General features: G+C 68.7%; 53 protein-coding genes and 1 pseudogene (1 of these 54 only partly in view). 35 read left to right on the top strand and 19 right to left on the bottom strand.

Going from position 1 to position 56,097, the window contains the following annotated elements; all coding sequences use genetic code 11:
• Window positions 1–31: 31 nt before the first annotated feature.
• Window positions 32–850, bottom strand: coding sequence for an SDR family NAD(P)-dependent oxidoreductase (locus FVP33_RS00005; protein ID WP_147781593.1), 819 nt, complete (start codon window positions 848–850; stop codon window positions 32–34).
• Between the two features lie 89 nt (window positions 851–939).
• Here FVP33_RS00005 and FVP33_RS00010 point away from each other — a divergent pair, with 89 nt between their 5' ends.
• Window positions 940–1,218, top strand: coding sequence for a YciI family protein (locus tag FVP33_RS00010; protein WP_147781594.1), 279 nt, complete (start codon window positions 940–942; stop codon window positions 1,216–1,218).
• Here FVP33_RS00010 and FVP33_RS00015 read toward each other — a convergent pair.
• Together FVP33_RS00015 and FVP33_RS00020 are read right to left on the bottom strand one after the other, a co-directional pair.
• Window positions 1,211–2,071 (bottom strand): Fpg/Nei family DNA glycosylase, encoded by an 861-nt coding sequence (locus FVP33_RS00015; protein WP_147781595.1) that lies wholly within the window; start codon window positions 2,069–2,071, stop codon window positions 1,211–1,213. The two genes, FVP33_RS00010 and FVP33_RS00015, sit on opposite strands and share 8 nt — an antisense overlap.
• A 38-nt stretch (window positions 2,072–2,109) precedes the next feature.
• Window positions 2,110–2,979 carry an HhH-GPD family protein gene (locus FVP33_RS00020; protein WP_246142088.1) on the bottom strand — a complete coding sequence of 290 codons (870 nt, stop codon included), beginning with the start codon at window positions 2,977–2,979 and terminating at the stop codon, window positions 2,110–2,112.
• A 53-nt stretch (window positions 2,980–3,032) separates the two neighbouring features.
• On the opposite strand from FVP33_RS00020, the gene FVP33_RS00025 reads away from it, so the two are divergent.
• The gene (locus FVP33_RS00025; RefSeq protein WP_147781596.1) at window positions 3,033–3,662 is read left to right on the top strand and encodes a nucleoside/nucleotide kinase family protein; all 630 of its coding nucleotides are present in this window, start codon (window positions 3,033–3,035) and stop codon (window positions 3,660–3,662) included.
• A 6-nt stretch (window positions 3,663–3,668) separates the two neighbouring features.
• On the opposite strand, the gene FVP33_RS00030 is transcribed toward FVP33_RS00025, so the two are convergent.
• Both FVP33_RS00030 and FVP33_RS00035 read right to left on the bottom strand, forming a co-directional pair.
• Entirely contained in the window at window positions 3,669–4,667 is a 999-nt protein-coding gene (locus tag FVP33_RS00030) for a ketopantoate reductase family protein (RefSeq protein ID WP_147781597.1), read from the bottom strand.
• Between the two features lie 540 nt (window positions 4,668–5,207).
• Window positions 5,208–6,641: an MFS transporter gene (locus FVP33_RS00035; RefSeq protein ID WP_147781598.1), complete on the bottom strand. Its 1,434-nt coding sequence runs from the start codon at window positions 6,639–6,641 to the stop codon at window positions 5,208–5,210.
• Window positions 6,642–6,710: 69 nt separating this feature from the next.
• On the opposite strand from FVP33_RS00035, the gene FVP33_RS00040 reads away from it, so the two are divergent.
• The 12 genes from FVP33_RS00040 to FVP33_RS00095 all read left to right on the top strand — a co-directional run bounded on the left by FVP33_RS00040 (window position 6,711) and on the right by FVP33_RS00095 (window position 19,037).
• Window positions 6,711–7,337: a TetR/AcrR family transcriptional regulator gene (locus tag FVP33_RS00040; protein ID WP_147781599.1), complete on the top strand. Its 627-nt coding sequence runs from the start codon at window positions 6,711–6,713 to the stop codon at window positions 7,335–7,337.
• Window positions 7,334–8,245 carry a tRNA pseudouridine(55) synthase TruB gene (truB, locus tag FVP33_RS00045; protein WP_147781600.1) on the top strand — a complete coding sequence of 304 codons (912 nt, stop codon included), beginning with the start codon at window positions 7,334–7,336 and terminating at the stop codon, window positions 8,243–8,245. Before FVP33_RS00040 ends, truB begins: the two co-directional genes overlap by 4 nt.
• Window positions 8,242–8,610, top strand: coding sequence for a hypothetical protein (locus FVP33_RS00050; RefSeq protein WP_147781601.1), 369 nt, complete (start codon window positions 8,242–8,244; stop codon window positions 8,608–8,610). Before truB ends, FVP33_RS00050 begins: the two co-directional genes overlap by 4 nt.
• Window positions 8,611–8,620: 10 nt before the next feature.
• On the top strand, window positions 8,621–9,082 hold the full coding sequence (locus FVP33_RS00055; protein ID WP_147781602.1) for a hypothetical protein: 462 nt from the start codon (window positions 8,621–8,623) through the stop codon (window positions 9,080–9,082).
• Window positions 9,079–10,044 (top strand): bifunctional riboflavin kinase/FAD synthetase, encoded by a 966-nt coding sequence (locus tag FVP33_RS00060; RefSeq protein WP_147781603.1) that lies wholly within the window; start codon window positions 9,079–9,081, stop codon window positions 10,042–10,044. Before FVP33_RS00055 ends, FVP33_RS00060 begins: the two co-directional genes overlap by 4 nt.
• Before the next feature lie 66 nt (window positions 10,045–10,110).
• Window positions 10,111–11,043 carry an alkaline phosphatase family protein gene (locus FVP33_RS00065; protein ID WP_222706577.1) on the top strand — a complete coding sequence of 311 codons (933 nt, stop codon included), beginning with the start codon at window positions 10,111–10,113 and terminating at the stop codon, window positions 11,041–11,043.
• A 734-nt stretch (window positions 11,044–11,777) separates the two neighbouring features.
• Entirely contained in the window at window positions 11,778–14,240 is a 2,463-nt protein-coding gene (locus FVP33_RS00070; RefSeq protein ID WP_147781604.1) for an HAD-IC family P-type ATPase, read from the top strand.
• A 69-nt stretch (window positions 14,241–14,309) separates the two neighbouring features.
• Window positions 14,310–15,596 carry an ATP-binding protein gene (locus FVP33_RS00075; RefSeq protein WP_147781605.1) on the top strand — a complete coding sequence of 429 codons (1,287 nt, stop codon included), beginning with the start codon at window positions 14,310–14,312 and terminating at the stop codon, window positions 15,594–15,596.
• The gene (locus FVP33_RS00080) at window positions 15,596–17,002 is read left to right on the top strand and encodes a ferredoxin reductase family protein (RefSeq protein ID WP_147781606.1); all 1,407 of its coding nucleotides are present in this window, start codon (window positions 15,596–15,598) and stop codon (window positions 17,000–17,002) included. The genes FVP33_RS00075 and FVP33_RS00080 overlap by 1 nt, the downstream gene beginning before the upstream one ends.
• Window positions 16,999–17,439, top strand: coding sequence for an FMN-binding protein (locus FVP33_RS00085; RefSeq protein ID WP_246142089.1), 441 nt, complete (start codon window positions 16,999–17,001; stop codon window positions 17,437–17,439). Before FVP33_RS00080 ends, FVP33_RS00085 begins: the two co-directional genes overlap by 4 nt.
• 161 nt (window positions 17,440–17,600) lie before the next feature.
• Window positions 17,601–18,071 (top strand): Hsp20/alpha crystallin family protein, encoded by a 471-nt coding sequence (locus tag FVP33_RS00090; RefSeq protein ID WP_147781607.1) that lies wholly within the window; start codon window positions 17,601–17,603, stop codon window positions 18,069–18,071.
• 204 nt (window positions 18,072–18,275) lie between these two features.
• Window positions 18,276–19,037, top strand: coding sequence for an SDR family oxidoreductase (locus FVP33_RS00095; protein ID WP_147781608.1), 762 nt, complete (start codon window positions 18,276–18,278; stop codon window positions 19,035–19,037).
• Window positions 19,038–19,047: 10 nt separating this feature from the next.
• Here the strand turns inward: FVP33_RS00095 and FVP33_RS00100 are convergent, their stop codons facing one another.
• The 3 genes from FVP33_RS00100 to FVP33_RS00110 form a co-directional block, all read right to left on the bottom strand.
• Window positions 19,048–19,428, bottom strand: a complete 381-nt coding sequence (locus tag FVP33_RS00100; protein ID WP_147781609.1) for a hypothetical protein — start codon at window positions 19,426–19,428, stop codon at window positions 19,048–19,050.
• Between the two features lie 99 nt (window positions 19,429–19,527).
• Window positions 19,528–20,283, bottom strand: coding sequence for an SDR family oxidoreductase (locus FVP33_RS00105; RefSeq protein ID WP_147781610.1), 756 nt, complete (start codon window positions 20,281–20,283; stop codon window positions 19,528–19,530).
• A 106-nt stretch (window positions 20,284–20,389) separates the two neighbouring features.
• Window positions 20,390–21,433: a LacI family DNA-binding transcriptional regulator gene (locus FVP33_RS00110; protein ID WP_246142094.1), complete on the bottom strand. Its 1,044-nt coding sequence runs from the start codon at window positions 21,431–21,433 to the stop codon at window positions 20,390–20,392.
• A 124-nt stretch (window positions 21,434–21,557) separates the two neighbouring features.
• Between FVP33_RS00110 and FVP33_RS00115 the strand changes: the two genes are divergently transcribed.
• From FVP33_RS00115 to FVP33_RS00145, 7 genes are all read left to right on the top strand, one after another.
• Complete coding sequence (locus tag FVP33_RS00115) at window positions 21,558–22,664, top strand: substrate-binding domain-containing protein (protein WP_147781611.1); 1,107 nt, start codon at window positions 21,558–21,560, stop codon at window positions 22,662–22,664.
• A 90-nt stretch (window positions 22,665–22,754) separates the two neighbouring features.
• A complete protein-coding gene (locus FVP33_RS00120; RefSeq protein WP_425460916.1) occupies window positions 22,755–23,819 on the top strand; it encodes an ABC transporter permease in 1,065 nt (354 codons plus the stop codon).
• Window positions 23,816–24,616: an ATP-binding cassette domain-containing protein gene (locus tag FVP33_RS00125; protein ID WP_147781613.1), complete on the top strand. Its 801-nt coding sequence runs from the start codon at window positions 23,816–23,818 to the stop codon at window positions 24,614–24,616. The genes FVP33_RS00120 and FVP33_RS00125 overlap by 4 nt, the downstream gene beginning before the upstream one ends.
• A gap of 24 nt (window positions 24,617–24,640) precedes the next feature.
• Complete coding sequence (locus FVP33_RS00130) at window positions 24,641–24,985, top strand: putative quinol monooxygenase (protein WP_147781614.1); 345 nt, start codon at window positions 24,641–24,643, stop codon at window positions 24,983–24,985.
• Window positions 24,986–25,304: 319 nt separating this feature from the next.
• Window positions 25,305–27,614, top strand: a complete 2,310-nt coding sequence (locus FVP33_RS00135; protein WP_147781615.1) for a glycosyltransferase family 2 protein — start codon at window positions 25,305–25,307, stop codon at window positions 27,612–27,614.
• Entirely contained in the window at window positions 27,611–29,155 is a 1,545-nt protein-coding gene (locus FVP33_RS00140; protein WP_147781616.1) for a chitinase, read from the top strand. The genes FVP33_RS00135 and FVP33_RS00140 overlap by 4 nt, the downstream gene beginning before the upstream one ends.
• A 104-nt stretch (window positions 29,156–29,259) precedes the next feature.
• Window positions 29,260–30,117, top strand: a complete 858-nt coding sequence (locus tag FVP33_RS00145; RefSeq protein ID WP_147781617.1) for a universal stress protein — start codon at window positions 29,260–29,262, stop codon at window positions 30,115–30,117.
• Window positions 30,118–30,123: 6 nt separating this feature from the next.
• On the opposite strand, the gene FVP33_RS00150 is transcribed toward FVP33_RS00145, so the two are convergent.
• Window positions 30,124–31,587: an SDR family oxidoreductase gene (locus FVP33_RS00150; RefSeq protein WP_147781618.1), complete on the bottom strand. Its 1,464-nt coding sequence runs from the start codon at window positions 31,585–31,587 to the stop codon at window positions 30,124–30,126.
• Window positions 31,588–31,870: 283 nt separating this feature from the next.
• On the opposite strand from FVP33_RS00150, the gene FVP33_RS00155 reads away from it, so the two are divergent.
• The 4 genes from FVP33_RS00155 to FVP33_RS00170 all read left to right on the top strand — a co-directional run bounded on the left by FVP33_RS00155 (window position 31,871) and on the right by FVP33_RS00170 (window position 37,473).
• Window positions 31,871–32,800, top strand: coding sequence for a nucleoside hydrolase (locus FVP33_RS00155; protein WP_147781619.1), 930 nt, complete (start codon window positions 31,871–31,873; stop codon window positions 32,798–32,800).
• Window positions 32,793–35,294, top strand: a complete 2,502-nt coding sequence (locus FVP33_RS00160) for a DEAD/DEAH box helicase (RefSeq protein ID WP_222706578.1) — start codon at window positions 32,793–32,795, stop codon at window positions 35,292–35,294. The genes FVP33_RS00155 and FVP33_RS00160 overlap by 8 nt, the downstream gene beginning before the upstream one ends.
• Window positions 35,295–35,386: 92 nt before the next feature.
• Window positions 35,387–36,070, top strand: a complete 684-nt coding sequence (locus FVP33_RS00165; protein WP_147781621.1) for an esterase/lipase family protein — start codon at window positions 35,387–35,389, stop codon at window positions 36,068–36,070.
• A 5-nt stretch (window positions 36,071–36,075) separates the two neighbouring features.
• Entirely contained in the window at window positions 36,076–37,473 is a 1,398-nt protein-coding gene (locus tag FVP33_RS00170; protein ID WP_147781622.1) for an MFS transporter, read from the top strand.
• 9 nt (window positions 37,474–37,482) lie between these two features.
• Here the strand turns inward: FVP33_RS00170 and FVP33_RS00175 are convergent, their stop codons facing one another.
• Both FVP33_RS00175 and FVP33_RS00180 read right to left on the bottom strand, forming a co-directional pair.
• Window positions 37,483–38,313, bottom strand: coding sequence for a UbiA family prenyltransferase (locus FVP33_RS00175; protein ID WP_147781623.1), 831 nt, complete (start codon window positions 38,311–38,313; stop codon window positions 37,483–37,485).
• A gap of 34 nt (window positions 38,314–38,347) precedes the next feature.
• Window positions 38,348–39,325: an NAD(P)H-quinone oxidoreductase gene (locus FVP33_RS00180; protein WP_147781624.1), complete on the bottom strand. Its 978-nt coding sequence runs from the start codon at window positions 39,323–39,325 to the stop codon at window positions 38,348–38,350.
• Window positions 39,326–39,366: 41 nt separating this feature from the next.
• On the opposite strand from FVP33_RS00180, the gene FVP33_RS00185 reads away from it, so the two are divergent.
• The gene (locus FVP33_RS00185; protein ID WP_147781625.1) at window positions 39,367–39,849 is read left to right on the top strand and encodes a hypothetical protein; all 483 of its coding nucleotides are present in this window, start codon (window positions 39,367–39,369) and stop codon (window positions 39,847–39,849) included.
• Between the two features lie 10 nt (window positions 39,850–39,859).
• Here FVP33_RS00185 and FVP33_RS00190 read toward each other — a convergent pair whose 3' ends face one another.
• The 3 genes from FVP33_RS00190 to FVP33_RS00200 form a co-directional block, all read right to left on the bottom strand.
• On the bottom strand, window positions 39,860–40,798 hold the full coding sequence (locus FVP33_RS00190; protein ID WP_147781626.1) for an alpha/beta fold hydrolase: 939 nt from the start codon (window positions 40,796–40,798) through the stop codon (window positions 39,860–39,862).
• Window positions 40,795–41,838, bottom strand: a complete 1,044-nt coding sequence (locus FVP33_RS00195; RefSeq protein ID WP_147781627.1) for an FUSC family protein — start codon at window positions 41,836–41,838, stop codon at window positions 40,795–40,797. Before FVP33_RS00195 ends, FVP33_RS00190 begins: the two co-directional genes overlap by 4 nt.
• Window positions 41,839–41,899: 61 nt before the next feature.
• Window positions 41,900–42,217 (bottom strand): hypothetical protein, encoded by a 318-nt coding sequence (locus tag FVP33_RS00200; protein WP_147781628.1) that lies wholly within the window; start codon window positions 42,215–42,217, stop codon window positions 41,900–41,902.
• Between the two features lie 275 nt (window positions 42,218–42,492).
• On the opposite strand from FVP33_RS00200, the pseudogene FVP33_RS00205 reads away from it, so the two are divergent.
• Window positions 42,493–43,050 (top strand): annotated as a pseudogene (locus FVP33_RS00205) (dienelactone hydrolase family protein); the annotation flags it as partial.
• A 170-nt stretch (window positions 43,051–43,220) separates the two neighbouring features.
• On the opposite strand, the gene FVP33_RS00210 reads toward FVP33_RS00205, so the two are convergent.
• Window positions 43,221–45,038: a glycoside hydrolase family 15 protein gene (locus tag FVP33_RS00210; protein ID WP_147781629.1), complete on the bottom strand. Its 1,818-nt coding sequence runs from the start codon at window positions 45,036–45,038 to the stop codon at window positions 43,221–43,223.
• Window positions 45,039–45,069: 31 nt separating this feature from the next.
• On the opposite strand from FVP33_RS00210, the gene FVP33_RS00215 reads away from it, so the two are divergent.
• Window positions 45,070–46,437 carry a glucose-6-phosphate dehydrogenase gene (locus tag FVP33_RS00215; protein WP_147781630.1) on the top strand — a complete coding sequence of 456 codons (1,368 nt, stop codon included), beginning with the start codon at window positions 45,070–45,072 and terminating at the stop codon, window positions 46,435–46,437.
• On the opposite strand, the gene FVP33_RS00220 is transcribed toward FVP33_RS00215, so the two are convergent.
• Window positions 46,434–47,231, bottom strand: coding sequence for a class I SAM-dependent methyltransferase (locus FVP33_RS00220; protein ID WP_147781631.1), 798 nt, complete (start codon window positions 47,229–47,231; stop codon window positions 46,434–46,436). The genes FVP33_RS00215 and FVP33_RS00220 overlap by 4 nt on opposite strands.
• A gap of 28 nt (window positions 47,232–47,259) precedes the next feature.
• Window positions 47,260–48,303, bottom strand: a complete 1,044-nt coding sequence (locus FVP33_RS00225; protein ID WP_147781632.1) for an App1 family protein phosphatidate phosphatase — start codon at window positions 48,301–48,303, stop codon at window positions 47,260–47,262.
• Window positions 48,304–48,569: 266 nt separating this feature from the next.
• Here FVP33_RS00225 and FVP33_RS00230 point away from each other — a divergent pair, with 266 nt between their 5' ends.
• The 5 genes from FVP33_RS00230 to FVP33_RS00250 all read left to right on the top strand — a co-directional run bounded on the left by FVP33_RS00230 (window position 48,570) and on the right by FVP33_RS00250 (window position 52,499).
• Window positions 48,570–49,166, top strand: a complete 597-nt coding sequence (locus FVP33_RS00230) for a TetR/AcrR family transcriptional regulator (protein WP_246142090.1) — start codon at window positions 48,570–48,572, stop codon at window positions 49,164–49,166.
• 142 nt (window positions 49,167–49,308) lie between these two features.
• A complete protein-coding gene (locus tag FVP33_RS00235) occupies window positions 49,309–50,142 on the top strand; it encodes an ABC transporter ATP-binding protein (protein ID WP_147781634.1) in 834 nt (277 codons plus the stop codon).
• Complete coding sequence (locus FVP33_RS00240) at window positions 50,139–50,828, top strand: ABC transporter permease (RefSeq protein ID WP_147781635.1); 690 nt, start codon at window positions 50,139–50,141, stop codon at window positions 50,826–50,828. The genes FVP33_RS00235 and FVP33_RS00240 overlap by 4 nt, the downstream gene beginning before the upstream one ends.
• Entirely contained in the window at window positions 50,825–51,541 is a 717-nt protein-coding gene (locus FVP33_RS00245) for an ABC transporter permease (RefSeq protein ID WP_147781636.1), read from the top strand. Before FVP33_RS00240 ends, FVP33_RS00245 begins: the two co-directional genes overlap by 4 nt.
• Before the next feature lie 31 nt (window positions 51,542–51,572).
• Window positions 51,573–52,499, top strand: a complete 927-nt coding sequence (locus FVP33_RS00250) for an ABC transporter substrate-binding protein (protein WP_147781637.1) — start codon at window positions 51,573–51,575, stop codon at window positions 52,497–52,499.
• A 30-nt stretch (window positions 52,500–52,529) separates the two neighbouring features.
• Here FVP33_RS00250 and FVP33_RS00255 read toward each other — a convergent pair whose 3' ends face one another.
• A complete protein-coding gene (locus FVP33_RS00255) occupies window positions 52,530–53,213 on the bottom strand; it encodes a DedA family protein (protein ID WP_147781638.1) in 684 nt (227 codons plus the stop codon).
• On the bottom strand, window positions 53,210–54,019 hold the full coding sequence (locus FVP33_RS00260; protein WP_147781639.1) for an aminotransferase class IV: 810 nt from the start codon (window positions 54,017–54,019) through the stop codon (window positions 53,210–53,212). The genes FVP33_RS00255 and FVP33_RS00260 overlap by 4 nt, the downstream gene beginning before the upstream one ends.
• Window positions 54,020–54,030: 11 nt before the next feature.
• On the opposite strand from FVP33_RS00260, the gene FVP33_RS00265 reads away from it, so the two are divergent.
• Window positions 54,031–55,437 carry an anthranilate synthase component I family protein gene (locus FVP33_RS00265; RefSeq protein WP_147781640.1) on the top strand — a complete coding sequence of 469 codons (1,407 nt, stop codon included), beginning with the start codon at window positions 54,031–54,033 and terminating at the stop codon, window positions 55,435–55,437.
• Window positions 55,438–55,637: 200 nt separating this feature from the next.
• Window positions 55,638–56,097: the beginning of a leucine--tRNA ligase gene (leuS, locus tag FVP33_RS00270; protein ID WP_147781641.1), read on the top strand. Its footprint extends 2,147 nt past the window's final position; only the first 460 of its 2,607 coding nucleotides appear in the window; its start codon is at window positions 55,638–55,640; the stop codon falls past the right edge of the window.

Below are 56,097 nucleotides of genomic sequence, written 5' to 3' on the forward strand. Positions count from 1 at the left end.
CACAACGTCCCTGGGAACTACAACTAGGTCTCTACCGCGTGACCGCTGCCTCGCTGCGCTCCCAGAGCGCGCGGGCGAGTTCGTCGTCGTATGCCTGCTTGTTCGCCTTCTGGATGGCCCGCTTCTCGTAGTACTCGCCGGAGACCCAGTCGGTGCCGGGCGTCGTCGTGGCCAGCCAGACCAGGGTGTCCGCCCCCTGCTCGGGCGAGAGCATGAAGCGGGAGAAGAAGCCGGTGTAGCCGAGGCGCATGAAGCTGGTCGAGTTCGCGGCGAAGCTCGTGGCGACGACCCCGGGGTGGAAGGCGGCAGTCGAGATTCCGGCCTCGTGGTAGCGCCGATGGAGCTCCCGGGTGAAGAGGATGTTGGCCAGCTTGCCGTTGCCGTATGCCCGGTTGGCCGAATACCCATTCGCCAGATCGAGGTCGTCGATGTCGATCCGGCCGTAGCGATTGGCTCTGCTGGACGTGTTGATCACGCTCGCCGAGCTGTCCACCAGGCGTTGCATCAGCAGGGTCGTGAGCAGGAAGGGCGCGAGGTGGTTCACCTGGAACGTCTTCTCATGGCCGTCGACGGTGAGTTCGCGCCTGGCCATGATGCCGCCGGCATTGTTGGCGAGCACGTCGATGCGGGGGTAGCGCGCGAGCAGTTCGGCCGCGAGTGACCGCACCTGGCCCAGGTCCGCGAAGTCGGCCGCGTAGCAGTCCACGTCGAGCTCGGCCGCGATCGCCTGGGTCTTCTCGGGGGACCGCCCCACGATGACCACCGTGTCGCCGCGCGCCTTCAGGGCTCGTGCGGCAGCCGCGCCGATCCCGTCGCTCGCCCCGGTGATCACTATCGTTCGTGCAGTCATTGTTGCCCTTCGTCGTCTCGATCGATTAAAGCCCGGCGGCGCCGTTCGGCGCGGGTGCCGGGCGGGGATTCGCGGAATACGATGTTGTCGTGTTCTACGTGAGCTTCTACACCCCGAACCCCGGCGGTTTCGACCGGGCGGGCGAGGTTTATCCGCGACACCACGCATACGTCGACGAGTTCGCGCTCGGCGGCGGGATCTGGATGATCGGCACGTTCGGTGATCCGGCGACGGAGGGCGCGATGTGTGTCTTCCGGTCCCGCGAGGCCGGCGAGCGATTCATGAGCGGCGACCCCTTCGTCACGGAGGGCGTCGTCGTCGCCTCCGCCGTGCGCGAGTGGGATCCGCTCGTCTACGACGCTACTTGAGCAGTCGACTGAGCACCCGGTCGGCGAGCGGCCTGCCCCCGGTCTGGCAGGTCGGGCAGTACTGCAGCGTCGAATCGGCGAAGATCACCTGCCGTATGGTGTCGCCGCACACCGGGCAGGCCTCGCCGGCGCGGCCGTGCACCCGCATCCCGGACCTCTTCTCCCTCTTGAGCTCCGAGGCGGCGAGCCCGTCCGCTCGCGCGATCGCCCCGCGCAGCTCCTCCTGCAGGGCGGCATACAGCCGGGCGACTTCGTGCGGTGCCATCGCCGCCGGCTTGAATGGGGACATCCTGGCCAGGTGCAGGATCTCGTCGGAATACGCGTTGCCGATGCCGGCGATGATCGACTGGTTGCGCAGCACGCCCTTGATCTGAGAGCGCCCGGCGGAGGCGAGGATGCCGGCGAAGACCTCCTCGGTGAAGGCTGGCGCGAGCGGGTCCGGACCGAGCCGCGCGATGCCGGGCACCTCGAGCGGGTCGCGCACAACCCAGAGGGCGAGGCTCTTCTTCGTGCCGGCCTCGGTGATGTCGATTCCGGACCCGTCGTCGAGCACGAGCCGCGCGGCGAGCGGTCCCTTGCCGAGGCCCTTCGAGGGCTGGGATGGGCCGTCGCGCCAACGGATCCAGCCGGCGCGGGCGAGGTGAAGCACGAGGTGCAGGTCGCCGATCGCGATGTCGAGGAACTTCCCGTGCCGAGAGAGCGGCCCGATCACCCGGCCGGCCAGGGCGGACATCGGCGGGTCGAAGGTCTTGAGTGCCGCGAAGGAGATCACGTCGACCCGGTCGACGGTACGGCCGGTGAGGCGCGCGCCGAGGTCGGAGACGAGGGCGTGGATTTCGGGCAGCTCGGGCACGCCTCCAGTCTCCGCCACGGCGGCGACATCCCGAAAGGTCAGCCGGGAAGCTGGTAGCCGTCGGCGACCGAGCCGGTGACGAGGCCGTCGGTGAGCAGGCCGAGCAGCGCCCGTTCGCGCTGCGCCGCATCCGGCCACACCGTGTCGATCTCCGAGCGGGTAACGGGCACGTCCGACGCCCGGAGCTCGCGAAGGATGAGCCCGCGCACCTGCCGGTCCGAACCCTCGAACTTCTTCTGCACCGGCTGGCGCGCGCCGAGGTATTCCGGGTAGCCGGCGGCCCGCCACGCGCACAGGTCGCGGATCGGGCAGTCCTCGCAGCGGGGCGCCCGCGCGGTGCAGACGACCGCCCCGAGCTCCATGATCGCGGCGTTCGCCACCGTCGACTCCTCCACGTCGGGCGGGAGGATCGCCTCCATCGCCGCGAGGTCCCGCCGGGAGGAGGGCGGCCCAGGCTCGGCCCGGGCGTCGATGGCGCGCGCGATCACCCGCCGCACATTGGTGTCGACGACGGGATGCCGGTGGCCGTACGCGAAGACCGCGATCGCCCGCGCGGTGTAGTCCCCGACCCCGGGCAGGGCGAGGAGTTCGCCGACGTCGTGCGGCACGACCCCGCCGTGCCGCTCGGTGATGGTCACGGCCGCCGCGTGCAGGTTGAGCGCTCGGCGCGGGTAGCCGAGCCGGTCCCAGGCGCGCACCGCCTCGCCGCTCGGCACCGCCGCGAGAGCGGCGGGTGTCGGCCACCGGGCGAGCCAGGCCTCGAGCCGCGGGATCACGCGCACGACGGGGGTCTGCTGGAGCATGAACTCACTCACCAGGGTTCCCCACGCGGTGAAGCCCGGTCGGCGCCAGGGGAGGTCGCGCCCGTTGGCTCGGAACCACGCGTTCACGGCCGGCACGATGCTCACCGTCCCACTCTAGATTCCGATTTGGATTCCGTCGCCCGGCGTAGTCTTGTGACATGGCCAGATGGGCACCAGAGAAGAAGGACCAGCTCGAGGCGCTCGCCGGCGAGATCCTGCACCACTACGGCTCCGGTCGGGCGATCGTCGCCATCGACGGATCGTCCACCGCCGGCACGGCGGAGTTCGCCGCCGCCCTCGCCGACGCGATGCGCGACGCCGGGCACAAGGTGTTCGTCGCCTCGATCCGGGACTTCCGCAAGACGCACGCCAGGCGCGAGAGCCAGAGTGCCGAGACGGCTGAGTCGTTCTACCGCGACGCCTTCGACTATTCGGTGCTCACGCGCGTGCTGATCGACCCGTTCCGAGCCTCCGGCAGCACGGGTTTTGTGCTCGCCGCCTATGACGAGAAGCGCGACGCCCCGTTGCCGCCGAAGTGGATGACGGCGGGCAAGGACGCGATCCTCATCGTCGAGGGGGTCTTCCTCAACCGTCGCGAGCTGGCCGGGCTCTGGAACTATTCGGTCTGGCTCGACGTGCCGCGACCGGAAGACGAGGGCGGCGAGTCGGCCGAACAGGGCGCCGATGCGCTCTACCTCGAGGAGGCGAACCCCCGCGCCGCAGCCGTGGCCATCATCGACAATCGCGACGTCGATCACCCGCGCCGGGTCTTCGCCGACGCCTGCTGACCGGCTCTACCCGATTACCGCCAGCCGGTCGATTCTCGCGGCGACGTCCGCGGGGGCGATGAACTCACCCGTGCGCTCGACTTCGTGCACCATCTGTACCAGGAGGTCGTTGACCGGAGTGGCGACGTCGACCTCGGAGCCAGCCTCCACGACCGCGCCGTTGAGGTAGTCGATCTCGGTCGGCTGGTGCCGGCGGATGCTCTGCAGCGTCGATCCCGGGTTGGGCGTGCGACCCATCCTGGCCCGCATGAGCAGGGGGAGCGCCTGGGCCACCGATGCCGGCAGGCGCACGAGCAGGTGCAGCATCCGGTCGGAGAGCCCCTGGAGCTTCTCGAATTCGACGCCCCGGGCGATGCCTACCCGCACCGCCTCGCGCATGCTCTCGGTCATGACCGCCCGCAGCGCGCGGTCGGCGATGACGTCCTGCGCGCTCAGGCCGGTGATCGCGGGCAGCGCGTTGACCTGGTTCACGATGAGCTTCGTCCACTGCGCGCCCTCGAAGTTGCCGGTGGAGGTGACCGGCAGGACCTCGCCGAGAAGCCGGGACGCGTAGAGGGTGGGCAGCAGATCGCCGCCGAGGTAGGTGCTTCCCGCCGTGGTGACCTTCACCTGGCCGGGGGAGAGAAAGGAGGCGGCGAAGAGCGCCAGTCCGCCGACGATGTCGGATCGCGGGGCCGCGCGCTTGGCGACCACGATCGAGCGAAGCCCGTTTTGCACGACGACGACGGGGATGCCGACGATCATCGCGGCGTTCGCCCGGAGCGCGGACTCCGCATCCTGCGCCTTAGCGGTGACGATCGCGAGGTCAGGGCTTCTGGTGAGCGCGGCGGCAGCCTGAACTCGCGCGGTGTGCTCGCCCCAGGCCCCGCTGAGCTTCAGCCCGTTCGCCGCGATCGCCGCGAGGTGTTCGCCCCGGGCCGTGACGTCTACGGTGTGTCCCGCCCGGTCGAGCAGCGCGGCGATCGTGCCTCCCACGGCCCCCGCGCCGATGACCGCAACCCTCATGCTAGGAATCCTAGTTGTACTGCCCAGGGACGTTGGTTAACCAGCTGATGGGTGGGCGGGCTCCGCTCGCGGTTGTGCGGGGATGGTATTCGTGGAGCCAGGCGCGTTGTGCAGGATGGTGCCGCCGCCCACAGGTGCCCGCCCCGCAGACTCCAGTTGTGCAGGACGAGTTCAGCAGGACGGTTCGGGCGGATGGCGAGGACGATAGGTGCAGAACCGACGGGAGCGTCCTGCAGACCGGGACCGTTCGGGGCGCCACACCCCCCCCCTGCCGTGTCCTGCACAAGCTGTCCTGCACAACTGGAGTCTGCCGGGTAGGCAACCAAGCCTCCGGGGCCCGTCCTGCAGAACACGGCCCGACCGACGCGGGCGGCCACAACGAGAGGGCCGAAAAGGTCCAGCCTCCGGCATTGCGGCGACCGGCATGCAGCGGAGGGCGGCCGGGCGGTCGCGAAGGATCGAGGTCCACGACCACGAGATCGTCCACAACCTCGCTCACGTTCACCGACCGAAGCGAGTCGTCACGCCCAATCAACCAACCTACTTCGCGCGGCCGACCGAGGGCGCGAGCACCCGACCGGACGGGAGAAGCAGGGCGACGAGGGCGGAGCCGAGCAGGGCGAAGGCGCCGACCGTCACGGCGGGGATCGCCGCGTTGACATACCCGGTGGGGGTGAGCTGCCCGCCGGCGCCCGTGAACACCGCGGTGAGCACGGCGATGCCGAGGGCGACGCCGATCTCGCGCAGCGTGGAGTTGGTGCCGCTCGCCTTCGCCCGGTCGGCGTCGACGATGTTCGCGAGCACCGCCGTCGACGAGGGGGCGAAGACGAGCCCCATCCCCACGCCGGCGAAGAGGAACGGGCCGAGGAGGGCGACGTACTTCACGTCGGCGGTCATCACTCCGCCGAGCCAGAAGATGGCGATGGACTGCAGCAGCAGCCCCGCCACGATGAGGGTGCGGGTGCCCACTCGGGGCGCGACGAGGCCGGCGAGCGGGGCGATCACCATGGGGGCAAGGGTCCACGGCATGGTCATGATCCCGGCCTGCAGCGGGGAGTGGCCCTGCACTATCTGCAGGAACTGGATGAGGATGAAGATCGAGCCGAAGATGCCGAAACTGAAGGCGATTCCCACGATGTTGGCGATGCTGAAGCTGCGGTCGCGGAAGAGCCGGAGCGGCAGCAGGGGGCTGGGCGTGCGCGCCTCCCAGGCGAGGAAGGCGAGAACGAGCACGACGCCGCCCGCGAGCGAGCCGACCACCTCGAGGCTGCCCCAGCCCGCGTCGTTTCCCCGGATGATGCCGTAGACGAGTCCGAGCACTCCCACCCCGACGAGAAGGAGTCCCACGACATCCGCGCGGAGCCTGGCACCGAAGCTGTTCGGCAGGGCGAGCAGTACCAGTGGAACGGAGACGATGCCGACGGGCACGTTGATCCAGAAGATGGCCTGCCAGTTCCAGCCCTCAACGATCGCGCCGCCGATGAGCGGCCCGAGGGCTACACCGAGGCCGGAGATGCCGCCCCAGATTCCGATCGCGAGCGGCCGGAGCCTGGCGCTCACCGAGCCGACGAGGAGGGTGAGGGAGAGCGGCATCAGGGCGGCTGCGCCGACGCCCTGGACGGCACGGGTGACGATGAGCATCCAGGGCTCGGTGCTCAGCGCCGAGAGGGCGGAGCTCGCCGTGAAGATGGCGATGCCGATCACGAACAGGGTACGCCGGCCGTAGCGGTCGCCGAGGGCCACCGCCATGAGCATGAACGTGGCGAAGCTCAGTGTGTAGGCGTTGACGAACCACTGCAGCTCGGTGATGCCCGCGTCGAGGCTCGTTCGGATCACGGGGAGCGCGCTCGTCATGACGAGGTTGTCGAGGGTCGCCATGAACATGGGCAGGGAGGCGGCGATGATCGCCAGCCAGACGGGAACTCGCCGGCGGATGTTCGTGCCGGTCTGGACCGGGGCTTCGAGAGTGGTCATGATCCCTCACTTAGTTATCGTCTGATTACTTAATTCGACGATAAGGCATCGACTGATAACCTGTCAAGCATGACTGACGGAACCAGGATGCGCGCGGAAGACCGGCGAGAACTCATCCTCCAGGCGGCGACGACGGTGTTCGGCGACCACGGCTACGACGGCACGACGACCGCGCAGGTCGCCCGGGCCGCCGGCGTGAGCCAGCCGTACGTCGTGCGCGTGTTCGGAACCAAGGAGAAGCTGTTCCTCGCCGTCCTGCAGCGCGCGCTCGACCACCTGCTCGCGGCGTTCCGGGCCGCGCTCACCGACACCGTCTCCGGTGTTCCCATTCAGCGGCGCATCGGCCTCGCCTACATCGGACTCGCGGCCGACCGAGGGTTGCTCCTCTCGCTCATGCACGGATTCGTGCTCGGCCGAGACCCGGAGATCGGGGCGGCGGCCCGCGAGGGATTCATCCTCGTGTACCGTTTCCTACGCCACGAAGCCGGCTTCAGCCCGGACGAGTCCCAGCAGTTTCTCGCCGGTGGCATGCTCATCAACACCATGATCGGACTGCGGATGACCGACGACTTCGACCGGGACCCCGACGTTCACGAGCTGCTCACCCACGCCTTCCCGGAGAAGATCGACATCATGCTCGAACTCGCGAAGACGGAGCGCCGCGAGGCCGCCGAGCGCGCGGGGACCGGCGCGTGAGCGCCGCCGGGCGCAGCGGCATCCTGCTCGTCGACAAGCCGCAGGGCATCACGAGCCACGACGCCGTCTCGCGCACCCGCAAACGCGCCGGCACCCGCAAGGTCGGGCACGCCGGCACGCTCGACCCGATGGCGACCGGGTTGCTCGTGCTGGGCATCAACAGCTCGACCCGGCTTCTCACCTACCTGGTCGGCCTCGACAAGGAGTACTTCGCGACCATCCGGCTCGGGGCCGCGACCTCCACCGACGATGCGGAGGGGGAGGTCACGAGCACCGCGCCGCCCGGCGCCGTGGCCGCCCTCGATGGGGCGGCGATCGCCTCGGCCCTCGAACCTCTCACCGGCGAGATCAGCCAGGTTCCGAGCAGCGTGAGCGCCATCAAGGTCGATGGCAAGCGCGCGTACACGCTCGCCCGGGCGGGGGAAACCGTGGAGCTCGCTGCCCGCACCGTCACGGTGTCCGCCCTCGAGGTGCTCGACTCCCGCGCCGCCGGCGATTACCTCGACGTCGACGTGCGCGTCGAATGCTCCTCGGGCACCTACATCCGCGCGATCGCCCGCGATCTCGGGGCCGCGCTCGGGGTCGGCGGCCATCTCACGGCGCTTCGACGCACGAGGATCGGCCCGTTCTCGGTGGCCGATGCCGCGGACCTGGAGACGATGGATGTCGCCACCGCGCTGCTCGGCCCCGCCGACGTCGCGTCCCGGCTCTTCGACACCTATCCGCTCACCGAGTCGCAGGCCATCGACCTCGGGCACGGCAAGCGGCTCGTCGACGACGAGTGGTCGGGCGGGGCCGGCCCGCTCGCGGCCATCGCGCCGGACGGCCGCCTCGTGGGCCTCATCGGGTTCGACGGGCACACCGCGAAGCCGCTCGTGAACTTCCCCACCGATGAGGTGACCGCGTGATCGAGTGGTTCACCTGGGTGCAGGTGGGCGTCGCCGTACTCTCCGGGCTCCTCTGCCTCGCCCTCGGATTCGCCGGCCGCGCCCCGAACGACTGGTCGATGGGCGCGGCGCTCGTGGTGGAGTTGCTTCTCGTGGTGCAGCTCGTCGTCGCGATCGTCGCGCCGGCGGTCGGCAACCCGCCGACGGGGAGCCTGCTCGAGTTCTACGTCTACCTCGTCTCGGCGATAATCCTCGTGCCGATCGCCGGATTCTGGGCCCTGGTGGAGCGAAATCGCTGGAGCACGGTCATTCTCGGCGTCGCCTGTCTGGCTGTCGCGGTCATGGTCTTCCGGATGTATCAAATCTGGACCGTTCAGGTGGCCTAATCTTGACGTGATGGCTGCCAACTCTTCCTCCCGCGCTGTCGGCGCCGGACGCGTGCTCGTTCTCGTCTACGGGATCCTCGCTCTTGCGGCGACCGGTCGATCCGTGTTCCAGATCATCGATCGCTTCTCCGAGGCGCCACTGGCCTTCTCGCTCTCCGCGCTCTCCGCGCTGGTCTACATCGTCGCTACCGTCGCCCTCATCGCGCCCGGACCGGTCTGGTATCGCGTGGCGTGGATCACGATCGGCTTCGAGTTGCTCGGCGTGCTCGTGATCGGCACGGTGAGTGTCGTGAGTCCGGCCGCCCTCGGGCTCACCAGCGTCAACCCGTTCGGCCGGGACTCCACGGTCTGGTCGGCCTACGGGCTCGGCTACCTGTTGATCCCGCTCGTGCTTCCGGTACTCGGGTTGCTTTACCTGCGCTCGCGGCGCCCCAGCTCGCCCGATGTCGTCCACTCGGATGTGCCGGCATGAAGTTCTTCTCCTCGCTCGCCGAGGTGCCGGCCGACTTCGGCCCCTCGGCCGTCACCATCGGGAAGTTCGATGGTGTGCACGCCGGTCATCGCAGCGTGATCGCGCGCCTTCGGCAGGAGGCCGCTCAGGCGGGCCTCGTATCGACGGTGCTCACCTTCGACCGCCATCCACTGGCCCTCCTGCGCCCGGACAAGTGCCCGGAGAGCCTCACCAGCAATGACCAGAAACGCGCGGTTCTGGAAACGACGGGCGTCGACGCGGTGGTGATGATCGAGTTCACCGAGGCGTTCAGCCTCAAGACACCCGAGGACTTCGTGCTGGACGTGCTCGTGAACGCCCTGCACGCGAGGCTCGTCTTCGTGGGCCCCGACTTCAGGTTCGGCCACCGGGGGCTCGGCACCGTCGAGTTGCTCGAACGACTCGGCCTCAGCCACGGGTTCGAGGTGCGCGTGATCGAGGCGGTGCGTCCGTACGGCGATCGAGTGATCTCCTCCACCTGGATCCGCGGGCTGCTCGCCGAGGGCCGGGTCGGCGAGGCGGCCGCCCTGCTCGAGCGCCGGCCCACCGTGCGCGGAATCGTGGTGCCGGGGGAGCGCCGTGGCCGTGCGCTCGGCTACCCCACCGCGAACCTGTCCCGGTCGGTGGAGGGCTTCGTGCCGGCGGACGGGGTCTATGCCGCCTACGCGACCGTGGACGGCCGCACCATGCCGGCCGCCGTGTCCATCGGCAACAACCCGACGTTCGTGGGGGTTCCGGACAAGCAGATCGAGGCCCATCTTCTCGACGAAGACCTCGACCTCTACGGAAAGACGGTGGAGATCGCGTTCGTCGAATACATCCGCGGCATGGAGAAATTCGCGAGCGTCGACGACCTGGTCGTGCAGATGACGGCTGACGAGGCGCGAGTGCGGCAACTCCTCGAGATGCCGGCGCGTTCTGCTCCGATCGGTCCGCGCGCGTAGGCATCAACCGGCCTTACGGGCCGTCGACCACCACGCGGGGGAAAGATCGTCGGCCTACCATGAGGGATGCTCCATCGCGCCGGCCTGAAGGCCTGTCTCGTTCTCGGGATGCTCACGGGGGCGGTCCTCACGGGGTGCACCACTGCCGCGCCGAAGCCCGTCGGCGGGTCCGAGTCGGCTCCTGCGCCATCCGTTTCGCCGTCCTCCGGAGTCGTCAGCAAGGTGCTCGTGATCGTCGTCGAGAACCACTCCCTCGACCAGATGACGGCCCAGATGACGTACACGTTCGGGCTGGCCACGACGTTCGGCTACGCGACCCGCTACGCGGCGATCCGGCATCCCTCCCTGCCCAACTACATCGCTCTCGTCGGTGGCCAGACTTACGGCATCACGGACGACGCCTCCCCGTCGGCCAACGAGATCCGCTCCGGAGCGTCGGTTTTCGGGCAGGCGATCGCCGCGGGAAAGACGGCGGCGTTGTTCGCCGAGGGGATGCCGGGCAACTGCGCCCTCGCGAACGGCGGCGACCACTATGCGGTCAAGCACAACCCGTGGGCCTATTTCGCCGCCGAACGGAGTCTCTGCGGCCGATACGACGTGCCGATCGGGGGCCTCGGCGCGACGATCGCCGCCGGCACTCTGCCCACCGTGGGAATGGTCTTGCCCAACCTCTGCAACGATGCCCACGACTGTCCGCTCGGCACGGCCGACACCTGGATCAGGGGCTGGATGGAGAAGCTCTTCGCCGGCCCGGACTGGGCCTCGGGTCACCTCGCGGTGCTGATCACCGCGGACGAGAACGACGATTCGCCGGGCAACACGGTGTTGACCGTGGTCGTGCACCCGAGCCAGAGGGCGCACGTGGTGACAACGCCCCTCAGCCACTACTCGGTGACCAGGCTTCTCGAGGACGTGGCGGGGGTGCCCCACCTCTTCGGCGCGGCCGCGGCGCCGTCCCTGTCGTCGGCATTCGCTCTCCCGATCGGAGCCTCGCCCTAGGTGTACTGTGCCACGCTGATGCTGCTTTGACTCCAAGCACAGTTACGGACGTTCGCGGCCGTCGGCGACGTTGCGGATGTCGTGGTCGTGGACCTCGACTCCGTCGCGGCCGCCCTCCGCCGCATGCGCATGACGGTCGCCGGTCGCCACGACGATGCTCGCCGGAGGCTGGACCGTCTCGGCCCTTCAGCCGTTAGCGTTGCCGCCCGCGTCGGTCGGGCCGTGTTCTGCAGGACGGACCCCGGAGGCGCGGATGCCTACCCCGCAGACTCTGGTTATGCAGGACAGCTTGTGCAGGACACAGCAGGGGTGGCGACCCGGGGGGTTCCGGTCTGCAGGGCGCTCCCGTCGGTTCTGCACCTCTCGTCCTCGTTATCCGCCCGAGGTGTCCTGCACAACCCGTCCTGCACAACTGGAGTCTGCGGGGTGGGCACCTGTGGACACCGGAGCCGTCCTGCACAACCCGTCCTGCGTAACTGGAGTCTGTGGGGCGGGCACCCGTGGGCGGCGGCGCCGTCCTGCACAACGCGCTTGGCTCCACGAATACCATCACCACAGGCCCCACCGCGATCGGAGCCCGCCCACCCCACCTAGGGGCGATGGTTCCCGGGACGCCCGCTGTCAAGTCCTTAGTCCCCTAGCGCGAGGCGGTCTCCGGCGGCACACTGGGGGAAGGGACGGGCGGCCCATCGGTGGTCGCCGTCTCCCTGAGGATGCTGGGAGCACGGGACCGGATGCGCGAATCGACTGGCGAGGCCATCGTGCTGCCCGCCCTCGACGGCGCGACACTCGCGACGGACGGTCTCGACGCCGACCAGGTTGCCGAGCGGATCGCCGCCGGACTCACCAACTTCCAGCCGACGCCCCCCAGCCGGAGCTTCTGGCACATTCTGCGCACCAACCTGTTCACCCTGCTCAACACGATTGTGATCGGCAGCGCCGTGCTGCTTCTTCTCCTCGGGCAGTGGCAGGATGCGCTGTTCGGGCTCGCCGCCCTCGGTAACGCCCTCATCGGCGTCGTGCAGGAGTACCGCTCGAAGCGGGCACTCGACAGGCTCGCCCTCTTCAATGCGCCCCACGCCCGGGTTCTGAGGGCGGGAGTCGTGCGGGAGATCGCCATGGCGGATGTCGTCCAGGACGACGTCATCGTGCTGCACACCGGCGACCTGGTACCGGCGGACGCGGTGGTGCTGCTGTCGGAGGGACTGGAGATCGACGAATCGTTGCTCACCGGGGAGTCCGCCCCGGCGGAGAAGCCGGTGGGGGACGAGGTGACGTCGGGTTCGACCGTCGTCGCCGGAAAGGGCAACGCGCGGGTGGTTCGGGTGGGGGCCGACTCCTTCGTGAGCCGGCTCACCGCCGACGTCAAGCGGTTCTCCCTCGTCGACTCCGAGCTGCGCAACTCGGTGAACCGGGTGCTCCGCTGGATCAGCGTCGCCCTCTTCCCGCTCATGGTCATCGTGATAAACGGGCAGATGCAGGCGGCGGGAGGCTGGGGGGAGGCCATCGCCTCCGGCGCGTGGCGGCACGCGTCGGTCGGCGCCATCGCGAGCGTCGTGGCCATGATCCCGCTCGGACTCGTGCTCATGACGAGCATCGCCTTCGCGGCGGGAGCCGTGCGGCTGGGGCGGCAGAGCGTGCTCATCCACGAGCTGGCGGCGGTGGAGGGGCTCGCCAGGGTGGATGTCGTCTGCTTCGACAAGACCGGCACGCTCACCGAGGGGGAGATCGTCTTCGACTCGGCGCACGAGTTCGAGACTCCGGCCGGCTCGGATTGGCGCCAGGTGCTCGCCTGGTTCGCGGCGGACGAGAACGCGAACGCGACCACTCGATCCCTTCGCGGCGACTTCCCTCTCGCGGGGGAGCTTCACCCCTCTGCCACCGTGCCGTTCTCGTCCTCGAGGCGCTGGAGCGCCGTCACCTTCGATGGTGCGGCGGCGCGGGGACTGTGGGTGCTCGGTTCCCCCGACGAGGTGGTGGGCGCGCAGCTGGCCGAGAACCAGCCGGCGATGCAGCTGGCGGCCCGACTGGCCGCCACCGGCCACCGCACCCTCGTTCTCGCGCACTCCGTGCAACCGATGACCGCCGAGCAGGCCGCCCACGACCTGCTTCCCGAGACCCTCCGGCCCGCGGTGATCGTGAGCCTGGGCGAGAAACTGCGGCCCACCGCGGCGCGAACCCTCGCCTACCTCGTCGAGCAGGGCGTCGCCCTGAGGGTGCTCTCGGGCGACGACCCCCACACGGTGGCGGCGGTCGCCAGGCGGGCGGGCCTCAACTGGGAGGGGGACGGCTACGACGCCCGCAACCTGCCGCATGACCCGCAGTTGCTCGCGGCGATCATGGAGCGGTATTCGGTGTTCGGCCGGGTGACGCCCAGCCAGAAGAAGCGCATGGTGATCGCCCTGCAGAGCAGCGGGCACGTGGTGGCGATGACTGGAGACGGCGTGAACGACGCCCCGGCGGTGAAGCAGGCAGACATCGGCATCGCGATGGGCTCCGGGTCGGCTGCCACCAGGGCGGTGTCGCGGATCGTGTTGCTCGACAGCGACTTCGCGCATCTGCCTGGGATCATCCGGGAGGGGAGGCAGGTGATCGCCAACGTGGAGCGGGTCTCGATGCTGTTCCTCACCAAGACCGCCTACGCCGTGCTTCTCTCCGTGGTGTTCGGGGCCCTCCTCTGGGAGTTCCCCTTCCTGCCTCGCCAACTGTCGGCCTCGGATGGGCTCACGATCGGCATCCCGGCCTTCTTCCTCGCCCTGATGCCGAACTCGCGCCGGTACACGCCCGGGTTCCTCCGGAGGTCGTTGACGTTCGCGATCCCGTCCGGCGTCACCGTGGCGCTGGTGGTCATCGCGGTGAACGTCTACGCCCGTGCGGCCGGCCGTTACTCCGCTGGGGCGGTACACACCGGCTCGATGATCGCGTTGTCCCTGGTGGCACTGTGGGTTCTGCTCATCCTTGCCCGGCCGCTCGACCTCAGGCGGGCGGCGCTCGTGCTGGCGATGTACGTGGGAGTGGCCGGGGTGCTCATCGTGCCGTTCATCCGCGACTTCTTCGGCTTTGCGGTGCCGCCCGCGCCGCTGTTTTTGATGTCGTTGGCCGCCGGCGCGCTCGGAAGCGTCGTGGTGGAGCTCGTGCACCGCTACCTGGAGCGCCGTCGACCGGACGACCACGGGGGCGCCTTCTGGAGCCATTGAGCCGCCCGCCCAGCGGCGCCGCCATGCCACACTGTGGTGGACGGGTCCTCATCGAGAGAGAAGTGCAGAGTGCCATCGTTTCGAATCCGCGATTTCCACGCCGACGACGTCGAAGGCATCCTGCACCTGTGGGAGGAGATGCGGGCGTCCCCCGCCGAGCCGGTCTACGGGTTGTCGGAGGTGCTCGCTTCCTGCCAGGAGGACCACGCGGTGGTCGCGGTGCACGACGAAGTCGTGATCGGGGCCGCCGTGGGCCGAGCCGCGCACGCACAGGGCTGGATCGTCTTCCTCTCCACCACCGAGGCCTGGCAGCAGCAGGGGGTGGGTCGAGCGCTGCTGGCGGCGTTGGAGCGGCAGATGGCCCCGCACGGGCTGTCCAAGCTCTCCGCTCTGCTGCCGGACACCGCCATGCGCGTTGACGCTTTCGTCGATCAGGGTTTCGAGATCAAGAAGAACCTGCGCTACTTCGAACGGCAGATTCCCGTTCAGCGCAAGGAGCTCGACACGCTCGCCGAGCTCGGCGGCCGAGTGCTGCCCCGTGGTCTGTGGGATGAGATCGGCGGCATGCAGAGGGAAAAGGAGTTGCTCGAGAGGCGGCTGGTCATGCCGCTCGCCAAACCGGATCTGGCGGACAGCTTCGGCGTGGTGCCGCCGCGCGCGGTGATGCTGTTCGGGCCACCAGGAACCGGCAAGACGACCTTCGCCCGGGCCATAGCGTCGCGGCTCGAGTGGTCGTTCATCGAGGTGTTCCCGTCCCGTCTCGCCGTGGACCCCAAGGGGCTCGCCGGAGCCCTTCGGGAGACCTTCCTCAAGATCGCGGACCTCGAGCACGCGGTGGTGTTCATCGACGAGGTGGAGGAGATCGCGGCCCAGCGCAGCGGCGAACCTCCCTCGCCGCTGCAGGGTGTCACCAACGAGCTCCTCAAGATCATCCCCGCCTTCCGCGACCAGCCGGACAGGCTGCTCGTCTGCGCCACCAACTTCATCCGCGCCCTCGATTCGGCATTCCTCCGGCACGGGAGGTTCGACTATGTGATCCCGATCGGGCTGCCGGACGAGGCCGCCCGACGCTCGATCTGGGAACGCTACATTCCGGAGGCCGCCGCGGGCTCCATCGACCTCGAGTCGCTCGTGCGGCGAACGGACGGCTTCTCGCCCGCCGACATCGAGTTCGCGGCCCGCAAGGCATCCCAGGGGGCCCTGGAGAAGGCGTTCTACCGGAGCGGCGCCGACGACGGAGCGACGGGGCCGGTCACCGAGGACTATCTCGAGGCGGTCGCCGCCACCCGCGCGACGGTGTCCCAGGATGTCGGAAACGAGTTCCTGCAGGACATCGAACTGTTGGCGAGGCTCTGATGTCCATCGACGACACCGGGGCGATCCGCCTGTCGACCCCGCCGCCGGACCACGAGGCGCGCTATCGGCGCCGGGCGAGGATCGGCGACGCGCTCGTCGTGGCGCTCTGGCTGTCCTCCGCCGTGGCGGTCGCGTTGTTCCTCGTCTCCGGCGGCACCGCACGCTTCGGCTCGGTCTCGGATGCCGTGACGAGCGTCGGCATCATGACGGGGCTGGTCGGGACGAACCTCGTGCTTGCGATGTTCATCCTCGCCGCGCGGGTGCCATTCATCGACCGCGCGGTCGGCCACGATCGGGCCATCGCCGTGCACCGCGCGCTCGGCAAGCCGGCGTTCTACCTGCTGCTGTCCCACGGGGTGATCCTGCTCGTCGGCTACGGGCTGGCCTCCGGCCTCAATCCGATCGCCGAGATCGGGCCGCTGCTCGCCATTCCGGACATGCCGCTCGCGATCGTGGGGATGGCCCTCCTGGTCGTGGTGGTGGTGACCTCCTTCGTCTCTGTGCGGCGGCGGTTCAGCTACGAGACGTGGCACCTCACCCATCTGCTGAGCTATGCCGCGGTGATCGCCTCGGTTCCGCATCAGCTCAGTATCGGCAGCGTCTTCTCGCCGTTCAGCTTCGAACGGGCATACTGGCTCGCGCTCTACGTGCTCGCCTTCGGCGCCATCCTCACCCACCGCCTGGTGGAGCCGCTCGCCTCGAGCCTCCGCCACCGGCTGCGGGTCGGCCGGATCGTCACCGAGGCGCCGGGGGTCGTGTCCATCTACCTCACCGGTCGTCGGCTCCGTTCGCTCGAGTCGGCGGGCGGCCAGTTCTTCATCTGGCGGTTCTGGACGCTCGGAACCTGGTGGCACTCCCACCCGATCTCGCTGTCGGCGATGGCGACCGACACGGAAATGCGCATAACCGTGCGGGACCTCGGCGGCGGGAGCCGTAGCATCAGTGCGGTGCGGCCGGGCACCCGCGTCTGGTTCGAGGGGCCGTATGGCGTCTTCACGGATGCGGGCCGCACGGCGCCGAGGCTGGCGATCGTGGTGGCTGGCATCGGCATCACCCCGGTGCGGGCGCTTCTCGAAGACTCGACGCTGCGGCCGGGGGAGGCCACGATCCTTCTTCGGGCGTCGACGCTCGACGACACGTTCCTCTGGGGCGAGATCCTCCAGCTCGCGGAGCGGAAGGGGGTCGAGGTGACGACGATGATCGGCCCGCGAGCCCGAACGGGACCAGGCTGGATGACCCAGGCCGACGCCGACCGCGGGCTCACCATTCTCGGCCTGTTCCCCGATCTGCTCGAGAGTGACCTCTACCTGTGCGGGCCCACGCCGTGGCTCGACCTCGTCGAGGCCGACGCCCGCGCGGCCGGCATTCCCGACCACCAGATCCACGCCGAACGGTTCGACTGGTGAGGGCGCGCGCGACGGCGGTGGGTGCCGTCGGGTCGCTCGCGGTGCTGGCCGTCGCCTGGCAGGTCGGCACGCTGCTCGACGCCGGCCAATCGCCCGGCGGCACGGCCTCCCCGGCAGCCACGACCACCGCCACCCCTGGCGCTTCGGCATCGCCGGCTACGGACGGCTCGTTCGTCGGCGCGGTCGAGAACACCCGCTATGGCACCGTGCAGGTGAAGGTGGTGGTGGCCGGCGGCAAGATCACGGATGTGGTCGCTCTGCACCTCACCGACCAGGGCGGCAGGTCCGTGCAGCTGAGCAACTACGCGGCGCCGATCCTGCGCTCCGCGGTGATCAAGTCGCAATCCGCCAAGGTCTCGAATGTGAGCGGGGCCACCTACACGAGCAAGGCCTACCTGCTCTCGGTGCAGTCGGCCCTGGACAAGGCAGGGCTCTAGGCACGGGCATCGAGGACGGAGGCGCGACCCTCGCACGGCGCCCGGCGCAGCGGCAACTCCGGGCAGACCGTGTGACATAAGTCCTTGTCGTTGTGGGATGGCGCGCGTAGCGTCGGAGTCAGGGCCGTATCGGGTGCGTGCCCCGGGTGAAGGAGAGAACGATGGCTGTCTTCGTGGACACTTTCCGCAACGTCGACGGGGTTCTCGCCCTTCAGTTCGACGGCCACGGCCACCCGTGGAGCGTGCCGACCACCGCCCTGCGCGAAGACGATCGAGTGATCGTCTGCGCCGAGATCCCCGGTGTCGAACGCGAATCCACCGAGGTCGACATCGACGTCGCGGGGGAGTGCCTCACCATCCGGGTGAACGGATCGCGCGCCGACGCGCTGACAGCGCGCCGCCTCACCTCGGAGTGGGCCTCGGTGCCCGTGACGCCCGAGCTCGGATCCGCGGAGGCCCTCGACCTGGATTCGATGACCGCGAGCTACGAAGACGGCTCGTTGCGCATCGAGATCCCGGTCGTCAGCAGGCCGGCGAAGCGCCGGCTCTCCGTGCCGAGGGTCGCGCCCGTCGCCACGGTCGAGGTGAGCCCGCTGTCGTTCAACGCCGTCTCGCCGTTCCCGCGCCGCTGACGTCGCCCCGCTCCCTGCCCCACCTTCTTCCTCTCTGCCGCTCCCTCCCGCCCGCCCTCCTCCAGCCCTTCCTCCGCCCTTCCGAAATCCATGCATTTCTCGGCGATGCCCGGCGTGTCTGTGTAGCATCGAGCGTGTCGCGCCCGGATTGCATGGATTTCGGAAGATGAGGGAGACAAAGAGAAGGGGAGGCGGGAGCGGGCGATGACCGGACTGGCACGATTCACGGGTTCGACGGCCCTCGTCACGGGTGCGAGCCGCGGCATCGGATTCGCCGTCGCCGAGCGTCTGGTCGCCGAGGGCGCGCGGGTCGTGATCACGGGGCGGGGCGAAGACGCGCTCCGCTCGGCCGCCGAGCGACTCGGACCGCCGGGCACCGCACTCTGGCTCGCCGGCCGGGCAGACGATGCCGAGCACCGAACGGCGGTCTTCCACCTCATCGATGCGCGGACCGGCGGCCTCGACCACTTCGTGAGCAATGTCGGCATCAATCCGCACTTCGGACCGCTGCTCGACATCGACCCCGGCCTGCTTCTCAAGATCCTCGGGACCAACGTCGTGTCGGCGCTCGCCTGGGCCAGGGAGGCGGTGGAGCACGGCCTCGGCGAACGCCACGGCTCCGTCGTGAACGTCGCCTCGGTCGCGGGGCTCGGCGCGACCCCCGGGATCGGTGCCTACGGCGTGTCGAAGGCGGCCCTCATCTCCCTCACCACGCAACTGGCCCTGGAACTGGCCCCCAGAATCCGGGTGAATGCCGTCGCCCCGGCGGTGGTCAAGACCGACTTTGCGCGGGCGCTCTACGAGGGGCGGGAGGCCGAGGTCGCCGCGGGGTACCCGCTCGGCCGACTCGGGACACCGGCCGACGTGGCGGGAGCCGTCGCCTTCCTGCTGTCGGAGGACGCCGCATGGATCACCGGGCAGACCCTGGTGATCGACGGCGGCGCCATGCTGCGCCCCGTGTTCTGAAGGCCGAGCCCTACTTCGCCGGGGTGAAGAGCGCCACGAGAAGGGCGAGGAACACGAGCACGAAGATCGTCGGAGCGACGATCCGCACGACCGCGATCCACGGCCGGGAGGCGACGATCCGCAGGCTCAGCGCGGAGGGGGCATCCACGTCGCCCATGTCTTCGATGATCGCCAGTCCCTCCCCGGCAGCGGAGATCTGTACCAGGGCGCCGAGAATGCCGCAGGCGAGCAGGATGCCGACGGCTGCGAGCCGCACCATGAGCGGGGCGGACTGGAGCCCGGTGCCGAGCAGTCCGACCGTGACGATGAGCAGGAATGTCGGGGCGAGCTGGGACACGATCAAGTGCCAGCGGGCCTTGATCCACAGCGAGACGAGCAGTTCCTCGGTCACGGCGATGACTCATGTCGTCTGGCGGGTGTTGAGGCGTGCCCGGGCCCCATTCTGGCGTGTCCGCCGCCGCATGCCGCCGAGGCCGCGCTGGGCGAGCCGTTATGCCTTGGGGCCGCCGGCCGCGTAGACGACCTGCCCGGAGACGAAGCCCGCCTCATCCGAGCAGAAGAACGAGGCGAGTGCGGCGATGTCCTCGGGCTGTCCGACCCGGCGAACGGGGATCTCCTTCGCCGCCTCGCCGAGGAAATACTCGAAGCTCACCCCGAGCCGCTCCGCGGTGCCGCGCAGCATGTCGGTGGCGATGAACCCGGGCGCGATCGCGTTGGCCGTGACACCGAACGGGCCGAGTTCGATCGCGACCGACTTGGTGAAGCCCTGGATGCCGGCCTTCGCCGCGGCGTAGTTCGCCTGGCCGCGGTTGCCGAGGGCCGAGGTGCTGGAGAGGCTCACGATGCGACCCCACTTCGCCTCGACCTGGTGCTTCTGCACCGCGCGGGTCATCAGGAACGCGCCCCGGAGGTGCACGGCCATCACCGAATCCCAGTCGTCTTCGGTCATCTTGAAGAGGAGGTTGTCGCGCAGGATGCCGGCGTTGTTGATGAGCACCGTCGGCGCGCCGAGTTCGCTCCGCGTGCGCTCGACGGCGCTCTCGACCCCGGCGAGGTCGGAGACGTCGGCGCCGATGCCGATCGCCTTCCGGCCCGCGGCGACGATGGCTGCCACGGTCTCGGCGGTGTCAGACTCCCGGAGGTCGATCACCGCGATGTCGAACCCGTCGGCCGACAGTCGCTTCGCGATCGCCGCTCCGATGCCTCGTGCTGCTCCGGTGACGATGGCGACGCGGTTCCCGGTCATGGCGTGCTTCCTCTCGATGGTCGTCCCCCCATGATCGCCGAAGAGGCGCGGCAGTGCGAACATCGGGGCGAACGACTGCTGGTGCGAGCGCGTCGTCCCGGCGGCGTCAGGACGGGCGGATCTCGCCGGAGCCGCGCACGATGAGGGTGGTCGGCACGACGATCGTGCTCGGCGCGCTGTGGTCCCCGTCGAGCCTGGCGAACATCCGCTCGATCGCGAGCTCGCCGATTCGTCTCGGGTTCTGCGCGACCACGGTGATGGCCGGCTCGAGCAGGTCGCTCAGCTCGACGTCGTCAAAGCCGACGAGCGCGATGCGGTGTTGCAGGCCGAGACGCCGAAGGGCACGGATCGCACCCACGGTGACGAGGTTCTGGCTGCTGAAGATCGCCGTCGGGGGGTGTTCGCCCGCCACGAGTCTGGTGACCGCCTCGAAGGCGGCTTCCTCGCTGTGCAGGTCTTCCAGCTGGGCGATGTCGCCGGTGGGGATGCCCGCGCGGCCGATCTCCTCCTGGAATCCCCGGCGCCGCTCGCGCGCGGTCTGCAGGGCGTGGGAGTCCCCGACGTACGCGATGTTGCGGTGACCGTGTTCGATCAGATGCCGGGTGGCCGTCGCCGCGCCGATCGCGTTGTCGCTGACCACGGCATCCGCGTCGATTCCCACGGGGGCGCGGTCGACGAATACGAGCGGGGTTCCGTGGCTCTGCTCGGGAAGCAGGTAGCCCTGGCTGCTCGTGGCGGTGGTGAGGATCAGGCCGTCGACGCGCCGCCGGAGGAAGGCCGTGACGCTGAGGCGCTCCCGCTCCGGATTGTCGTCCATGCTCGAGGCGAACACGGCGATGCCGCGCTCGATCGCGGCGTCTTCCACCGCCCGGTGCATGGCTCCGGAGAACGGGTTCGCGACGCTGCCGACGAGGAGCCCGAGCGTGCGGCTCCGACGATCGAGCCGCTTGAGGTTGCCGGCGTGCACGTCCAGCTCGTAGTTGAGCTGCGCGGCCGCCTCGTTGACGCGCGCCGTCGTGGCGGCGGAGACGTTCGCCTCACCGTTCATGACGCGGGACACGGTCTTGATACCCACCCCGGCGAGGGCGGCGACATTCTTCATCGTGGGGCGGCGGGGCGGCGGTGCTTGTTCGATTGACGAACTTGACATCGTTGTCACGGATCGGTCTCCATTTCGGCGCTGAGCTTGACTATATAGGTAAAGATGCTCTAGACATAACTCTGACACCGTTGTCAGGCACCCGCAGTGCCTCCTACCCAAGAGGGAAGTTTCAATGTCGAATCACACCGCAAGCACCGTCAGGGCCAAGCGTCTCCTTGCCCTCGGTTCCATTGCCGCCATCGCGGCACTCGGCCTGGCCGGCTGTTCGTCCGCCACGACGAGTGGATCCGGCTCGTCCGGCAAGGTGGGCGTTGCGCTCATCGTGAAGACCACGACCAACCCGTTCTTCGTCGCCATGGAGGACGCGGCGAAGGCCGCCGCCTCGAAGGACAACGTTCAGCTGACCCTCGCCGCCGGCAAGAAGGATGGCGACGCCGCGACGCAGATCCAGGCGATCGAGGACTCGATCTCCCGCGGTGACAAGGGCATCCTGATCACCCCGACCGATTCCACAGTGAACAGTGCCATCACCAAGGCGCGCAAGGCCGGCCTCGTCGTGATCGCGCTCGACACGCCGCCGGACCCCGCGAACACCGTCGACGTGACATACGCGACCGACAACTTCGCCGCCGGCCTCGCCATCGGCAAGTGGACCGCCGCACAGCTGGACGGCAAGAAGGCCGTGATCGGCCTGGTCGACCTCTTCAGCAACCAGGTGGCCTCCGTGGACTACAACCGCGACCAGGGCTTCCTCACCGGAATGGGAATCGACGTCAAGGACAAGACCAAGAACGGCGACGAGGACAAGACCGGTAAGTACACCGGCGGCAAGGGCGGCGACTACGTGATCGCCGGCAACCAGGCCTCCAACGGCGACGAGGCCGACGGCCGAACGGCGATGGAGACGCTGCTCTCGAAGAACCCGAACATCAACGTGGTCTACGCGATCAACGAGCCGGCCGCGTACGGCGCGTACCAGGCGCTCAAGGCCGCCGGCAAAGAGAAGGACACGCTCATCGTGGCCATCGATGGCGGTTGCACGGGGGTGAAGGAAGTCACCGACGGCATCATCGGTGCGACGAGCCAGCAGTACCCGTCGAAGATGGCCTCGCTCGGCATGGAGGCCATCGTCAAGCTCGCCAAGACCGGCGCCAAGCCGACCGTCTCTGCGGGTCTCGACTTCTTCAACACCGGATCTCAGCTGGTGACGGACAAGCCGGTCGACGGACTCACGAGCATCACGAGCGCCGACGCAGCGAAGATCTGCTGGGGCAAGTAACACCCTCGATATCACCGGGCTGGGCACGCGTTGCCCGCGTGTCCAGCCCGACCTATGGTGAGTGCAAGAACAAAGAAGTTCGGAGACAAAGTGACCACGAATACCTCGCAGTCCAGCACACCCGCTGCTGCCGGCCCTGAGGGTGGGGGAGTCGATCTCGCCACGGAATTCCTCGACCGGAGTACGCCGCTGAGCCGGATCCGCAATCTGCTTCACCGCTATCCGGCCCTGAGCCCGGGAATCGTGCTCGTCGTGGCGGTCATCGTCTTCGGCGTGATCAGCCCGCGGTTCTTCCTGGCCAACAATCTCTCGCTGATCACCCAGCAGGTGGCTGTCGTCGGAACGCTCGCGATCGCCCAGACCCTCGTGATCCTGACCGCGGGCATCGACCTGTCGGTCGGCGCGATCATGGTTCTCTCCTCGATGGTGATCGCGCAGACGGCGAGCCAGAACCACGTGCCTGCGGCGCTCGCCCTCGTGCTCGGCCTGCTCGTGGGCCTGGCCGCCGGGGCGCTCAACGGAGTGCTCGTGACCCGGCTGAAGCTCCCGCCTTTCATCGTGACGCTGGGAACCCTCAACATCTTTCTCGCCCTCACGCTGCTCTACTCGAACAGTGCGTCGGTCATCGGGCAGAACATCCCCGCGCTGATCACCTCCACCGGGGCCACATTCAACGTGGGCGGCATCGGCATCACCTACGGCGTCGTCGCCATGCTCGTGCTCTACATCGTGATGGCCTTCATCATGGGCAAGACCGCGTGGGGCAGGCACGTCTACGCGGTGGGCGATGACAAGGAGTCGGCACGACTCGCCGGTATCCGGGTCAATCGGGTGCTCCTGAGCGTGTACGTCGCCGCCGGCGCCATCCTGGCCATCGGAGCCTGGATCCAGATCGGCCGCGCGGACGCGGCCAGCCCCAACGCGGGCAACGACCTCAACCTCGACTCCATCACCGCCGTCGTGATCGGCGGCACGAGCCTCTTCGGCGGTCGTGGCACCATCTGGGGATCCCTGCTCGGAGCCCTCATCGTCGGCGTGTTCCGCAACGGGCTCGCCCTCGCCGGCCTCGATGTGCTCTACCAGACTCTCGCGGTCGGGGTGCTCATCATCGTCGCAGTCTCGCTGGACCAGTGGATCCGAAAGGTACGCAAATGACTCTCTCCGAAGACACCCGCCCGGCGTCAACGCTGCCGTACACGCAGCCGGTGCTGAAGGCGACCGGCCTCGTCAAGACCTACGGACGGGTCGTCGGACTCGACGGCGTCGACCTCGAGCTCTACCAGGGCGAGGTGCTCGCCGTGATCGGCGACAACGGCGCCGGCAAGTCCACGTTGATCAAGTGCCTCACCGGGGCCGAGATCCCCGACGAGGGCCAGCTCCACCTGCAGGGCAGCCCGGTTCACTTCAAGCGGCCCCAGGATGCGAAGCTGTACGGGATCGAGACCGTCTACCAGGGCCTCGCGGTCTCTCCGGCGCTCGACATCGCCAGCAATCTGTACCTGGGTCGCGAGCTGCGCAAGCCGGGAATCCTCGGCAGCGTGTTTCGCATGATGGACACGAAGACGATGCGGTCGAACTCCAAGCAGGAGCTCGACCGGCTCGGAATCTCGACCCTGCAGGACGTCACGGTTGCGATCGAGAACCTCTCGGGTGGCCAGCGTCAGGCGGTCGCCGTGGCGCGAGCCGCCGCCTTCGGGTCCAAGGTCGTCGTGCTCGACGAGCCCACCGCGGCGCTCGGGGTTCGCGAGTCGAACCAGGTGCTCGAGCTGATCCGCCGGCTCCGTGACCAGGGCATCCCGGTGATCCTGGTGAGTCACAACATGCCTCACGTCTTCGACGTCGCTGACCGCATCCACATCCAGCGTCTGGGCAAGCGAGCGGCGGTCATCACGCCGCAGTCGCACACCATGACCGAGGCCGTCGCGATCATGACGGGTGCGGCGACCGCGTAACGCGGTCGTCCCGAAATCCGGGCGATGAAGTCGTTGTATGCGGAGTTCACGGCGCTGGAGGGCGCCGCGGACCTGGTCGAGCAGTTGCTGAGGACGCTCGCGGAAGCGGTGCGCCGGGAGCCCGGAAACCTCGTCTTCGACGCCTACCGAAAGTCCGACGATCCGCAGGAATTCTTCGTGTTCGAGATCTATGCGGATGAGAGCGCGTTCCGTTCCCATCTGGAGCAGGAGCACGGGCGTGTCTTCAACGAGCGGCTCGCCGAACTCGTGCAGGGAGGGCGATCTCGACTCACCTGGCTGACCCCGGTCGCCCAGGTCGGGACGGCGGACGGCGCGGGCCGGCCGGACACTGGGGCACCGCAGGCCTGACGGACCGGCCGCCTCGCGACGCGCGAGTCAGGCTCGAGTTGGCCGTTTTAACAGTGAATTCACAGCCACGAGAACCGTGCCCTCGATGAGCCGAAAAACTCGTGGCGTGCCGGAAGATTCCGGCGGGCGTAGAGGCAAACTGCGATACGTGGCGATGTATTACATTCATCGGTCGCGAAAAATCCCCGGAATTCCGGGGGAAATGACCGTCCCCCCTACTGGGGACTCGGAGGGGGACAATTTAAGCCTGTAGCGTTCAAGGTGGCCTCCCGAAAGCACGACCCGAATGCGTGCTGGCCGCTCTAGGAACCCAACCCGAATGATGATTCTTGGTACAACTACGCCTGCCCGCAAACGCCAGTGGGGGTCCGAACGCCGGACCGATCCGCTCCCCACCATTCATGCCACTCCGAGTGATCGCAAGGTCACCCTGGGTCGACTGGCGATCATCGCCACGGTGATCTTCTGGGTCGCCTATGTGATCTCCACGATCGTGCGCCAGTTCATCGAGAGCGGCAACACGTTCCGCTTCACCATGGAGGCGGTGTCCTACCTCGTCGTCGTCACCTTCCTGAGCTTCTCGGCCCTGATGTACCTGGTCGCACGGCAGGGGGCGCTCCAGCGGTTCCGTAGCCACGTGCGAGTGCCGCGCGCCGAGCTCGACCGCCACTTCGCGACCCACACCGGGTCGATGACGGTACTCGTGCCGTCCTACGCCGAGGAACCGCAGGTCGTTCGACAGACCCTCTGGTCGGCCGCCCTCCAGGAGTACCCGTCGCTCCGAGTCGTCCTGCTGCTCGACGACCCGCCCTTCCCCACCGATCCGGTGATCGCCGCGCGGCTCGACGAGACGCGTGCCCTCGCCGCCGGCATCATGGCGGCGCTGCGTGCCCCGTCCGAGCGATTCACCGCGGCGCAGCTCGAGTTCGCCGCGACGCCCGAGTCCGGCTGGGTCGACAACGAAGACGTGCGCACCCTCTCCGCCCACTACGGCTGGGCGGCGCTCTGGCTCGAGCGCATGGCCGAAGACGAGGACAACGTCGACCACGTCGACAGGTTCTTCGTCGACCAGGTTCTCGGCGGCCTCTCCGAGGAGTTCCGGCTCATCGCCGCAGCCCTTCTCGCGGCCGCCAACGAGGGCTCTGCTCCGGCCAGGGCTCGGATGACGGAACTCTACCGTCGGCTGGCCTGGACCTTCAGCGCCGAGGTTCGCACCTTCGAGCGCAAGCTGTACGCGTCCGTGTCCCACGAGGCGAACAAGGCGATGAACCTCAACTCCTACATCGGGCTGATGGGGGCGAGCTACCGTCACGAGAGCACTCCGAACGGAACGGTGCTCCGACGGGTAGAGCGTTCCGAGCTGGGCGACCTCGACGTGCCGGACTCCGAATACCTGCTCACCCTGGACGCGGACTCCCTGCTGCTTCGCGACTACTGCCTGCGACTCGTGCACCTGCTCGAGCAGCCGGAGAATGCGAGGGTCGCCGTGACGCAGACCCCGTACTCGTCCTTCCGCGGGGCCGGCACCCGCATCGAGCGCCTGGCCGGTGCGACCACCGACCTGCAGCACATCCTGCACCAGGGGATGTCCCACTTCGGCGCGACCTTCTGGGTGGGCGCGAACGCCGTCATCCGCAAGCGTGCCCTCGAGGACATCGTCGAGACCGAGCAGGTGGGCGGGTTCGAGATCCGCCGCTACGTGCAGGACCGCACCGTGATCGAGGACACCGAGTCGAGCATCGACCTCGGCACCCATGGGTGGACCCTGGTGAACTACCCGGAGCGCCTCAGCTACAGCGCGACGCCGCCGGACTTCGGTTCGCTTATCGTGCAGCGCCGGCGCTGGGCGAACGGCGGCCTGCTCATCCTGCCCAAGCTCTGGCGCCAGATGGCCGAGCGCAAACGCAACGGCCAGCGCATCTCGCGCATCGAGCTGGCACTTCGCCTCAACTACATGGCATCGATCGCCTGGGCGAGCTTCGGGCTCGTCTTCCTGCTCGCCTACCCGTACGACTCGCGGCTGCTCAGCCCGCTCGTGCTGTTCGCCGCCCTGCCGTACTTCCTCGCCATGGGCAGCGACCTGCGCTCGGCCGGCTACCGGTTCTCCGACGTGCTGCGCATCTACGGTTTCAACCTCATCCTGTTGCCGGTGAACCTCGCCGGCGTGTTCAAGTCGCTCCAGCAGGCGATCACCGGCAAGAAGATCCCGTTCGCCCGCACCCCCAAGGTGAAGAACCGCACGGCGGCACCGGTGCCCTACGTGGTCGCCCCATACCTCATCATCGCGTTCTCGGTGTTCACGCTCTGGCGTGACATCGTCGAACAGAACTGGGGAAACGCCGCATTCGCCGCCTTCAACGCGGTGCTCGCCACCTGGGCGACACTGTCCTACATCGGTGTGTTCAACTCGATAGTGGATGTCTGGGTCGGCATGACCGGCTGGCTCTTCGTCGACAAGCCGCGGCGTTCGACCGCGAAGGAAGACCAGCAGACGGAGTCGCCGATCGACTGGCGCGCGGTGCTGTACCACGGGCATCCCGGCGCCGATCTTCCGGATGCGCTGCGGTCGGATCAACACTCGACGGGAGCCTCCGAGGCCGCCTCGGCCAACGGGCAGGTGGCGGCATGAGCGCCCGTCGGTTGTCCATTCCCCGTCTCCTCGTCGCGGTCGTCGTGACGGCGGGCGTCGTGGCCGGCGGTCTCGTCGGAGCCCAGTGGGTCTCCGCCTCCGCCGAGAGTTCGCCGGAGGCCTGGTTCGCCGGCTATGCGGATGTCACGGCCACGCCGACATTCGCCTTCGAGTCCCCGGCGAGCAAGGCAGGCAAGAACGTGGTGCTGTCCTTCATCGTCGCGACCCCCGGCGACAATTGCGCACCCAGCTGGGGAGCGGCCTACTCGCTCGATGATGCGTCGGCCTCGCTCGACCTCGATCGGCGGATCGCCCGGCTGCAGCAGCAGGGCGGTGACATCGCCATCTCGTTCGGCGGCCTGACCAACGACGAGCTCGCCACCACCTGCACCGACGTGTCGAAGCTCGCGGCGGCCTACGCCTCGGTGATCGACCGCTACAAGGTGACCACCATCGATCTCGACATCGAGGGCGCCAACCTCTCAGACAGTGCGGCGAACCAGCGGCGCGCGTCCGCCATCGCGAAGGTGCAGAAGGAGCGTCGCTCGCAGGGCAAGAACCTCGCGGTGTGGCTGACGCTGCCGGTCTCGCCGGCCGGACTCGCGACCGACGGCCAGTCCGCGGTGCGCGACACGCTCGCCAGGCACGTGGACCTCGCCGGCGTCAACGCCATGACGATGGACTACGGCAACAGCCTGAAGGCGGGGACGAGCGAGCTCACCGGATCGACCCAGGCGCTCACGGCGACCCAGCGTCAGCTCGGGGTGCTCTATCGCCAGGCCGGAACCAGGCTGTCGGACAAGACGCTCTGGAGCAAGATCGGCGCGACGCCGATGATCGGCCAGAACGACGTGCGGAGCGAGGTCTTCACCCTCGCCGCAGCCAAGGCCCTCAACGCGTTCGCCCTCGACAAGGGCATCGGCCGGGTTTCGATGTGGTCGCTCAACCGAGACAAGACCTGCGGCTCCAACTACGTCACCCTTAAGCTCGTCTCGGATGCCTGCAGCGGCATCCATCAGGGCGGCGTACGCTTCGCCGACGTGCTCAGCGCGGGCGTCAAGGGGCGGCCGCTGCTGTCCGCCGGAACCGTCACCACGCCGGAACCGGTGAACAAGAGCGAGATCAAGGACGACCCGGCGACGAGCCCGTACGCGATCTGGTCGGCATCCTCGTCCTATCTGCAGGGCACCAAGATCGTCTGGCATCGCAATGTCTACCAGGCGAAGTGGTGGACCCGCGGCGACCTGCCAGACAACCCGGTGCTCAACGAGTGGGAGACCCCGTGGACGCTCGTGGGCCCCGTGCTCAAGGGCGAGAAGCCGATCCCGGTGCCGACCCTCGCACCCGGCACCTATCCCGACTGGTCGGGAGCCGCGCAATATGACAAGGGCGCTCGCGTGCTGTTCGACGATGTGCCATTCGAGGCGAAGTGGTGGAACCAGGGCGAGAGCCCGGAGGCGGCGTCGTCGAACCCCGACAGTTCCGCCTGGGTTCCGCTGACGGTCGCGCAGATCAAGGAGATCGCCGCCACGGCGAAATAGCCCGGGACCTTCGGCCCTGCGGCCGGTACCCGAGCCCGTCACTCTGGTGGGTGGAGCCACCCGTCCCGCCCGGACGGGTGGCTTCCTGAGCGGAGGGATGCGCCATGGACGACAAGACCGTCGTGGGCTGGAACGACTCGATCCACGCGCGGGTGGCTCTGGAGTGGGCAGTGGCCCGCGAACGATCCCGCAAGGGCCGGCTTCGCATCGTGCGCGTCGTCGACGATTCGGCGGGGGACTTCGACGCCTCCTCGCTGCAGAAGGCGCTCACGGAGGCGAAGGACGCCGTCAGGGCCGAGGTGGCCCGCGTCGCGCAGGACGCGCCCAAGGTGGAGGTGAAGGGCGAGGTCGTGCACGGCGAGCCGGCGAGGGAACTCGGCCGCTTCTCGAACCCGAAGACGCTCCTGGTGGTGGGCACGCGGGAACGCGGCGGGCCGAGCGCCCGCTTCGCGTGGTCGATCGGCGCGAGGCTCGGCGGTGTCGCCCATGGTCCGATCGCGATCATCCCGACCGAGGTCGACCACACGCGCACGGGAGTCGTCGTGGGGGTGGACGAGACGGCGACGTCGATGGCGGCGGCCGCCTTCGCTGCGGCGGAAGCCAGGAGACTCGGCGGCGAGCTCACCGTCGTTCACGTGTGGACGGATCCGCCGGTGTGGCAGGAGGCCTACGTTCCCGACGACGAATTCATCGGCTGGCTCGAACGCCAGCACGGTGAGGTGCTCGATGCGGCGATCACGGAGATCGCCAAGGCGAACCCCGGACTGCCGATTCGACGGGTTCTCGCCCGCAATGCCCTGCCGGCCTGGGAGCTGCGCGAGGAGTCGCGGGGCGCGGCTTTGCTCGTGGTCGGAAACCGGGGCCGCCGGGGACTCACCCGCCTGCTTCTCGGTTCGGTGAGCCACACGATCGTGCTCAACATCGAGGTGCCGACGATCATCGTGGGGCGCAGCGCGAGCTGAGCCGCGCTACCAGGCCGCCGGCTCGTAGTCCTTGAGGAAGACGCCGCTGATGTCCTCGCCGAGTTCTCCCCGCACGATCGGGTCGTAGACCCGCGCCGCTCCGTCCACGAGGTCGAGCGGGGCGTGGAATCCCTCCTCGGCGAGCCGCACCTTCGTCGGGTGGGGTCGCTCGTCCGTGATCCAGCCGGTGTCGACACTGGTCATGAGGATGCCGTCGCTCTCGAGCATCTCCTTGGCGCTCGTGCGGGTGAGCATGTTGAGCGCCGCCTTGGCCATGTTGGTATGCGGATGCCCAGGACCCTTGTAGCCGCGCCCGAACTGGCCTTCCATGGCGGAGACGTTCACGATGTACTTCCGACGGGCCCGGGAGGCGGCCAGGGCGGGGCGCAGTCGCGACACCAGAAGGAACGGTGCCGTCACGTTGGCGAGCTGCACCTCGAGCATCTCGAGCGGGTCGACCTCGTGCACGAACTGGGTCCAGCTGTTCTGGTCGTGGTGGTCGGGCACCAGGCCGCCAGCATCGATCGCGGTGCCGGCCGCGAGCCGGGCGAGCGACGACGAACCGGCCGCGAGGGCGAGTTCGGTGAGCTCCTCCGCCGAGAGACCGCCGGCATTGGCGAGGATGGGGTGCGAGCCGACCGAGGCCGCGAGTGCCTGCGGGTGCGCGTCGTTCGTGTGCCCGAAGGTGAGCAGCTCGGGGAGCGGCCCGTCCGGCAGTGGCGCTGATTCGGCATCCGCGAGAGGCGCGTACGAGCCGGGGGAGCGGCGAACGGTCTGGGCGGCATTGTTGATGAGGATGTCGAGCGGGCCTGCCTCGATCATCGCGTCGGTGAGACCGATCACCTGGGCCGGGTCCCGCAGGTCGATGCCGACCACGCGCAGGCGGTGCAGCCAGTCGTGGGAGTCGGGAAGCGAGGCGAACCGGCGCACGGCGTCGCGCGGGAAGCGGGTCGTGATGGTGGTGTGCGCCCCGTCGCGCAGCAGCCGCAGGGCGATGTACATGCCGATCTTCGCGCGGCCACCGGTGAGCAGGGCCGAGCGACCGGTGAGGTCCGTTCGGGCGTCGCGCTTGGCGTGGTTGATCGCCGCGCAGTCCGGACAGAGCTGGTGGTAGAAGGCATCCACCTGGGTGTAGTGCTGCTTGCAGATGTAGCAGGGGCGCGACTTGAGCAGCGTTCCCGCCGTGGGGGCCGCGACGGTGATCGAGAGCGGGATGCCGCGGGTCTCGTCGTCGATGCGGTCCGGCGCCCCGGTGGCGGTGTTGGCCACCACCGCGCGGTCGGCATCCGCGATCTCCGCCCGTTTCTCGAGTCGACGGTTCTTCTTCACCGACTTGAACATGCGCGCGGTGGCCTGACGCACGGCGATGAAGTCGGGATGCTCCTCGTCGAGGGAGTCCATCGTCGCGAGCACGCGCAACGTCACCTCGAGGTCGGAGGGCGGAATATTGCTGGGCAGGGAGTCACTCATGGGCTCAGGAAAGTCTACGGCCCGGGCCGCCTCGACCGCCGCCCCGACCGCCGCCGGGGCCGGTCCGGTCGACAGCCGCGCCCATTCGGGCCGAATGGCCGCTGCGCCGGGATCACACCGGCCATTCGGCCCGTCTCGACGGTGAAAATTCGGCGAGGGTTGGCTGCGGCCACGATTTCTCGCCGCCGGCCTGTGGCGGCTGCTGGTCGTACCGGAGCGTCGCGGGTAGTCCGATCTCCGGCCGATCGTCCCCGCCGCGCGCGCAATGTGGCACGGTTGACCCATGGCAAAGAAGATTCTGCTCGACTGCGACCCGGGACTGGATGACGCACTCGCCCTCTTGCTGGCGCACGGGGATCCGAACCTCGAGCTGGTGGGGGTGACCACCGTCGGCGGGAACGTCTCCCTCGAGCGGACCACCGCGAATGCTCTCGCCCTGCGCGAGTACCTCGGCTTCGGCACCGTGCCGGTGGCGGCCGGGGCGGGCAAGCCGCTCCTGGGCGACGTGCGCGAGGCCAGCCATGTGCACGGCGAGACCGGGCTCGGATCCGTCAGCCTGCCGGTGGCCACCCTCCCGCTGAGCGAGCTGCACGCCGTCGACTTCATCATCGAGACCCTGCGCGCCACGCCGGGAGCCGTGCACCTCGTGGCGACCGGTCCGCTCACCAACATCGCCCTGGCCCTCGAGAAGGAGCCGGCGATCGCCCGGTGGGCGGCATCCTTCACGATCATGGGTGGCTCGTTCACGCGCGGCAACGCGACTCCGGCAGCCGAATTCAACATCTATGCAGACCCGGAGGCCGCCCGCGTGGTCTTCGACGCTGACTGGCAGGTGGTGATGGTGGGCCTCGACCTCACCCACCAGGCCCTCGCGAACGGCCCGGTGGTCGAGCGTCTCGCCCGGCTCGGAACGCTCGCCCACGAGCTCATCCTGCCGCTCGCCACCTACTACGCGAGCCGCAACAGCCACGACCCGGATGGCCAGGCGGTGCACGACGTCTGCGCCGTCGCCCACGTGTCCCGTCCGGACCTCTTCGCCTCGCGCGTGGCGAGGGTGGACGTGGAGACCACGGGCAAGCTCACGAGCGGCATGACGGTCGTCGACTTCGACGCGTCGATCCCGAACGCCCTCGTGCCTGTCGCCCTCGATGTCAACGGCTTCTGGGCCTACGTCGAGCACGTCTACGGCCTCGTCGCCACCCACCATGGTTGAGACGGGGCTTCTCGACAGAATCCCCGAGGGCACAGACCCGGATGCCGTCTACTCGGCGTTTGTGGACTGGGCGCTCGAGCGCGGGCTGAGCCTCTATCCGGCCCAGGACGAGGCGCTCATCGAGATCGTCTCCGGCGCCAACCTCATCCTCAGCACCCCCACGGGCACCGGAAAGTCGCTCGTGGCGGTCGGGGCGCACTTCGCCGCCCTCAGCCAGGGCAAGCGCACCTTCTACACCGCGCCGATCAAGGCGCTCGTCTCGGAGAAGTTCTTCTCGCTCGTCGAGATCTTCGGTGCCGAGAACGTCGGCATGGTCACCGGTGATTCGAGCGTCAACGCCGACGCTCCGATCATCTGCTGCACCGCCGAGATCCTCGCGAACCTCGCCCTGCGGCACGGGGCCGACGCCCCGGTCGACCAGGTGGTGATGGACGAGTTCCACTTCTATTCGGACCCGGATCGTGGCTGGGCCTGGCAGGTGCCGCTGCTCACCCTGCCGCGGGTGCAGTTCATCCTCATGTCGGCGACGCTCGGTGACGTCGAGTGGCTGGCAAAGGACCTGCGCGAACGGAACGGCCGGGAGACCGCCGTCGTGGTGGGCGTCGACCGGCCGGTGCCCCTGCACTATTCGTACGCCACCACGCCGGTGCACGAGACGGTCGAGGACCTGCTGCAGACGAACCAGGCGCCCATCTACATCGTGCACTTCTCGCAGCTCGCCGCGCTCGAGCGCGCCCAGGCCCTCACCAGCGTGAAGATCGCCACACGGGAGCAGCGCGACGAGATCGCGGCAGCCATCGGCGACTTCCGGTTCACCACCAACTTCGGTCGCACGCTCAGCCGCCTCATCCGCTCCGGAATCGGGGTGCACCACGCCGGGATGCTGCCCAAGTACCGCCGGCTCGTCGAACAGCTCGCCCAGCAGGGGCTGCTCAAGGTGATCTGCGGCACCGACACGCTCGGGGTCGGCATCAACGTGCCGATCCGCACCGTGCTGCTCACGGCACTCACCAAGTTCGACGGCACGAAGATGCGGCAGTTGAGCGCGCGAGAGTTCCACCAGATCGCGGGGCGCGCCGGACGCGCCGGGTACGACACGGCCGGCACCGTGGTGGTGCAGGCCCCCGAGCACGAGACCGAGAACGCCAGGCTGCTCGCCAAGGCGGGCGACGACCCCAAGAAGGTGAAGCGGATCGTGCGCAAGCGAGCGCCGGAGGGCTTCGTCTCGTGGGGCGAGCCGAGTTTCACCCGGCTGGTGTCTGCCGAGCCGGAGACGCTCTCCTCGAGCATGCAGGTGAGTCACGCGATGGTTCTCAACGTGATCGGCCGCGGCGGCGAGCCGTTCGACGAGATGCGCGAGCTGATCGAGAACAACCATGAGCCGAGGGCGCGGCAGCTCGAGCTCGCCCGCCAGGCGCTCGCGATCTACCGCACCCTGCGCACGGCCGAGATCGTGCAGCAGGACGCGAGCGGCGTGATCAGCCTCACGGTGGACCTCCAGCCCAATTTCGCCCTGAACCAGCCCCTGTCGCCGTTCGCCCTCGCGGTGTTCGACCTGCTCGAGCCTGAATCGCCCAGCTACGCCCTCGACATGATCTCGGTGCTCGAGGCGACCCTCGACGACCCGCGCCCGGTTCTGTCCGCCCAGCAGTTCATGGCCCGCGGCGAGGCCGTCGCGGCGATGAAGAGCGAGGGAATCGAGTACGACCAGCGCATGGAACTGCTCGAGGAGATCCGGCATCCGATGCCGCTCGAGGAGCTTCTCGGGCAGGCCTTCGAACGCTACCGCGCCTCGCAGCCGTGGGTGGGGGACTTCGAGCTGAGCCCCAAGTCTGTGGTGCGCGACCTCTACGAGCGCGCGATGACCTTCAACGACTTCATCGGGTTCTACAAGCTCAACCGTTCGGAGGGACTCGTTCTGCGCTACCTCTCCGACGCCTACCGAGCCGCACGGCAGACCATTCCGGATGAGGCGAAGACCGAGGAACTGCTCGACCTGATCGAGTGGCTCGGCGAACTCGTGCGCCAGGTCGACTCGAGCCTGCTCGACGAGTGGGAGGAACTCATCAACCCGAGCGCCGCGGTGGGAGTCGAGAGGGCGACCCTGCCTCCCGTCCCGCACAACGTCACGACCAACGTGCGGGCATTCCGCATCCTCGTGCGCAACGAGCTCTTCCGGCGGGTGCAGCTCGCCGCCCTCGAGAACTACCAGGAGCTGGGGGAGCTGGATGCCGCTGCCGGCTTCGACGCGGACGCCTGGGGCGACGCCATGGACGCCTACTTCGACGCCCACAACGCGCTGGGCACCGGACCGGATGCGCGCAGTTCGGCGATGCTCATCGTGGAGGAGGGCGCTGAGACCTGGACGGTGCGGCAGATCTTCGACGACCCGGCCGGCGACCACGACTGGGGGATCTCGGCCACGATCGACATCGCCGAATCGAACGCGGCCGGACTCGCCGTGGTACGGGTGACCGCGATCGGCATGATCTAGAACCAGCCAGTGCCCGTGGTGCCGGCCGGGCGCGGTCGAGCGTAGAGTGCGAAGAAACGTGAGGGTCCGATGGCCGTGGGAGGCGAGAACTCATGATCACCGCGCGGGATCTCGGCGCCTTCGTGGCCGACCGGCTGTACCAGGCCCGCACGCAGTTCGGGCATGTGTTCCGACGCAAGAGCGCCGACCGCTATCACCGCGGCGAACTCGCGCCAGTGCTCCTGTTGCCGGGAGTGTACGAGACCTGGCACTTCCTGCGCCCCGTCGCCGACCACCTGAACGCGCGGGGACACCCCATCCATGCGGTCGCCGACCTCGGCTACAACCGCCTCACGATCGCGGACTCCGCCGCCGTCGTGCAGCGCTACCTCGACGTACACGACCTTCGCGCGGTGATCGTCGTTGCGCACAGCAAGGGCGGCCTGATCGCGAAACACATGATGACCATCGACGACGTCACCGGCAGGATCGATCGGCTCATCGCCGTGAACAGCCCGTTCGCCGGCTCGCCCCTCGCCCGGTTCGCCCCGAGCGCCACCCTGCGCGCATTCGCGCCCACCGACAGCACCCTCGCCGCGCTCGCCGCCAACCTCGACGTGAATCGGCGCATCGCGTCGATCTTCAGCCGCCGGGATCCGCTCATCCCCGGCGGCAGCCGGCTCGACGGGGCGACGAACATCGAACTGGCGATGGTCGGGCACTTCCGGCCGCTCGGCTCGCAGGAGCTTCTCGACGCCATCGACCGCGTGCTCGATGCCGCGCCGAGACGAGAATAGAAGTCATGCAGAAGCACCAGCGACTCGTCCTCGCGATTGCCGTCCTCGCCTCCTTCGTCGCCTTCCTCGATGGCTCGGTGATCAACGTGGCGCTTCCGGCGATCATGCGGGAGCTGGGCGGGGGCCTCAGCACCCAGCAGTGGGTCGTCGACGCCTACCTCATCACGCTCGGCTCCCTCATCCTCGTGGCCGGGTCGCTCTCCGACGTCTTCGGCCGCATCATCGTGCTCCGCTGGGGGCTCGCCGGCTTCGGTGTCGCCTCGCTGATCTGCGCCATCGCGCCCACCGCGGAGGTGCTCATCGTGGCCAGGGGGCTCCAGGGGGTGGCTGGGGCGCTCCTGGTGCCGAGTTCGCTCGCGATCATCCTGTCCACCTTCCGTGGGCCCGAGCAGGCGAAGGCCATCGGATCGTGGACGGCCTGGACGAGCGCCGCGTTCATCGCGGGCCCCCTGCTGGGTGGCATCTTCGTGGACGTGCTCTCCTGGCGCTACGTGTTCGCCATCAATGTGCTGCCGATCGTCGTGACACTGTGGCTGCTCTTCGTGCTCAAGCAGAAGGACGAGCGCGAACCCGGCGTGTCGATCGACTGGCTCGGCGCGATCCTGGGCGTGTTCGGGCTCGGTCTGCCGGTGTTCGCGCTCATCGAACAGGGTCGATACGGCTGGACGAGCCCGGCGATCTACCTGCCGATGGTCTTCGGCGTGCTGGCGCTCGGCGCGTTCTTCTGGCGGGAAAGTGTCGCGAGGCAGCCGATGGTGCCGCTTGGACTGTTCCGGGTGCGCAACTTCGCCGTGGGAAACGTCGCCACGACGGCGATCTATGGGGCGCTCTCGATCGGCGGGTTCCTGCTCGCGGTCTTCCTGCAGCAGGTGGGCGGATACAAGGCGACCGTCGCCGGGATCGCGATCCTGCCCGTGACGATCATCAGCATCCTGTTCTCGTCGTACATCGGTGCGCTCGCCGGCCGCTTCGGCCCGAGGATCTTCATGACGGTCGGCCCCATCATCGGAGGCCTCGGCTACCTGTACTTCCTGCGGATGGGCGCGTCGCCGAACTACTGGACGGATGTGCTGCCCGGGGTGATCCTGTTCGGGATCGGGCTCACGATCACCGTCGCACCCCTGACGAGCGCCATCCTCGGCGCGATCGACCAGCGGCAGGCGGGCATCGGATCGGCGATCAACAATGCGGTGTCGAGGGTCGCCGGGCTCATCGCGATCGCCATGCTCGGCCTGATCATCGGCCCCCTGCTCGACGTCGACGGCTTTCACCGGGGAATGGTCGTCACCGCGTGCCTGCTGTTCGCCGGCGGAGTCGCGTCCGGCCTCGGCATCCGCAACCTGCCGCACCCGGCGGAGGCCACGGCAGCAGCGTCTCCCGAGGGGCTGGCGCAACCCGAATAGTCGCACGGGTCAGAGCAGCAGCCGCTCGCCGCTGAAGGCGAGCACCACCACGTTGACGATCGCCGCCGCGATGATCAGCTGGAAGAGAAGCCTGGTCGGCGGGCGGCGGAGCGCCGCGGCGATTCCCGCGGCGAGTAGCAGCGTGGCGGCGAGTCCGACCCACTGGAGCGCCGACCGCTGCCCGGTCGGCCCGAGGAAGGCCAGGATGCCGGCCCCGGCGAGTGCGAGGGAGATCACCACGCCGGACGCCCGCCTGCCCAGCCGATGGGGGAGCCCGCTCACGCCTGTGCGCCGATCGTCGTCGAGGTCGGGCAGCACGTTGGCGAAGTGGGCGGCGACGCCGAGCAGAGCACCGACGCCGATCGCCCAGGGCGCGGCGATCGCCGGGTGCTGGCGGGCGAGCGAGACGATGAGCGGGATGGTGCCGAAGCCGACGGCGTAGGGGATTACCGAGAATGCGGTGTTCTTGAGCCAGGTGTTGTAGCTCCACCCGCAGGCCAGGAACACGAGGTTCGCCGTCGTCGTCGCCGGCCCGAGGGCAAGGCCGGCCAGGATCGCCAGGGCGGCGCACGCGAAGGCCGCGGCTCGTACGGCGCCCGTGCTCACCAGCCCGAGGGCCACCGGCTTGTCGGTTCGCCCGACCGTGCGATCCCGCTCGGCGTCGAGCCAGTCGTTGCTGAGCCCGACCGAGAACTGATTGGCGAGAAGGGCGAGGGCGAGCAGCACGAGTCGTGCGGTGTCGAGGCCGAGCCCGATGCCCAGGACGACCGCGACGAGACTCACCGCGAGCGACGGCCCCGGGTGCGTTGAGCGCGCGAGCGCGGCGAGCTTGCTGGGCATTCCCCCATCGTATGGGCTGCCCTACCTGGGCCATTCAGGGGATCAGCAGCAGCTTTCCGATGTGCTCGGATGCCTCCAGCCGCCGGTGCGCGCGGGCGGCCTCGGCGAACGGAATGCGCTGGTCGATCACGGGGACCACCTGCCCGGCGACGACGAAGGGCCACACGTTCTCGCGCACGCTCGCCATGATCGCGGCCTTCTCCTCGCTCGGTCTGGCTCGAAGGGTGCTGCCGTGGATCGTCAGCCATTTGCTCATCAGGGTTCTCACGTCGACGGTGCCCCGGGCGGCGCTCTGGTTTCCGATGATCGCGAGACGCCCGCGTGGCGCCAAGGCGTTGAGGTTGCGGTCGAGGTACGCGCCGCCGATCGCGTCGAGGATCACGTCGGCGCCCCGCCCGTCCGTGGCGTCGAGCAGACGCTCGACGAAGTCCTCAGTGCGGTAGTTGATCAGAATCACGGCTCCGAGCCGTTCGCAGGCCGCGAGCTTCTCGTCCGTGCCAGCCGTAGTGGCGACGAGCGCGCCGTGCGCCCTGGCCAGCTGGATCGCCGTCGTGCCGATGCCGCTCGATCCGCCGTGCACGAGAAGCGTCTCGCCCGCCCGAAGCCCGGCGAGCATGAACACGTTCGACCACACCGTCGCCAGGGTCTCTGGGAGTCCCGCGGCATCCACCAGGTTCATCGAGTCCGGCACGTCGAGCAGCAGGGCGGCCTCCGCCACGACGAGGCTCGCGTACCCGCCGCTCGGCAGCAGAGCGCAGACCCGGTCGCCGATCGACCGGCCGACCACGCCGCGGCCGAGTGCGACGATCGTGCCGGAGACCTCCATTCCCGGCAGCGGAGAGGTGCCGGGCGGCGACGGGTAGTGGCCGAGTCGCTGGGAGACGTCCGCTCGATTGACGCCGGCGGCGGCCACCTCGATGAGCACCTGCCCCGGCCCGGGATCCGGGTCGGGGTGCTCACCGAGGGTGAGGACCTCCGGGCCGCCGGGCAGGGGGATCGATATCGCTCGCATGCGTCAACGGTACGCCCAGCCAGTACGGCTAGGTTTGGGGTATGCCCAGCGCTCCAGACGAAGCCTCACTTACGCGCCTGCTCCCAGGAACCTGGCGGATCGGGGCCACCAATTTTCCCTTCTGGCTGAATGGTGACCGTCTGTCTCCCACCTTCACCTACGAGCTTGCCAAGACCGGCCCGCTCAGCCTTCGCGACACCGTCGAATGGACGACGCCGGACGGCAGGGAGAGACGCCTCGTGGGGGTCGACCGATGGCGCGGGGACGACTTCCGCCGGAGAGGCAAAGGCGTGCTCGCCCTCACGTCGAGCCGCTGGTCGGTGACCGGGGTGAGCGAGGATTCGACGATCGTCGTCATCCGTTACTCCAAGACGCTCTTCTCCCCGGCCGGGGTGGATGTCGTGACGAGGGAGGGCGCGGACGCGCACACCCTGCGCACCAGGGTCGCCGAATCGCCCGAGGGACTCGGCCTCACCCACGAGGAATTCGCGAGCCTCACCTGGCTCGAGCTGAAGCCGGAGTGACCCCGCGCGGTCAGGCGTCGAGGTAGCCGAGGGCCACGAGAACGTCGATCGGTCGCTCTACGGCACCGAAGTGGCCGCAATCGGCGACCACGGTGCGAACGCTCGACGGGAGCAGGCGGCCGAGCTCGTCGAGGTCGGACTGCGTGACGAACACGTCCCGGTCGCCCTTCGTCGCGCGCACCGGGCACTCGATGGCGGCCCACATCGCCTCGGCGTCGTACCCGCGGGTGACCTCGGCGGCGGAGGCGAACGACCGCGGGCGAACCTCCCGGGCGAGAGCCAGCACCTGCGATCGCGGCACCTTCGTCCAGTGGCGGAACAGCGGGAACGTCGCCGGGCGCAGCAACCCGATCGCGTGGAACCCCCGCACGACGGCCGGGCCCGCCGGCCCGATGGCGGCGAGAACCCGCATGACCCGCCACAGCATGGTGAACCCGGGGAGCTCGGCGAAGTTGCGCACGGGATGTTCCACGCTGCGAATGGTGGAGAACGTGGTGCCGGACACGATCCCGACCGAGAGCACGCACTGTGGCCAGATCGAGGCCATGTGCAGCGCGATGAACCCGCCGAGGGAGTGCCCGACGAGGTCCCACTCGGTGTAGCCGAGCTCCTCCGCCATGTCCTTGACGAGGCTGCACACGGCAAGCACCGTCTGGTCGGCACGGTCGCTCGAGAGCGACGCGTCACCCCAGCCCGGAAGATCGAGCAGGACGACGTCGCCGAGGTCCACTCCGAGCCCGGCGGCGGTCTGCAGCAGGGGAGTCCAGGTGGTCCAGGAGCCCGCTGCACCGTGCAGGAAGATGGTCGCCCGGGTGGAGGTGCGCCGGGGCACGTGGCGCGCCACGCAGGTGCCGAGCGGGCTCGCGACCGTGGTGCTGACCAGCCCGAGGTCGGCGGCGTCGGTGACCAGCTCGTGCGGAGAGTACCGGTCGACGAGACGGATGGTCATTCTTCGGCTCCAATGATCTCTTCGCGCACGCGTCGGAGGTCCTCGAGCAGGGAGCCGACGAGAATCCAGTGCTGCGAATCGGGGCTGGCCACCACGAGCGGGGCCGTGAGCGCGGGGAGTTCCGCCGTGATCGGCGCGGTGAGCGGGGGAAGGGACCGGAGCGGTCGGGCGAGCAGTTCCAGGTCGTGGGCGGCCCGGTCGAGTTCGACACCGATCGAGACGGCGACCCGATCGTGCACGAGCTCCGGGTCGTACCGGTCGTGGAGGGCCCTCGCCATGCCGATCACCCGGGTCACCAGTGGGCCCAGGATCGCGAGCAGATCGCGGTCACGTTCGAGAAGCGACCGGTGCCTGCCGCGGCGCGGGTTGAGCATGAGGCTCTCCTCAGCGCGATCTAGCGCGTCGGCGGCAGAGTCCTTGAGCGTTCTCAGCGCCCGGGCATCCTCGAGGATCGCGGCCAGTTGTGCGTCGTCCTGGGGTTCCCGAAGCGACCGGGCGAGAGCGCGGAGGGATGCCGCGACCTTGGCGGCGAGGGACTGCACCGCGTCGTGCGCCGGAGTCAGCAGCACCGGCGGCACGATGGCGGCATTGACCGCCAGGCCGACGACGGCACCGATCACCGTCTCGATGATGCGGTTCACGGCGTAGCCGGGCGTCTGCACCCCGATGGCGAGCACGAGCATCGCGCTGATCGGGATCTGGTTGGCCGACCCGGGGGAGAGGCGCAGCGCCCACGCGAGCAGCAGCGAGACGACGATGATGCCGAGGACGATCCAGCTCGAGTGGCCGAAGAGCGCGCCGGCGCCATAGGCGAGGAGCACACCGAAGACCACCCCGACGCTGCGCTCGATTCCCTTTGCCAGGGACTGGTTGACGCTCGGCTGCACCACGAGCAGAGCGGCGATCGCGGCGAAGATCGGCAGGGGCTGGCCGAGCAGCAGAACGCAGAGCAGCCAGGCGACGATCGCGGCGACGGAGGTCTTCAACACCTGCAGGATGGGGCTGCGAGAGGATGCTCGAAGCGAGGCGATCAATCGCATCCCTCCACAGTATCGCTCGGGCGGAGGGCCGGGTCTCAGGCGGGGGACTGCCTCGGTCGCGCTATTCGGTGGGGAGCTGGAGTCCCGGGAGTACGTTCGGCGTGCTGACGGCCGGCGGTGCCGGCGTCGGGTCGCCGGTCGCCGACGCGGCCGTCGCGCTGCCGAGAGCGACGCTGATCAGGAGCGCGCTCGCGAGGATGCCCACCGCCGACACGCCGCTGGCGAGCAGGGTGACGGGGGTCAGCCGGCCAGTTCGGCGCAGGCGCCTGACCGCGATCGCGATGCCGACTAGTGCCGCGGTCGCCATGGCGACCGTGAGCACTAGCGGCACCGTGACAGCAACCGTCGCCGCGGGAACGGCGACAAGCAGAGCGATCATGATCGGGCTGTTCCTCTCGGGTAAGGAACGATTCGTGTCGGGTACATGAACAGTGCCTTCCTGTCCGTCTTTAGGGGGACATGAGGTCGGCAAAAATGAAGCTATCAGCCCCCTTTACTGGGGTCAAGCTGGGAACCGCCCCACTTCGGGGGCACGACTGTGTCGAAAGTCGCACCGCGACGCGAAACTGGCTCCGGGACGGCGTTGTCCGTCGCCGTCCACCCGCGCGGGGATCGCTGGGGCGGCACGCCTAGACTGCTGCCACAGGAGGACCCATGCCGCACCCCGCAGAGGCGCAGACCGTTGACATCCCCACCGTGCCGGGGGCGAGTCCCGGGCTGACCGGTGTCCTCGCGGTACCGGAGGGCCCAGGACCGTGGCCGGGAGTGGTGCTGGTTCACGAGGCGTTCGGCATCAATGATGTGATGCGGCGACAGGCCAGGCGCATGGCGGACGCGGGCTATCTCGCGCTCATGCCCGACCTGTTCACCGAGGGTGGTGCGCGCAAGTGCCTCACCGAGACCTTCCGGGCGCTGACCGCAGGCGAGGGGAGGGCGTTCGCCGACATCGAGTCCGCCCGGCGGGCCCTCATGGCGCGCGACGACTGCACAGGGGCCGTCGGGGTGATCGGTTTCTGCATGGGCGGGGGGTTCGCCCTCGTCGCTGCGACGAGGGGATTCGCCGCGGCATCCGCCAACTACGGTCGGCTGCCCAGGGAGATCGACGTCGCGCTCGCCGGGGCGTGCCCGATCGTCGGAAGCTACGGCGGCAGGGACACGTCGCTGAGGGGGGCCGCGGCGAGGCTCGACGGGTCTCTCACGAGGCTCGGCGTTCCGCACGACGTGAAGGAGTACCCGGAGGCCGGTCACGCCTTCCTCAACGACGAGGAGTCCGGACCCCCGATCCTGCGTTTCGCCCTCAAGCGGATCATCGGGGCCGGCCCGAACCCGCCAGGCGGCGGCCGACGCCTGGCGGCGCATCGACGCCTTCTTCGCCGAGCACCTCACCGAGGCTGGCTGACCCGCGCCGTCGTCTCGACTGTCGTCGTGCCGATCGCCGTCGCGATCGCGTCTGCTGCCCGCACGAGGGCGAGGTGCGAGAAGGCCTGCGGGGTGTTCCCCGCGTGGCGCTTCGCCTTCACGTCGTATTCCTCGCTGAGCAGGCCGACGTCGTTGCACAGGGCCACGAGGCGGTCCATCAGCTCGGTGGCATCGTCGAGTCGGCCGCTTCGCGCGTACTGCTCGACGAGCCAGAACGAACAGGCAAGGAACGGATGTTCGCCGCCCGGGAGGCCGTCGACTCCGCTCTGGGTGAGGTAACGGAGCACGAGCCCGTCGTGCAGGAGCTCGCGCTCGATTGCCGACACCGTGCCGAGCATGCGGGGGTCGTCGGCGGCGACGAAGCCGATTTGGGAGAGCAGCAGCAGCGAGGCGTCGACGTTGGTCCCGCCGTAGTACTGCGTGAAGGTGTTGCGCTTCTCGTCGAATCCCTCCGTCTCGATCTCCTCGCGGATCGCGTCGCGGAGGCGTTCCCAGCGTTCGACCGGCCCGTCGAGTCCCGACTCGCGCACCGCGCGCACGGCGCAGTCGAAGGCCGCCCAGAGCATGGCGCGGGAGTGGGTGAAGTGCTGCTTCGCCCCCCGGATCTCCCAGATGCCGTTGTCGGGCCGGCTCCAGTTGTCCTCGATGAACGACATCAGCGCCCGCTGCAGCGGCCAGGAGAACTTGGTCTCGTTGAGCCCGACGCGCCTGGCCGACTGCAGGGCGAGCATCACCTCGCCGAAGATGTCGCCCTGGTACTGGCGCCACGCGTCGTTGCCCACGCGCACGGGGGACGCCCCGTGGTAGCCGGGCAGGCTCGGCACCTCCCATTCGGAGAGTCGGCGTTCGCCGGAGAGACCATACATGATCTGGATGTCGCCGGGGTCGCCGGCCACTGCGCGCAGGAGCCAGTTGCGCCAGGCGTCGGCCTCCTGCTCGAATCCGTGGCTGAGCAGCACGTCGAGGGTGAGCGATGCGTCGCGCAGCCACACGTAGCGGTAGTCCCAGTTGCGGCCGCCGCCGAACTGTTCGGGAAGGCTCGTGGTCACGGCGGCCACGATTCCGCCCGTCTCCGCGTGGCTGAGCGCCCGCAGCACGAGCAGGGAGCGGTGCACGTGGTCGTGGTACTGCGGTGACGCCACGCACATCGACGCCCACTCCTGCCACCATTTCTCGGTGTCTTCCTGCCGCTGGTCGACCTCCAGTGGCGCGGGCACCTCGCGGTGAGCGTGGAACCAGGTGAGGGTCATGTTCACGGTCTCGCCGGCCGACACCGTGAACTCGGCGGCGTGCGAGTGGTCCCTCGGGCTGAGCTTGGGCCCACGAAGCACCACGGCGTCCGGTCCAGCGACCGCGAGCAGCGCCGGCCCACCGGCTTCGTGAATCTGCCGCACCCAGGGAATCGCCTCGGCGTAGGCGAAACGGATGCGCACATCCTCCATCATGCGCACCGAACCGGTGACGCCGCGCACCCGGCGCACGACGTCGGCTCGACGGTCGCCGATCGGCATGAAGTCGGTGACCTCCACCTCGCCGGTCTCGGTCACCCAGCGGGTGATGAGCACGAAGGTGTCCTCGAGGTAGTGCCGGCTGGTCGCGAGCACCCGGTCCGCCGGCGCGAGCAGCCAGCGACCCTGGTCCTGGGTGCCGAGGAGCGCCCCGAAGGTCGACGCCGAGTCGAAGCGGGGGAGGCAGAGCCAGTCGATGCTGCCGTCCCGACCGACGAGGGCAGCGGTGTGGCAGTCGCCGATCAGGGCGTAGTCCTCGATGTGCAGAGCCATTCTGACATCCTCCCAGAGGTAACCTGTCGGCATGGTAGACGGCATCGGCACACTGGTGATTCTCGGGGCGGGGGGAGACCTCGCGAAGCGGCTTCTCCTGCCGGGTCTCGGGCAACTTCTCGACGCGGATCGGGGGCACGACTTCCGGCTCATCGGTGTGGGATTCGACGAAATGACCGACGACGAGTGGCGCGCCCGCGTCGCCGATTCGTTTGCGGCCGGCGAGGCGACCGGCCCGCGAGCCAGGGCCGTGGCGGGGGAGACCAGGTACCTGCGGGCCGACGTGACCAAACCCGACGACCTCCGCCGCATCCTCGCGAGCGTGACCGGTGTGCCGGCGCTGTACTTCGCCCTGCCCCCGAAGGTCACCATCGCGGCGTGCGCGGCCCTGCGCACCGTCGGCGTGCCGAAGGGAACGGTTCTCGGGTTGGAGAAGCCGTTCGGCACCGATCTTCGCAGCGCCCAGGCTCTCAATCGCAAACTCGTCACGCTCGTGCCCGAGACGCATATTCACCGGGTCGACCACTTTCTCGGCAAGTCGACGGTGCTCAACCTGCTCGGCCTGCGTTTCGCCAACCGGATCTTCGAGCAGGTCTGGAGCTCGGAGCACGTCGAGCGGGTCGACATCCGCTTCGATGAGACCCTCGCCCTCGAGGGCCGCGCCGGCTACTACGACAAGGCAGGGGCGCTCGTGGACATGATCCAGAGCCACCTCCTGCTCGTGATGGCGATCGTGGCGATGGAGCCTCCGTCGAGCCTCGACGCCGAGGATCTCCGCGGGGCGATGACGCAGGTTCTGAGGGCGACCAGGGTGTGGGACGGGGATGCCGTGACCGCGAGCCGACGCGCGCGCTACGGGGCGGGCTCGATCGACGGCCACAAGATCCCCGCCTACGACAAGGAGCCGGGCGTCGATCCGGAACTCGCGACCGAGACTCTCGCGGAGGTCACGGTGGGCATCGAGAACTGGCGCTGGGCCGGAGTCCCCTTCCACCTGCGCTCGGGCAAGGCGCTGTCCGACAAGCGGCAGGAGGTCGTGATCACCTTCAAGGACGTTCCGCACCGGCCGTACGGATTCACCGGCAACCCGGGTCCGGCGTGCCTGCGGATCTCGCTCAACCCGGACAGCATCGAACTCGACCTCAACATCAACGGCGAGGGCAACCCCTTCACCATCGACCGGGTGAGGCTCGACGTGAACTTCGCGGCGGGGGAGATGGCGCCCTACGGCGAGGTGCTGCACGGCGTCCTCTCCGATGACCCGACGCTCTCGGTGCGGGCGGATGCCGTGGAGGAGTGCTGGCGGATCGTCGCCCCGGTGCTCGCGGCCTGGCGCAAGAACGACGTGCCGCTCGACTCGTATCGGGCAGGCTCGACCGGTCCGACGGCCTGGCGTTAGCCCGGGGGCTGACCGGGGGCCCGCCGCCCCACGACGAGGCGCAGACCTCCGTCAAACTCCGTCAGCCCGCGGAACTCCCCATACCGCGCGTCCCACGCGCCGGAGGCGAGGTCCGAGCCCAGCTCGCGCACGAAACGCTCGACGGCGGCGGCGGGCACGAAGCTCCACGCGGACGTCGCGCGGCGCACCTCCGGCTCGAGCAGGCGTTCCGGCCGGGCGAAGAACGACTGAGCGAATCCGTCGACGCAATCGCGCGGGAGCAACACCGTCTCCACGGTGGTGTCTCCCCCGAGCGCGGCGACGATGGAGGGGATCGACGGCATGCGACGGGACTCGATCTCGAAGAGTTCCGGCGCGTAGTCCATCAACCACCAGTGCACAGGGGGCGCCGGATCGAAGGTGAGGATCACGACCGGCCCCGTCGTCACTCGTCTCATCTCCGAGAGGCCGGCGGCGAGGTCCGGCCACTGGTGCACGGTGACGCTGGCCATGCTCGCGTCGAAGCTGTCGTCGTCGAATGGCAGGTGGTCCGACAGCGCATCGATGGCGGGGGTGAGCCACGCCGGACGTTGTGCCCGCATCGACGCGGACGGCTCGACGGCGGTCACCGCGCGATCCACCGGCTCGTAGCTTCCGGCGCCGGCCCCCACGTTGAGCACCGTGCGCGCGTCACCGAGGGCCTCGAGGATGCGTGCGGCGATCCGCGGATCGGGCCGCCGGATCAGCGCGTAGCCCTCACCGATGCGGCTGTAGTCCGCGTCGCCGGCCGAGCCATCCGAATACCGATCGGTCATGAGACAGGTTTAGCAGCAGAGTTCCGCCCTAGAGCAGTCCGAGGTCCTCGAGTCGCTCCGCGAGACCTGCTCCGTCGGTCCCGTAGACCCACGGTGCGCTCGTGTGAGCGGTCTCTTCGCCCTTGCTCCGTCCGCCGGCGAGCACCGCCTCGCTGTTCGACAGCTGCCGAATCGCAATGCCGGTGACGTTCTCGGGGTGCGCGATGGCGAAGTTGCCATAAATCTCCTCATCGTGCTGCCCGTCATCGCCCACGAGCAGCCAGCGCACGTCCGGGAACTCCTCGGCCAGCCGGCTGAGCGTCTCGACCTTGTGCGCCCGGCCGCTGCGGAACCAGCGGTCATGGGTGGGCCCCCAGTCGGTGAGCAGCAGCGGTCCGGGCGGATAGAGGTTGCGGGAGAGGAATCGGGAGAGCGTCGGCGCCACGTTCCAGGCGCCGGTCGACAGGTAGAACACCGGGGTACCCGGATGCGCGCGGGTGAGCCGCTCATAGAGCACGGCCATCCCGGGAACCGGCCGGCGCGCGTGCTCGTCGAGAACGAAGGTGTTCCAGGCCGCGAGGAGCGGCCGAGGGAGGGCGGTGACCATGACGGTGTCGTCGACATCGGAGATGATGCCGACGTCGACGCTCGGGTCGACGACGAAGACGGGGGCCTCCACCAGCTCGGCGTCGTCGGTGTGGATGGTGATGGTGTGCCAGCCCGGCGCCAGGTCGACGTGGATCACCGTGTCCACGACTCCGCCGCGGTCGGCGACAACCCGCTGGCTGGTGCCGCCTATGTCGATGGTCACGGCGACGTCGTTGACGGGCACGCTTGTGAAACTTCGCCAGCCGCGGATCTTCTTGTACCGAATCCCGCCGTCGGGCGTCGGTTTGGTCAGCAAAACCCGGCAGAGCACGCGCACCCAGCCCGGAGCGCCGTAGCCCGTGTACGGGATGACGGTCGGCGTGTGCCCCCGCTTGCGCGCCCACTTCTCGCGAAACTCGTGCATCGCGTCTTCGGCTCGCGCCGCGAGATGGATGATCGGCTCGGCACTCGACACGCCGGCCGGCGTCTTTCGTGTCCTGGCCATTCGGCAAGTCTTTCACGTCTCGGCTCCGATCCCTTGATCGGATGGTGCAGAGTGAGTTAGAACTGGGGACTTGTCACCTTGCCGAAAGAGGAGTAGTACGGCAATCTGAGATTCTTCCACGATTTTTGGGCTCGCGTAGAAATTAGCCGCGCCCCCGCGACGGGGGCACGATATGATGCGAGTCGACTTGAAAGGGAGTTGCATTGGACGCCGTTGACCCGACACACCCCGTACCGGAAGGTGCGACGCTACTCCGAAACGAACCGGTGCAGGCACGCAGCACCGCGAGGCTCGCGAGCCTGCTCGACGCTGCGGCTGCGGTGGTCGACGAGATCGGTTACGAGCGACTGACGACCGCGCTCGTGGCCGAGCGCGCCGGCGCCTCGATCGGCACCGTGTACCGCTACTTCCCGGACCGCATCGTCGTTCTCCAGGGCCTGAGCGCGCGTTTTCTCCGCGACCGCATCGAGCGCACCCAGCAGACGCTCGTCGACCCGGCTCGTCTCACCTGGCAGGACGCCATTGACGGCGTCTTCGACGACCTGATCGACGCGTTCCGCACAATCCCGGGATTCCGGTCCCTCCGTTTCGGCGACGTGCTTGACCTCAAACCAGACCCTGCGGGCCGATCGGGAAGCGCCATGTACGCCGGTGTGGTGGCGGCCGCGCTCTCGGGGCGGTTCGGGCTCACCGACGACCACGATCTCGCGGTGCGTACCACGGTGGTCATCGACATCATCGACGCCCTCTTCTCGCGCGCCTTCTCGGTGAACGCCACCGAGGACGACCGCTACGTCGACGAGGCACGCGCGATCTGCCACAGCTACCTTGCCGGTTTCTACGGGGAGGCCGCGAACTCCTGAGCAGTGGGGTGCCGGCTCGCACCACGCGTCTCGGATTCGTAATGTTGACCAATCGGGAATGACGGCGGCGCCGAATAGTGTTTAGCTAGAAAGCGTCCGGCAAGTGTCGATTCGTGTAACCCACGAGGAATGAGCCGCCCCGATGATCGAGTTCGTCAACGTCTCCAAGCGGTTTCCGGATGGCACGGTGGCTGTCGAAGACTTCAGCCTCGTGATGCCCTCGCGCAAGACGACGGTGCTCGTCGGGTCGTCCGGCTCGGGCAAGACCACCCTGCTTCGGATGATCAACCGCATGGTGGACCCGTCCTCCGGGCGCATCGAGATCGACGGTGAAGACACCTCGAGCCTCGAGCCGGTGGCGTTGCGTCGGCGCATCGGCTATGTGATGCAGAACTCCGGCCTCCTGCCGCACTTCAAGGTCATCGACAATGTGGCGACGGTTCCCGTGCTCAATGGAGTGCCGAGAAAGCAGGCGCGCGAGCAGGCGCTCACCCTGCTCGACACGGTGGGCCTCGACCGCTCCCTGGCGGACCGCTATCCCAGCCAGCTCTCCGGAGGTCAGCAGCAGCGGGTCGGCGTGGCCAGGGGACTCGCCGCCAACCCGAACATCCTGCTCATGGACGAGCCGTTCGGCGCGGTCGACCCGATCGTGCGCGCCGAGCTCCAGGTTGAGCTGATCCGCCTCCAGCGGGAGCTCGACAAGACCGTGGTGTTCGTCACCCACGACATCGACGAGGCGTTCCTGCTGGGCGATCAAGTCGTGATCCTCGAGACCGGAGGAAGGGTGGCCCAGGTCGGATCGCCGACGGAGATCCTCTCCGACCCGGCGAATGATTTCGTGGCGAATTTCATCGGCGCCGAGAAGGGCAAGCGTGCCCTGAGTATTCGCAAGACGCCGCGCGGGGAGATCCTGGTGGACACCGAGGGCCGCGCGGCCGGAGTGCTGGTGCCCGGTCCGGACGGATCACCGGCGTGAACTGGATCGTCAACAACCTTCCCCAGGTCTGGCAGCTCACCCTCCAGCACCTGGCCACCTCCCTGCCGCCGATCGCGCTGAGCTTCGTGATCTCGGTGCCCATCGGCTGGGCGGCGAACCGGTTCCGGTGGAGCCGCGGTTTTCTGCTCACCGTCTTCGCGCTGCTCTACGCCGTGCCCTCCCTGCCCCTCTTCTTCGTGCTTCCGGCGCTCATCGGCACCGGGCTGCGGGACTCGGTCAACGTGGTCATCGCGCTCACCCTGTACGGGGTGGCGCTGATGGCGCGCTCGACGGCCGACGGCCTCGAATCCGTCGACCCGGACATCCAGCTTTCCGCCACCGCGATGGGCTTCTCCGGTTGGACCAGGTTCTGGCGCGTCGAGCTTCCCCTCGCCGGTCCGGTGCTGCTGGCCGGCATCCGGGTCGTCGCCGTGAGCACCATCAGCCTCACCACGGTCGGCGCGGTGCTGGGCATCCCGAGCCTCGGCATCCTCTTCACCGACGGCTTCCAGCGCGGCATCGTCGCCGAGATCCTCACCGGCATCGTCGTCGTGATCGCCATCGCCCTGCTGGTGGATGCCCTGCTCGTGCAGATCGGCCGGCTCCTCATGCCGTGGGGCCGCGCAGACGCGACGGCCAGCACCGGTCGCCTCGACCGCCGCGCCAGGCGGGCGGCGGCCGCATGAACTTCTTCGTCGAGGCGATCGCCTGGATTCTCGACCCGCGCCACTACGGCGGCGAGAACGGAATCGACACGCGCATCGTCGAACACCTCGTGATCAGCTTCGGGGTCGTTCTGGTCGCCGCCCTCATCGCGGTTCCGCTCGGCTACGCCATCGGCCACACGGGTCGGGGCCGGGCGGCGGCGATCGCCCTGTCCGGCGGCATCCGGGCGCTCCCGACCCTCGGCCTGCTCATCCTGATCGCCCTCGGCGTCGGCATCGGGCTCACCGCGCCGTTCATCGCCCTCGTGGTGCTCGCGATCCCCTCGATCCTCGCCGGCGCGTATTCCGGTTTCGAGGCCGTCGACCGGCGCACGATCGACGCGGCCCGATCGGTGGGGATGACCGAGTGGCAGGTCGTCGGACGCGTCGAGGTGCCCCTCGGTCTACCCCTGCTGATCGGCGGCCTGCGGGCGGCCTCCCTCCAGGTGATCGCGACCGCGACCCTGGCCGACTACGTGGGCGGCGGCGGACTCGGCCACTTCCTCTTCCTCGGCCTCAAGACCAACGACTACCCGCAGGTGCTCGCCGGATCGTTCGTCGTGATCCTTCTCGCGATCGTCTCGGAGATCCTGTTCGGCGTCATTCAGCGCCTCGTCATTCCGGCCGGAGTCTCGGCCGGGATGTCCACCAACGTCCGCGTGAGATCACCCCGGTCTCAAGCGGCAACGGGTTAATCAACCCCTAATAGTCAAAGGAAACTCAGCTATGTTCACAACAGGAAGAGGCCGGCTCGTCGCACTGGGCGCAGTCGTGGTTGGGGCGGCAATAGCCCTTTCAGGGTGCGCCACGAGTAACCCGCTCGCCACGGGGGCGGCGACGCCCGCCGGCGGTACGCTCATCGTCGGGTCCCAGGCGTACTACTCCAACGAGATCGTGGCCGAGATCTACTCTCAGGCCCTCGAGAACGGTGGCTTTAAGGTCGACCGCCAGTTCAAGATCGGCCAGCGCGAGGTGTACCTCCCGGAGATCGAGGCGGGCAAGATCGATGTGTTCCCGGAGTACATCGGAAGCCTGGACCAGGCGCTCAACAAGACCGCGGCCGGCGGCGTCGAGGACGCCGTCTACAAGGACCTGACGTCGGTGCTCCCCAAGGGCCTGCGTGTGCTCAAGCCGGCCGAGGCAGCCGACCAGAACTCGTGGACCGTGACCGAGGCCTTCGCCAAGAAGTGGAAGCTCACCGACATCGCGTCGCTCAAGAACGTGACCGACCCGATCATCGTCGGCGGCAACTCCGAGCTCGAGACGCGACCGTACGGGCCGACCGCCCTCAAGTCGAAGTACGGCATCACGACGGCTGGCTTCAGCGCGGTGGAGGACAGCGGCGGGCCGCTCACGGTGAAGGCACTGGTCGACAACAAGATCCAGCTCGCCAACATCTACACGGCGGACCCGAACATCAAGTCGAACAACCTCGTGGCACTCAAGGACCCGGACGGGCTGTTCTTCCCGGACAACATCGCGCCCGTCGTCTCCAAGAAGGTCACGGACAAGGCGGCGGCGATCCTCGACAAGGTGGACGCGAAGCTCTCCCAGAGCGACCTCGTGAGCCTCAACTCCGAGAGCGTGAACGACCAGAAGTCGGCCGACGTCATCGCGAAGGACTGGCTCACCAAGAACGGCCTGCTCAAGTAGCAGTCCGGTCGGCCACGGCGGGGCCGGGGGCTACGGCTCCCTGGTCCCGCCGTCGTCGTTGGGCAGGTCTCCCGGGGGGACATCCATGTGGCGCGCCTCCGAGCGCACGATCAGCTTCTTCGCGAGCAGGGCGAGCAGGAGGAACACCGCGATGATCGCCGCGAAGAGGTAGCCCGCGTAATGCAACTGGGACGAGAGCTGACGGTACGAACCGGCCGCGAGCCAGCCGACGGACACGTAGGCTCCGGCCCAGATCACACAGGCCGGCGCCGTCCAGGCCAGGAACTTGCGGTAGCGCATAGCGCTCATGCCCACGGTGAGGGGGATGAGGGCGTGCAGCACAGGCAGGAAGCGGGAGACGAACACCGCGACGCCGCCGCGTCGATCGACGTAGTTCTTCGCTCGCACCCAGTTGACCTCGCCGAGCCTGCGCCCCAGGGGGCTCACTCGGATGCGCGGGCCGAAGTACCGGCCGAGGGCGAAGCCGAGGCTCTCCCCGGCGAGGGAGCCCACGACGACGGCCGCGAAGAGCGCCGCCCACTCCGCCCAGTCGACGATCGCCGTGGAGGCCACGAGCACGATGGTGTCCCCGGGCACGATGAGCCCGATCAGGATGGAGGTCTCGAGAAACATCCCCACCGTGGCCAGGAGCACGCGCAGCACAGGGTCGACCTGCCGGACGGTGTCCAGAATCCAGCCGAGGACCTCGTTCACAGCCCGGGTCCGGTCGCCGGAGGGTCGGGCAGGGGCTTGCGCAGCCGGTCGAGCCTGGCGCGCCAGAGCGCGAGACGGCCGGGAAGCTCGGCTGGTTCTGGGCCGTCGATCCACCCGGTGACGATCCGGATGCCCTGAAGCGCGTTGAGCGCCCAGATCTCCAGCCCGTCCAGCTCGCTGGGGGTCACCGACTCATAGTGCACGTCGATGCCGAGCGCGGTCGCGAGCGCGATCACCGATCTCGCGGTGACGCTGTCCACCCGGTCGAGGTCGAGCGACGGTGCGCAGAGGAACTCTCCACGCCACCAGAGAATCGAGCTGTACGCCCCCTCGATGACGAAACCCTCCGGCGAGACGATGACCGCCTCATCCGCCCCTCGCGCCTGAGCCTCGGTGCGAAGTCGGAGGAGCGCCGCGGTGTCTGGTCCCTTGACGAGCGGGGAGGTTCGCGGGTCCCGGCCGCGATGGGTGGCCAGGCGCACCGACCTTGTGCGCTCCGGGGCGGAGCGCAGGCGGAACACCAGGAGCGGCGCGCCGTCCCTGAGCTGCAGCTCGACGCGGGGGAACCAGTCCCCGGTGCGCGGGATCTGCGCGATCACGGCGTCCCAGAAGCCGGCCGGATCGAGTCCGGGGTGCTCGCCGGTGATTCCGGAGAGGAAACGGGAACGGTGTACCTCGAGGGCGAGCACCGCTCCCTCGGTCACGAGCCAGGAGTCGGCCACGGCGACCGCGGTGCCGAACATGTCGCAGTACTCGAGCGGTTGCAGGTGGCCACCGTGCCAGCGGTAGATCGAGGTCGTACTCATAGAGTTAGGTTATGCGCCAACGTCTGATCGAAGCGCCTGTGCGCGGCTGGACCGACCCGGCCGACGCCTTCGCCTCACTCCTCGGCGACTCCGAGCGCGCGGTCTGGCTCGACTCCGGAGTGCATGCCGTCGCAGGAATGAGTTATTTGGCGGCGGGATCCCGGCTCGTGACCGCCTCGGTGCCGGCCGGCACGATCACGGTCGACGGTATTCCGGAGCAGGGGACCATCCTCGATTTCCTGCGCCGGGAACTGCCCACGCGCGCCGTGGGCGGTGCCGGATTCCGCCTCGGCTGGGTCGGCTGGCTCGGCTACGAGTTGCGCTCCCAGACCATGGGCACACCGATCACCCACGAGTCCGCGGTGCCGGACGCCTCACTGCTGTTCGTCGACCGTGCGATCGCCTTCGACCACCACAGCCGCACGATGCGCGTCATCGCGCTCGGTGACGACTGGCTGGGCGAGCTCGGCGAGTGGCGGCGGACGGTCTCGCGACGGCTCGCCACGTCGGCGACCCGCGGGTCCACGGTCGCGGAGACGGCTCCACCAGTGAGCGCCCCACGGGTGATCTGGGCCTACGAGGACGACGAGTACCTCGCGATGATCCGGGAGTGCCAGGCCTCGATCGCGGCGGGCGACGCGTACCAGCTGTGCCTCACCACGCAGGCGGTCGTGGAGGCCAGGCCCGATCCGCTGGCAACCTATCTCGCGCTGCGTCGATCGAGCCCCACCCACCACGGCGCGCTCTACATCGCGGACGGGATCGCGCTGCTCAGCGCGTCGCCCGAGCTCTTTCTCTCGGTGTCCCCGGACGGCATCGTCGAATCCCGGCCGATCAAGGGCACGAGGGCGCGGGGCGCCACTGCCGGCGAGGACGCCGCGCTCGCCACCGAACTGGAGCAGAGCGACAAGGAGCGCGCGGAGAACCTGATGATCGTGGACCTCATGCGCAACGACATCGCCCGGGTGAGTGAGGTCGGCTCGGTGAGCGTGCCGAGCCTCATCGCCTTGGAGAGCTACGCGCACGTGCACCAGCTCGTGAGCACGGTGCGCGGACGGCTCGCCGCCGGCCGGACCGGCATCGACGCGGTCGAGGCCTGCTTCCCGGCCGGTTCGATGACGGGCGCGCCCAAGCTCAGCGCGGTCACCATCCTCGAGCGGCTGGAGAACCGCGCCCGGGGCGTGTACTCCGGCGCGTTCGGCTACTTCGGCCTCGACGGCCGGATCGACCTCGCCATGGTGATCCGCAGCATCCTGATCGACCGCGATCGCAGCACGGTGGGGGCAGGGGGAGGAATCACGGCCCTGTCGGTGCCCGAGGACGAGCTCGACGAGGTGCGGCTCAAGGCGGCCGCCCTCCTCGCCGTGCTCGGCGCCCCCGGCCATCCCCCCGCCCCTTCCGAAATCCATGCAATCTGAGCTCACCCCCGCGTGTCGTCTGCGGCTGCACGGCGTGGCGAGCCGGAAAGCATGGATTTCGGAAGGGGAAGGTAGGCGGGAGGATGCCCGGCGGGAACGTTCCGCGGCCGGTGCGCGTTGGCCAGACAGGTACATTCGGTAACCTTGATAGCTGACCGTGCGTTATTCCGGTCGACCTCCGCTTATGAATTGAGACTTTTTTGGCACACGACCGCTCAGACGCCGACCAGGGCCCCCACTACGACGCCGCGGCGTTGCAGCAGAAGTGGCTCGTCCGGTGGGAGCAGCTGCAGCCGTTCCGCACCGACATTCCCAACGACAATCGGCCGCGCAAGTACATCCTCGACATGTTCCCGTACCCGTCGGGCGACCTGCACATGGGGCACGCCGAGGCGTTCGCCCTGGGCGACGTCGTGGCCCGCTACTGGCGTCAGCAGGGCTTCAACGTGCTGCATCCGATCGGCTGGGACTCCTTCGGCCTCCCGGCGGAGAACGCGGCGATCAAGCGTGGAATCGACCCGCGCGAGTGGACGTACGCCAACATCGCCCAGCAGAAGGCGTCGATGAAGAGCTACGGCATCTCCTTCGACTGGGACCGCGAACTGCACACGAGCGACCCCGAGTATTACAAGTGGAACCAGTGGCTGTTCCTCAAGCTCT

Origin of the sequence: Lacisediminihabitans profunda (assembly GCF_008040105.1) — a bacterium.
Taxonomy (GTDB): domain Bacteria; phylum Actinomycetota; class Actinomycetes; order Actinomycetales; family Microbacteriaceae; genus Lacisediminihabitans; species Lacisediminihabitans profunda.

What these genes read in the sequence shown, in the direction of transcription:
- FVP33_RS00235 (WP_147781634.1), top strand. Translation starts at nt 49,309, where the DNA reads ATGATCGAGTTCGTCAACGTCTCCAAGCGGTTTCCGGATGGCACGGTG.
- FVP33_RS00200 (WP_147781628.1), bottom strand. Translation starts at nt 42,217, where the DNA reads ATGATCGCTCTGCTTGTCGCCGTTCCCGCGGCGACGGTTGCTGTCACG.
- FVP33_RS00225 (WP_147781632.1), bottom strand. Translation starts at nt 48,303, where the DNA reads ATGGCCAGGACACGAAAGACGCCGGCCGGCGTGTCGAGTGCCGAGCCG.
- FVP33_RS00165 (WP_147781621.1), top strand. Translation starts at nt 35,387, where the DNA reads ATGATCACCGCGCGGGATCTCGGCGCCTTCGTGGCCGACCGGCTGTAC.
- FVP33_RS00140 (WP_147781616.1), top strand. Translation starts at nt 27,611, where the DNA reads ATGAGCGCCCGTCGGTTGTCCATTCCCCGTCTCCTCGTCGCGGTCGTC.
- FVP33_RS00030 (WP_147781597.1), bottom strand. Translation starts at nt 4,667, where the DNA reads ATGAGGGTTGCGGTCATCGGCGCGGGGGCCGTGGGAGGCACGATCGCC.
- FVP33_RS00125 (WP_147781613.1), top strand. Translation starts at nt 23,816, where the DNA reads ATGACTCTCTCCGAAGACACCCGCCCGGCGTCAACGCTGCCGTACACG.
- FVP33_RS00185 (WP_147781625.1), top strand. Translation starts at nt 39,367, where the DNA reads ATGCCCAGCGCTCCAGACGAAGCCTCACTTACGCGCCTGCTCCCAGGA.
- FVP33_RS00175 (WP_147781623.1), bottom strand. Translation starts at nt 38,313, where the DNA reads ATGCCCAGCAAGCTCGCCGCGCTCGCGCGCTCAACGCACCCGGGGCCG.
- FVP33_RS00265 (WP_147781640.1), top strand. Translation starts at nt 54,031, where the DNA reads ATGCGCCAACGTCTGATCGAAGCGCCTGTGCGCGGCTGGACCGACCCG.
- FVP33_RS00210 (WP_147781629.1), bottom strand. Translation starts at nt 45,038, where the DNA reads ATGGCTCTGCACATCGAGGACTACGCCCTGATCGGCGACTGCCACACC.
- FVP33_RS00160 (WP_222706578.1), top strand. Translation starts at nt 32,793, where the DNA reads ATGGTTGAGACGGGGCTTCTCGACAGAATCCCCGAGGGCACAGACCCG.
- FVP33_RS00250 (WP_147781637.1), top strand. Translation starts at nt 51,573, where the DNA reads ATGTTCACAACAGGAAGAGGCCGGCTCGTCGCACTGGGCGCAGTCGTG.
- FVP33_RS00215 (WP_147781630.1), top strand. Translation starts at nt 45,070, where the DNA reads ATGGTAGACGGCATCGGCACACTGGTGATTCTCGGGGCGGGGGGAGAC.
- FVP33_RS00170 (WP_147781622.1), top strand. Translation starts at nt 36,076, where the DNA reads ATGCAGAAGCACCAGCGACTCGTCCTCGCGATTGCCGTCCTCGCCTCC.
- FVP33_RS00070 (WP_147781604.1), top strand. Translation starts at nt 11,778, where the DNA reads ATGCGCGAATCGACTGGCGAGGCCATCGTGCTGCCCGCCCTCGACGGC.
- FVP33_RS00195 (WP_147781627.1), bottom strand. Translation starts at nt 41,838, where the DNA reads ATGCGATTGATCGCCTCGCTTCGAGCATCCTCTCGCAGCCCCATCCTG.
- FVP33_RS00260 (WP_147781639.1), bottom strand. Translation starts at nt 54,019, where the DNA reads ATGAGTACGACCTCGATCTACCGCTGGCACGGTGGCCACCTGCAACCG.
- FVP33_RS00135 (WP_147781615.1), top strand. Translation starts at nt 25,305, where the DNA reads ATGATGATTCTTGGTACAACTACGCCTGCCCGCAAACGCCAGTGGGGG.
- FVP33_RS00090 (WP_147781607.1), top strand. Translation starts at nt 17,601, where the DNA reads ATGGCTGTCTTCGTGGACACTTTCCGCAACGTCGACGGGGTTCTCGCC.
- FVP33_RS00145 (WP_147781617.1), top strand. Translation starts at nt 29,260, where the DNA reads ATGGACGACAAGACCGTCGTGGGCTGGAACGACTCGATCCACGCGCGG.
- FVP33_RS00055 (WP_147781602.1), top strand. Translation starts at nt 8,621, where the DNA reads ATGGCTGCCAACTCTTCCTCCCGCGCTGTCGGCGCCGGACGCGTGCTC.
- FVP33_RS00245 (WP_147781636.1), top strand. Translation starts at nt 50,825, where the DNA reads ATGAACTTCTTCGTCGAGGCGATCGCCTGGATTCTCGACCCGCGCCAC.
- FVP33_RS00180 (WP_147781624.1), bottom strand. Translation starts at nt 39,325, where the DNA reads ATGCGAGCGATATCGATCCCCCTGCCCGGCGGCCCGGAGGTCCTCACC.
- FVP33_RS00105 (WP_147781610.1), bottom strand. Translation starts at nt 20,283, where the DNA reads ATGACCGGGAACCGCGTCGCCATCGTCACCGGAGCAGCACGAGGCATC.
- FVP33_RS00005 (WP_147781593.1), bottom strand. Translation starts at nt 850, where the DNA reads ATGACTGCACGAACGATAGTGATCACCGGGGCGAGCGACGGGATCGGC.
- FVP33_RS00095 (WP_147781608.1), top strand. Translation starts at nt 18,276, where the DNA reads ATGACCGGACTGGCACGATTCACGGGTTCGACGGCCCTCGTCACGGGT.
- FVP33_RS00065 (WP_222706577.1), top strand. Translation starts at nt 10,111, where the DNA reads ATGCTCCATCGCGCCGGCCTGAAGGCCTGTCTCGTTCTCGGGATGCTC.
- FVP33_RS00130 (WP_147781614.1), top strand. Translation starts at nt 24,641, where the DNA reads ATGAAGTCGTTGTATGCGGAGTTCACGGCGCTGGAGGGCGCCGCGGAC.
- FVP33_RS00080 (WP_147781606.1), top strand. Translation starts at nt 15,596, where the DNA reads ATGTCCATCGACGACACCGGGGCGATCCGCCTGTCGACCCCGCCGCCG.
- FVP33_RS00150 (WP_147781618.1), bottom strand. Translation starts at nt 31,587, where the DNA reads ATGAGTGACTCCCTGCCCAGCAATATTCCGCCCTCCGACCTCGAGGTG.
- FVP33_RS00155 (WP_147781619.1), top strand. Translation starts at nt 31,871, where the DNA reads ATGGCAAAGAAGATTCTGCTCGACTGCGACCCGGGACTGGATGACGCA.
- FVP33_RS00040 (WP_147781599.1), top strand. Translation starts at nt 6,711, where the DNA reads ATGACTGACGGAACCAGGATGCGCGCGGAAGACCGGCGAGAACTCATC.
- FVP33_RS00115 (WP_147781611.1), top strand. Translation starts at nt 21,558, where the DNA reads ATGTCGAATCACACCGCAAGCACCGTCAGGGCCAAGCGTCTCCTTGCC.
- FVP33_RS00035 (WP_147781598.1), bottom strand. Translation starts at nt 6,641, where the DNA reads ATGACCACTCTCGAAGCCCCGGTCCAGACCGGCACGAACATCCGCCGG.
- FVP33_RS00220 (WP_147781631.1), bottom strand. Translation starts at nt 47,231, where the DNA reads ATGACCGATCGGTATTCGGATGGCTCGGCCGGCGACGCGGACTACAGC.
- FVP33_RS00025 (WP_147781596.1), top strand. Translation starts at nt 3,033, where the DNA reads ATGGCCAGATGGGCACCAGAGAAGAAGGACCAGCTCGAGGCGCTCGCC.
- FVP33_RS00060 (WP_147781603.1), top strand. Translation starts at nt 9,079, where the DNA reads ATGAAGTTCTTCTCCTCGCTCGCCGAGGTGCCGGCCGACTTCGGCCCC.
- FVP33_RS00110 (WP_246142094.1), bottom strand. Translation starts at nt 21,433, where the DNA reads ATGTCAAGTTCGTCAATCGAACAAGCACCGCCGCCCCGCCGCCCCACG.
- FVP33_RS00190 (WP_147781626.1), bottom strand. Translation starts at nt 40,798, where the DNA reads ATGACCATCCGTCTCGTCGACCGGTACTCTCCGCACGAGCTGGTCACC.